The organism is Streptomyces sp. NPDC006997 (assembly GCF_040635175.1).
GTDB lineage: Bacteria > Actinomycetota > Actinomycetes > Streptomycetales > Streptomycetaceae > Streptomyces.
This window is the reverse complement of the sequence record NZ_JBEYHH010000010.1, coordinates 56,251-110,580: the sequence shown is the minus strand read 5'-3', so window position 1 is coordinate 110,580 and position 54,330 is coordinate 56,251. Positions and strand designations below refer to the sequence as shown.

At 74.2% G+C, this 54,330-nt stretch carries 56 protein-coding genes, 1 tRNA gene, 2 pseudogenes and 1 riboswitch (1 of these 60 only partly in view); of the genes and pseudogenes, 30 read left to right on the top strand and 29 right to left on the bottom strand.

Annotated features, from left to right (window positions below):
- The first annotated feature begins 70 nt into the window (after positions 1-70).
- Together ABZ659_RS12565 and ABZ659_RS12560 are read left to right on the top strand one after the other, a co-directional pair.
- Complete coding sequence (locus tag ABZ659_RS12565; protein ID WP_360217217.1) at positions 71-1,249, top strand: hypothetical protein; 1,179 nt, start codon at positions 71-73, stop codon at positions 1,247-1,249.
- Positions 1,250-1,355: 106 nt separating this feature from the next.
- A complete protein-coding gene (locus tag ABZ659_RS12560; protein WP_360217214.1) occupies positions 1,356-1,514 on the top strand; it encodes a hypothetical protein in 159 nt (52 codons plus the stop codon).
- 223 nt (positions 1,515-1,737) lie between these two features.
- On the opposite strand, the pseudogene ABZ659_RS12555 reads toward ABZ659_RS12560, so the two are convergent.
- The 3 genes and pseudogenes from ABZ659_RS12555 to ABZ659_RS12545 all read right to left on the bottom strand — a co-directional run.
- Positions 1,738-1,890: pseudogene (locus ABZ659_RS12555) on the bottom strand (short chain dehydrogenase); the annotation flags it as partial.
- 30 nt (positions 1,891-1,920) lie between these two features.
- On the bottom strand, positions 1,921-3,000 hold the full coding sequence (locus tag ABZ659_RS12550; RefSeq protein WP_360217211.1) for an alcohol dehydrogenase catalytic domain-containing protein: 1,080 nt from the start codon (positions 2,998-3,000) through the stop codon (positions 1,921-1,923).
- A 79-nt stretch (positions 3,001-3,079) separates the two neighbouring features.
- Entirely contained in the window at positions 3,080-3,940 is an 861-nt protein-coding gene (locus tag ABZ659_RS12545) for a MaoC/PaaZ C-terminal domain-containing protein (protein ID WP_360217208.1), read from the bottom strand.
- Positions 3,941-4,247: 307 nt separating this feature from the next.
- On the opposite strand from ABZ659_RS12545, the gene ABZ659_RS12540 reads away from it, so the two are divergent.
- The 4 genes from ABZ659_RS12540 (at position 4,248) to ABZ659_RS12525 (ending at position 8,079) form a co-directional block, all read left to right on the top strand.
- Positions 4,248-5,183 (top strand): ABC transporter ATP-binding protein, encoded by a 936-nt coding sequence (locus ABZ659_RS12540; protein WP_360217205.1) that lies wholly within the window; start codon positions 4,248-4,250, stop codon positions 5,181-5,183.
- A complete protein-coding gene (locus ABZ659_RS12535; RefSeq protein WP_360217202.1) occupies positions 5,183-5,899 on the top strand; it encodes an ABC transporter permease in 717 nt (238 codons plus the stop codon). The genes ABZ659_RS12540 and ABZ659_RS12535 overlap by 1 nt, the downstream gene beginning before the upstream one ends.
- Before the next feature lie 9 nt (positions 5,900-5,908).
- Positions 5,909-7,042 carry a sensor histidine kinase gene (locus ABZ659_RS12530; protein ID WP_360217199.1) on the top strand — a complete coding sequence of 378 codons (1,134 nt, stop codon included), beginning with the start codon at positions 5,909-5,911 and terminating at the stop codon, positions 7,040-7,042.
- Between the two features lie 404 nt (positions 7,043-7,446).
- Positions 7,447-8,079: a response regulator transcription factor gene (locus ABZ659_RS12525; RefSeq protein ID WP_360217496.1), complete on the top strand. Its 633-nt coding sequence runs from the start codon at positions 7,447-7,449 to the stop codon at positions 8,077-8,079.
- Positions 8,080-8,092: 13 nt separating this feature from the next.
- Here ABZ659_RS12525 and ABZ659_RS12520 read toward each other — a convergent pair whose 3' ends face one another.
- Both ABZ659_RS12520 and ABZ659_RS12515 read right to left on the bottom strand, forming a co-directional pair.
- On the bottom strand, positions 8,093-8,743 hold the full coding sequence (locus ABZ659_RS12520) for a class I SAM-dependent methyltransferase (RefSeq protein ID WP_360217196.1): 651 nt from the start codon (positions 8,741-8,743) through the stop codon (positions 8,093-8,095).
- Between the two features lie 71 nt (positions 8,744-8,814).
- Complete coding sequence (locus tag ABZ659_RS12515; protein WP_360217193.1) at positions 8,815-10,578, bottom strand: MFS transporter; 1,764 nt, start codon at positions 10,576-10,578, stop codon at positions 8,815-8,817.
- A 300-nt stretch (positions 10,579-10,878) separates the two neighbouring features.
- Between ABZ659_RS12515 and ABZ659_RS12510 the strand changes: the two genes are divergently transcribed.
- From ABZ659_RS12510 to ABZ659_RS12500, 3 genes are all read left to right on the top strand, one after another.
- Positions 10,879-11,871, top strand: coding sequence for an N-acetylmuramoyl-L-alanine amidase (locus ABZ659_RS12510; RefSeq protein ID WP_360217190.1), 993 nt, complete (start codon positions 10,879-10,881; stop codon positions 11,869-11,871).
- Positions 11,872-12,029: 158 nt separating this feature from the next.
- Positions 12,030-12,890 (top strand): hypothetical protein, encoded by an 861-nt coding sequence (locus ABZ659_RS12505; RefSeq protein WP_360217187.1) that lies wholly within the window; start codon positions 12,030-12,032, stop codon positions 12,888-12,890.
- A 325-nt stretch (positions 12,891-13,215) separates the two neighbouring features.
- Positions 13,216-13,506: a hypothetical protein gene (locus ABZ659_RS12500; RefSeq protein ID WP_360217184.1), complete on the top strand. Its 291-nt coding sequence runs from the start codon at positions 13,216-13,218 to the stop codon at positions 13,504-13,506.
- 15 nt (positions 13,507-13,521) lie between these two features.
- Here ABZ659_RS12500 and ABZ659_RS12495 read toward each other — a convergent pair whose 3' ends face one another.
- The 3 genes from ABZ659_RS12495 to ABZ659_RS12485 are packed head-to-tail and all read right to left on the bottom strand — an operon-like array spanning position 13,522 to position 16,717.
- Positions 13,522-14,598, bottom strand: a complete 1,077-nt coding sequence (locus ABZ659_RS12495; protein ID WP_360217181.1) for a prenyltransferase/squalene oxidase repeat-containing protein — start codon at positions 14,596-14,598, stop codon at positions 13,522-13,524.
- Positions 14,595-15,338: a class I SAM-dependent methyltransferase gene (locus ABZ659_RS12490; RefSeq protein WP_360217178.1), complete on the bottom strand. Its 744-nt coding sequence runs from the start codon at positions 15,336-15,338 to the stop codon at positions 14,595-14,597. The genes ABZ659_RS12495 and ABZ659_RS12490 overlap by 4 nt, the downstream gene beginning before the upstream one ends.
- Entirely contained in the window at positions 15,332-16,717 is a 1,386-nt protein-coding gene (locus tag ABZ659_RS12485) for a glycosyltransferase family 4 protein (protein WP_360217175.1), read from the bottom strand. Before ABZ659_RS12485 ends, ABZ659_RS12490 begins: the two co-directional genes overlap by 7 nt.
- Positions 16,718-16,884: 167 nt before the next feature.
- Between ABZ659_RS12485 and ABZ659_RS12480 the strand changes: the two genes are divergently transcribed.
- The 7 genes from ABZ659_RS12480 to ABZ659_RS12450 all read left to right on the top strand — a co-directional run bounded on the left by ABZ659_RS12480 (position 16,885) and on the right by ABZ659_RS12450 (position 24,401).
- Positions 16,885-17,532 (top strand): TetR family transcriptional regulator, encoded by a 648-nt coding sequence (locus ABZ659_RS12480; protein WP_360217493.1) that lies wholly within the window; start codon positions 16,885-16,887, stop codon positions 17,530-17,532.
- A 364-nt stretch (positions 17,533-17,896) separates the two neighbouring features.
- A riboswitch (cobalamin riboswitch) is annotated at positions 17,897-18,025 on the top strand.
- Positions 18,026-18,145: 120 nt separating this feature from the next.
- On the top strand, positions 18,146-19,387 hold the full coding sequence (locus ABZ659_RS12475) for a prenyltransferase/squalene oxidase repeat-containing protein (RefSeq protein WP_360217172.1): 1,242 nt from the start codon (positions 18,146-18,148) through the stop codon (positions 19,385-19,387).
- The gene (locus tag ABZ659_RS12470) at positions 19,384-20,040 is read left to right on the top strand and encodes an SCO2322 family protein (RefSeq protein ID WP_360217169.1); all 657 of its coding nucleotides are present in this window, start codon (positions 19,384-19,386) and stop codon (positions 20,038-20,040) included. Before ABZ659_RS12475 ends, ABZ659_RS12470 begins: the two co-directional genes overlap by 4 nt.
- The gene (locus tag ABZ659_RS12465) at positions 20,033-21,109 is read left to right on the top strand and encodes a CbiQ family ECF transporter T component (RefSeq protein ID WP_360217166.1); all 1,077 of its coding nucleotides are present in this window, start codon (positions 20,033-20,035) and stop codon (positions 21,107-21,109) included. Before ABZ659_RS12470 ends, ABZ659_RS12465 begins: the two co-directional genes overlap by 8 nt.
- Complete coding sequence (locus ABZ659_RS12460) at positions 21,106-22,824, top strand: ATP-binding cassette domain-containing protein (RefSeq protein ID WP_360217163.1); 1,719 nt, start codon at positions 21,106-21,108, stop codon at positions 22,822-22,824. Before ABZ659_RS12465 ends, ABZ659_RS12460 begins: the two co-directional genes overlap by 4 nt.
- A complete protein-coding gene (locus ABZ659_RS12455; protein WP_360217160.1) occupies positions 22,821-23,648 on the top strand; it encodes an ECF transporter S component in 828 nt (275 codons plus the stop codon). The genes ABZ659_RS12460 and ABZ659_RS12455 overlap by 4 nt, the downstream gene beginning before the upstream one ends.
- A 336-nt stretch (positions 23,649-23,984) precedes the next feature.
- Entirely contained in the window at positions 23,985-24,401 is a 417-nt protein-coding gene (locus ABZ659_RS12450) for a transglycosylase SLT domain-containing protein (protein ID WP_360217157.1), read from the top strand.
- A 90-nt stretch (positions 24,402-24,491) separates the two neighbouring features.
- Here the strand turns inward: ABZ659_RS12450 and ABZ659_RS12445 are convergent.
- From ABZ659_RS12445 to ABZ659_RS12435, 3 genes and pseudogenes are all read right to left on the bottom strand, one after another.
- Positions 24,492-24,682 (bottom strand): annotated as a pseudogene (locus tag ABZ659_RS12445) (steroid C27-monooxygenase); the annotation flags it as partial.
- A gap of 44 nt (positions 24,683-24,726) precedes the next feature.
- Positions 24,727-26,013: a M48 family metallopeptidase gene (locus ABZ659_RS12440; RefSeq protein ID WP_360217154.1), complete on the bottom strand. Its 1,287-nt coding sequence runs from the start codon at positions 26,011-26,013 to the stop codon at positions 24,727-24,729.
- 156 nt (positions 26,014-26,169) lie between these two features.
- On the bottom strand, positions 26,170-28,236 hold the full coding sequence (locus ABZ659_RS12435) for a bifunctional glycosyltransferase 87/phosphatase PAP2 family protein (protein WP_360217151.1): 2,067 nt from the start codon (positions 28,234-28,236) through the stop codon (positions 26,170-26,172).
- Between the two features lie 242 nt (positions 28,237-28,478).
- Between ABZ659_RS12435 and ABZ659_RS12430 the strand changes: the two genes are divergently transcribed.
- Positions 28,479-29,150, top strand: coding sequence for an O-methyltransferase (locus tag ABZ659_RS12430; RefSeq protein WP_360217148.1), 672 nt, complete (start codon positions 28,479-28,481; stop codon positions 29,148-29,150).
- Positions 29,151-29,179: 29 nt separating this feature from the next.
- Here the strand turns inward: ABZ659_RS12430 and ABZ659_RS12425 are convergent, their stop codons facing one another.
- Positions 29,180-29,572 carry a hypothetical protein gene (locus ABZ659_RS12425; RefSeq protein WP_360217145.1) on the bottom strand — a complete coding sequence of 131 codons (393 nt, stop codon included), beginning with the start codon at positions 29,570-29,572 and terminating at the stop codon, positions 29,180-29,182.
- A gap of 132 nt (positions 29,573-29,704) precedes the next feature.
- On the opposite strand from ABZ659_RS12425, the gene ABZ659_RS12420 reads away from it, so the two are divergent.
- Entirely contained in the window at positions 29,705-30,112 is a 408-nt protein-coding gene (locus ABZ659_RS12420; RefSeq protein WP_360217142.1) for a DUF1992 domain-containing protein, read from the top strand.
- 13 nt (positions 30,113-30,125) lie between these two features.
- Here the strand turns inward: ABZ659_RS12420 and ABZ659_RS12415 are convergent, their stop codons facing one another.
- Together ABZ659_RS12415 and ABZ659_RS12410 are read right to left on the bottom strand one after the other, a co-directional pair.
- Positions 30,126-30,656, bottom strand: a complete 531-nt coding sequence (locus ABZ659_RS12415; protein WP_360217490.1) for a hypothetical protein — start codon at positions 30,654-30,656, stop codon at positions 30,126-30,128.
- 121 nt (positions 30,657-30,777) lie between these two features.
- On the bottom strand, positions 30,778-31,458 hold the full coding sequence (locus tag ABZ659_RS12410) for a hypothetical protein (protein WP_360217139.1): 681 nt from the start codon (positions 31,456-31,458) through the stop codon (positions 30,778-30,780).
- A 120-nt stretch (positions 31,459-31,578) separates the two neighbouring features.
- Here ABZ659_RS12410 and ABZ659_RS12405 point away from each other — a divergent pair, with 120 nt between their 5' ends.
- Positions 31,579-32,157: a GNAT family N-acetyltransferase gene (locus ABZ659_RS12405; protein WP_360217136.1), complete on the top strand. Its 579-nt coding sequence runs from the start codon at positions 31,579-31,581 to the stop codon at positions 32,155-32,157.
- Here the strand turns inward: ABZ659_RS12405 and ABZ659_RS12400 are convergent.
- Positions 32,078-34,135, bottom strand: coding sequence for an MFS transporter (locus ABZ659_RS12400; protein ID WP_360217133.1), 2,058 nt, complete (start codon positions 34,133-34,135; stop codon positions 32,078-32,080). The genes ABZ659_RS12405 and ABZ659_RS12400 overlap by 80 nt on opposite strands.
- Before the next feature lie 204 nt (positions 34,136-34,339).
- Between ABZ659_RS12400 and ABZ659_RS12395 the strand changes: the two genes are divergently transcribed.
- On the top strand, positions 34,340-35,461 hold the full coding sequence (locus ABZ659_RS12395; protein WP_360217130.1) for a peptidoglycan-binding domain-containing protein: 1,122 nt from the start codon (positions 34,340-34,342) through the stop codon (positions 35,459-35,461).
- A 47-nt stretch (positions 35,462-35,508) separates the two neighbouring features.
- Here ABZ659_RS12395 and ABZ659_RS12390 read toward each other — a convergent pair whose 3' ends face one another.
- Both ABZ659_RS12390 and ABZ659_RS12385 read right to left on the bottom strand, forming a co-directional pair.
- On the bottom strand, positions 35,509-36,174 hold the full coding sequence (locus ABZ659_RS12390) for an HAD family hydrolase (RefSeq protein WP_360217127.1): 666 nt from the start codon (positions 36,172-36,174) through the stop codon (positions 35,509-35,511).
- A 183-nt stretch (positions 36,175-36,357) separates the two neighbouring features.
- On the bottom strand, positions 36,358-36,939 hold the full coding sequence (locus ABZ659_RS12385; protein ID WP_360217124.1) for a TMEM165/GDT1 family protein: 582 nt from the start codon (positions 36,937-36,939) through the stop codon (positions 36,358-36,360).
- A gap of 403 nt (positions 36,940-37,342) precedes the next feature.
- Between ABZ659_RS12385 and ABZ659_RS12380 the strand changes: the two genes are divergently transcribed.
- Complete coding sequence (locus ABZ659_RS12380; RefSeq protein WP_360217121.1) at positions 37,343-37,987, top strand: HNH endonuclease family protein; 645 nt, start codon at positions 37,343-37,345, stop codon at positions 37,985-37,987.
- A 99-nt stretch (positions 37,988-38,086) separates the two neighbouring features.
- A complete protein-coding gene (locus tag ABZ659_RS12375; RefSeq protein WP_360217118.1) occupies positions 38,087-39,760 on the top strand; it encodes an alkaline phosphatase D family protein in 1,674 nt (557 codons plus the stop codon).
- Positions 39,761-39,790: 30 nt separating this feature from the next.
- On the opposite strand, the gene ABZ659_RS12370 is transcribed toward ABZ659_RS12375, so the two are convergent.
- The gene (locus ABZ659_RS12370; protein WP_360217115.1) at positions 39,791-40,309 is read right to left on the bottom strand and encodes a superoxide dismutase family protein; all 519 of its coding nucleotides are present in this window, start codon (positions 40,307-40,309) and stop codon (positions 39,791-39,793) included.
- A gap of 293 nt (positions 40,310-40,602) precedes the next feature.
- Here ABZ659_RS12370 and ABZ659_RS12365 point away from each other — a divergent pair, with 293 nt between their 5' ends.
- Positions 40,603-41,196 carry a VTT domain-containing protein gene (locus ABZ659_RS12365; protein WP_360217112.1) on the top strand — a complete coding sequence of 198 codons (594 nt, stop codon included), beginning with the start codon at positions 40,603-40,605 and terminating at the stop codon, positions 41,194-41,196.
- Between the two features lie 355 nt (positions 41,197-41,551).
- On the opposite strand, the gene ABZ659_RS12360 is transcribed toward ABZ659_RS12365, so the two are convergent.
- Complete coding sequence (locus ABZ659_RS12360) at positions 41,552-41,782, bottom strand: DUF2277 domain-containing protein (protein WP_360217109.1); 231 nt, start codon at positions 41,780-41,782, stop codon at positions 41,552-41,554.
- A 122-nt stretch (positions 41,783-41,904) separates the two neighbouring features.
- On the opposite strand from ABZ659_RS12360, the gene ABZ659_RS12355 reads away from it, so the two are divergent.
- Positions 41,905-42,819: a 2-dehydropantoate 2-reductase gene (locus ABZ659_RS12355; protein ID WP_360217106.1), complete on the top strand. Its 915-nt coding sequence runs from the start codon at positions 41,905-41,907 to the stop codon at positions 42,817-42,819.
- Here the strand turns inward: ABZ659_RS12355 and ABZ659_RS12350 are convergent.
- On the bottom strand, positions 42,816-43,367 hold the full coding sequence (locus tag ABZ659_RS12350) for a GNAT family N-acetyltransferase (protein WP_360217103.1): 552 nt from the start codon (positions 43,365-43,367) through the stop codon (positions 42,816-42,818). The genes ABZ659_RS12355 and ABZ659_RS12350 overlap by 4 nt on opposite strands.
- Positions 43,368-43,445: 78 nt before the next feature.
- Between ABZ659_RS12350 and ABZ659_RS12345 the strand changes: the two genes are divergently transcribed.
- Positions 43,446-43,793 (top strand): hypothetical protein, encoded by a 348-nt coding sequence (locus tag ABZ659_RS12345; protein ID WP_360217100.1) that lies wholly within the window; start codon positions 43,446-43,448, stop codon positions 43,791-43,793.
- Between the two features lie 187 nt (positions 43,794-43,980).
- Positions 43,981-44,529, top strand: a complete 549-nt coding sequence (locus tag ABZ659_RS12340) for a DUF1062 domain-containing protein (protein ID WP_360217097.1) — start codon at positions 43,981-43,983, stop codon at positions 44,527-44,529.
- 115 nt (positions 44,530-44,644) lie between these two features.
- Here the strand turns inward: ABZ659_RS12340 and ABZ659_RS12335 are convergent, their stop codons facing one another.
- The 3 genes from ABZ659_RS12335 to ABZ659_RS12325 all read right to left on the bottom strand — a co-directional run bounded on the left by ABZ659_RS12335 (position 44,645) and on the right by ABZ659_RS12325 (position 45,972).
- Positions 44,645-45,241 carry a hypothetical protein gene (locus ABZ659_RS12335; protein ID WP_360217094.1) on the bottom strand — a complete coding sequence of 199 codons (597 nt, stop codon included), beginning with the start codon at positions 45,239-45,241 and terminating at the stop codon, positions 44,645-44,647.
- 10 nt (positions 45,242-45,251) lie between these two features.
- Entirely contained in the window at positions 45,252-45,584 is a 333-nt protein-coding gene (locus tag ABZ659_RS12330) for a DUF6415 family natural product biosynthesis protein (protein ID WP_360217091.1), read from the bottom strand.
- 106 nt (positions 45,585-45,690) lie between these two features.
- Positions 45,691-45,972: a hypothetical protein gene (locus ABZ659_RS12325; RefSeq protein ID WP_360217088.1), complete on the bottom strand. Its 282-nt coding sequence runs from the start codon at positions 45,970-45,972 to the stop codon at positions 45,691-45,693.
- A gap of 84 nt (positions 45,973-46,056) precedes the next feature.
- Between ABZ659_RS12325 and ABZ659_RS12320 the strand changes: the two genes are divergently transcribed.
- A complete protein-coding gene (locus ABZ659_RS12320; protein WP_360217085.1) occupies positions 46,057-47,283 on the top strand; it encodes a helix-turn-helix transcriptional regulator in 1,227 nt (408 codons plus the stop codon).
- Here ABZ659_RS12320 and ABZ659_RS12315 read toward each other — a convergent pair.
- From ABZ659_RS12315 to ABZ659_RS12300, 4 genes are all read right to left on the bottom strand, one after another.
- Positions 47,264-47,926, bottom strand: coding sequence for an HAD family hydrolase (locus tag ABZ659_RS12315; protein ID WP_360217082.1), 663 nt, complete (start codon positions 47,924-47,926; stop codon positions 47,264-47,266). The two genes, ABZ659_RS12320 and ABZ659_RS12315, sit on opposite strands and share 20 nt — an antisense overlap.
- A 223-nt stretch (positions 47,927-48,149) precedes the next feature.
- Positions 48,150-48,566: a PASTA domain-containing protein gene (locus ABZ659_RS12310; protein ID WP_360217079.1), complete on the bottom strand. Its 417-nt coding sequence runs from the start codon at positions 48,564-48,566 to the stop codon at positions 48,150-48,152.
- Positions 48,567-48,799: 233 nt separating this feature from the next.
- A tRNA-Val gene (locus ABZ659_RS12305) sits at positions 48,800-48,871 on the bottom strand.
- A gap of 78 nt (positions 48,872-48,949) precedes the next feature.
- Positions 48,950-50,587 (bottom strand): IS200/IS605 family accessory protein TnpB-related protein, encoded by a 1,638-nt coding sequence (locus ABZ659_RS12300; RefSeq protein ID WP_360217076.1) that lies wholly within the window; start codon positions 50,585-50,587, stop codon positions 48,950-48,952.
- A gap of 276 nt (positions 50,588-50,863) precedes the next feature.
- Here ABZ659_RS12300 and ABZ659_RS12295 point away from each other — a divergent pair, with 276 nt between their 5' ends.
- The 3 genes from ABZ659_RS12295 to ABZ659_RS12285 all read left to right on the top strand — a co-directional run bounded on the left by ABZ659_RS12295 (position 50,864) and on the right by ABZ659_RS12285 (position 53,437).
- Positions 50,864-51,703 carry a DUF4097 family beta strand repeat-containing protein gene (locus tag ABZ659_RS12295; RefSeq protein WP_360217073.1) on the top strand — a complete coding sequence of 280 codons (840 nt, stop codon included), beginning with the start codon at positions 50,864-50,866 and terminating at the stop codon, positions 51,701-51,703.
- Positions 51,704-51,777: 74 nt separating this feature from the next.
- Positions 51,778-53,193, top strand: a complete 1,416-nt coding sequence (locus ABZ659_RS12290) for a hypothetical protein (RefSeq protein ID WP_360217070.1) — start codon at positions 51,778-51,780, stop codon at positions 53,191-53,193.
- Between the two features lie 19 nt (positions 53,194-53,212).
- The gene (locus ABZ659_RS12285) at positions 53,213-53,437 is read left to right on the top strand and encodes a zinc ribbon domain-containing protein (RefSeq protein WP_360217067.1); all 225 of its coding nucleotides are present in this window, start codon (positions 53,213-53,215) and stop codon (positions 53,435-53,437) included.
- 47 nt (positions 53,438-53,484) lie between these two features.
- On the opposite strand, the gene ABZ659_RS12280 is transcribed toward ABZ659_RS12285, so the two are convergent.
- Positions 53,485-54,306: an HAD family hydrolase gene (locus ABZ659_RS12280; protein ID WP_360217064.1), complete on the bottom strand. Its 822-nt coding sequence runs from the start codon at positions 54,304-54,306 to the stop codon at positions 53,485-53,487.
- On the bottom strand, positions 54,306-54,330 hold the end of the coding sequence (locus tag ABZ659_RS12275) for a phosphoribosyltransferase (protein WP_360217061.1). 2,441 nt of this gene lie beyond the right edge of the window; the window shows 25 of its 2,466 coding nt (coding positions 2,442-2,466); its start codon lies off the right edge, out of view — the gene reads right to left on this strand; its stop codon occupies positions 54,306-54,308. Before ABZ659_RS12275 ends, ABZ659_RS12280 begins: the two co-directional genes overlap by 1 nt.

The following is a 54,330-nucleotide window of genomic DNA, read 5'->3' as shown; positions in this document are numbered from 1 at the left end:
GAAGCCGTCGGCTGCCGGTCCCCCGCCTGTGCGTACGAAAACTAGCTTCGTCGCCGGAGGTGACCGAACGATGACTGCCTGTGCGATCGAAGCCACCGAGGCGGGGGACGCCGACGTGTCCGCCCCGCGCGCCACCTGTGTGCTCACGGTGAGCGGGAGTTACGCCGCCCGCCTCGCCCGCCGCGGCGACTCCTGGTTCCCGGAGCGCTGGACGCTGGACGGCCCTGAGCCGTACGCCGTGCCGCTGCCCGGCAACCAGCCGGAGGAGCCCGGCACCGAGGTGCAGCCGATGGGCGACGGACGGGTGCTCGTCCGGCGCTTCGCGGACGGGAGGAATCATTTCTCCTTGCTGTACCCGACCGGTCCCGGCACCGGTGAGCTGCCGCTCGGCGCGGTGGAGTGCCCGGACGACCCCGGCACCCGGCTGCGGCTGCTGCCCCCGGCGCCGGGCGGCGACCGGGCGTACGCCCTCCAGACCGGGCCGCGGTCCAGCACGGTGTGGCTGGTGGCGGGCGGCGCGTTCGGGCCCGAGCACCTCGCGGAGGTGCCGGGGCGCTGCTCGGGCGGGGTGTGGCTGGACCGGCCGGGACGGATGCTGGCCCTGGACCGGGAGGTTGACGGGCGGACCAAGACGGTCGTGGTCGATCTGGAGCGCGGGGGCGAGGTCTCGCCGCTGCTCCAGATCGCCGAGGACAGCGACGACCGGCTGCTGCTCGCCGACGCCGACAGCGGGCTGCTGATCGTCCACTCGGACGCGCCCTCGCCCGGGCACGCCCGGCTGGGCTGGGGGGTCCTGGGCAGTGCGCTGCCGGTGCGGTTCCCCCAGTGCCTGTGGCTGCCGGACCGTGCGGTGACGCCGTTCGCGATCCAGCCGGGGCAGGTGCTGACGCCGGAGGGCTGCGCGGTGGCGCTGCGGGTGGACGGCGCCGGGGGCAGCTGGGTCGCGGTGTGGCGGCCCGCGGACCGGCGGGTACGGCACCTGGGCGCGCCCGACGGGTGGCTGGCGGGCGCCGGGCTGTGGACGGCGGACGGGGTGCTGCGGCTGCCGTACTCCACGGCACAGGTGCCGTGCGGGGTGGCGACGGCGGTCCCGCTGCCGACTGCTCCGTCAGGAGCCTCCGCGGCAACGGGAACTGACGTTCCGCCATCATCGGGCACAGACGCCCCGGTGCCCCTGGAACCGGACCCTCCGCACCCGCTCACCCCCCGCCCCATCCCCCTCCAACAGGCCCCGCTCGCCCGTCTGTAACGAAGTAGCGGCGGTTCGCGTGGCTGTCTTTATCCGGCCTGTGGGTGGCCGGATAAACTCGCCCAGCTGTAGAGAAAGATCATGTTGACGGGGTGAATTCCTTCCGATGAGCGACACCAGCACGTCCCAGCAGCTGTCCGACAGCCAGGAGCACGACAGCCACGGCAAGCACCGGGGCCCGCGTGCGGCACACGACGCCGAGACGGCTCCGCACGGTCGGCACCGCAAGCCGGTGGACCAGCAGCACGCCGAGAACGCCGCCTGACGGTACGTCAGTCACGGTCGACGACGACGGCCCCGCCCGCCCCTCGTGGGCAGGCGGGGCCGTCCCGTCGCGTCACCCCGCCGCGGCGCCAGCACCTCCACCGCCGCGAACCTCTCCCCCGCCCCAGAGCCGGCACCTCACCGCGCGAACGTCTCCCCCGCCGGCCGCTCCGCGAAGTGCGGGGTGGGTACGGCGTCCAGTACCGCGTGCGTGAAGGTGCCCGGCTCGGGCGGGCGGAGGCCGTGCCGGAGCCGTCGCGGCCGGGCTGGCCGCAGTCGTGGACGACGACGGCGGAGGCGGCGCCGAGCCGGGCCAGTTCCAGCGCCTCGGCGCGGCCGAGCCCGCGTCCGGCGCCGGTGCCCCTCGCGGTGCGCCCCCGCGAGCGGCAGCGTCCTGGCGGCCCCCGTCAGATCTCGATGGACGTGCGCAGCGCGGTCCCGGTGCGCATCTGGTCGAGGGCCTCGTTGACGTCGGCGAGCGGCACCCGGTGGGTGATCAGTCCGGCGAGGTCGACGCGTCCGGCGCGCCAGAGGGCGATCGTCCGCTCGTAGGAGCGCAGCACGTCGCCGCCGCCGTACAGGGACGGCAGGATGCGCTTCTCGTCGAAGAACAGCTCGAACATGTTGAGCTGGAGGGCGTCGTCCATGGCGCCCGCGCCGACGACGACCAGGGTGCCGCCGCGCCGGGTGGCCTCGTAGGCGGTGCGGGCGGTGGTGGAGCGGCCGACGACCTCGAAGACGTAGTCGAAGCCCTCGCCCCCGACGGTGACCCGCTGCCTGGCGTCGGGCAGCTCCTCCGGCGCCACGGCCCGGGTCGCCCCGAAGCGGAGGGCGGCCTCGCGGCGGCTGGCGACCGGGTCCACGGCGACGATCTCGGCGGCGCCCCGCAGCCGCGCGCCCTGGACGACGGAGACGCCGACGCCCCCGCACCCGATGACGGCGACCGACGAACCGGCCTCCAGGTCCGCGGTGTTGAGGGCGGCGCCCAGTCCCGTCGTCACCCCGCAGCCGATCAGCGCGGCGATGTCGTAGGGCACGTCGTCGGGGATGGGCACCGCGCACCCGGCGTCCACGACGACCTCCTCGGCGAAGGTGCCGGTCCCGGCGAAGCCGAAGACGTCGCCGGTGGGGCGGCGGAAGTTGGGGGTGCCCGCGTTCATGAACCCGGTGAGGCACAGCTCGGTCTGGCCGCGCTTGCAGGAGGGGCAGGCGCCGCAGGACGGCAGCCAGCACACGACGACCCGGTCCCCGGGCCTCAGCGCGGTGACGCCCTCCCCCACCTCGACGATCTCCCCGGCGCCCTCGTGGCCGGGCACGAACGGCGCGGGCTGCGGCAGGACGCCGCTCATCGCGGACAGGTCCGAGTGGCCCAGGCCGGTCGCCCGCACCCGGATCCTGACCCGGCCGGGTCCGAAGCCGGTCGCCTCCACGTCGTCGAGGACCTCCAGCTTCTCCTGGCCGGTCTCGTGCAGTACGGCTGCGCGCATGGTGCGGCTCCCCTCAGGGTCAGGTGTGCTCTGCTCCGGGGTCAGGCCTGCTCGGGGGTCTGACGTGGTCTGCTCACGGTCAGGCGTGTTCGACGACGGTGTCGGCGAGGACGGGGGCGTCGTCCCGGTCGGCGGCGCTCACGGCGACCCGGACCGTGCCGCCGGACGTCCGCCACATCCGCACCCGCAGGGTCCCGCCCGGGTAGACCACCCCGGCGAACCGCGCCCGGTACGCCCGCACCCGCGTCACGTCGCCGTCCAGCAGCGTGTCGACGACCGCCTTCAGGGTGATGCCGTAGGTGCACAGCCCGTGCAGGACGGGCCGTTCGAACCCGGCTACCTTGGCGAACTCGGGGTCGGCGTGCAGCGGGTTCCAGTCACCGGAGAGGCGGTACAGCAGGGCCTGGTCGTCGCGGACGGCGCGTTCGACGGTGCGGTCGGGCGGTCCGGCCGGGGGCTCGGTCCGGGCGGACGGGCCGCGGTCGCCGCCGAAGCCGCCCTCCCCGCGCAGGAAGATCCGCGCGTCGCTGGTCCACAGCGGGCCGTCGGCGTCGGCGGCCTCGGTACGGAGCACCAGGACGGCGGCCTTGACCTTGTCGTGGACGGCGGCGACGCGCGAGGTGGCGGTCGCCTCGCCCGCCGTCGGGAGGGGGCGGTGCACGGTCAGGGACTGGCCGCCGTGCAGGACGCGGGCGAGGTCGACCTCGATGCCGGGCGTGGAGAGGCCGCTGATGACACCGGGGGCACCGGCGCCCGCGACGGTGGCGAAGCTCGGCAGGACGTGCAGCCGGGACTCCAGGGTGTAGCGCAGCTCGTCGGGGTCGGTGGCGGGGCGGCCCGCGCCGATGCCGAGGTGGTAGAGCAGGACGTCCTTGGGGGTCCAGGAGATGGCGCCGGTCCGGGGCTCGGCGGCGAGCGCCTTGGCTGCGTCGATGGGCATGGGGCTCCTGACGTGGCGCGGTGGTGGGACCCCGGCGCGGCCGTCCGCACCGTCGGCCACGCCGAGGCCGTCTTCGGGGCCGCGGAACCCGCCCGTTCCTGGAACGCGTTCCAGTGACAGCGCTCCTCTGTATAGCCGAGCGGGCAGCGGCTGGGAAGACACCTGACGGTGCGCCAGGTTACTGCCACAGCCGTGCCACGGCGGCGAGCGGGAACTCCTGCGCGGGCGGCCCCAGGACATCTGTCCCGCCCGGGTCCGTACAACCGCCTCTGCCGGGCCACCGCCCCCGCTCCGTACCGTCGTAGCCATGACAAGGAGACCCGCACCGCCCCCCGCCGTCGCCCTCTCCCGGGTGGTGAAGAGGTACGGCGCCACGACCGCCGTCGACGGACTCGACCTGACCCTCGCGACCGGTGAGACCGTCGCCCTGCTCGGCCGCAACGGCGCGGGCAAGTCGACGACCCTCTCGCTGCTGCTCGGGCTGGTGGAGCCGGACGCGGGCCGGGCGGAGCTGTTCGGCACCCGGCCGGAGACCGCCGTACGGGCGGGTCGGGTCGGCGCCATGCTCCAGGAGGCGCGGGCGGTGCCCCGGGTCACCGTCCGGGAGCTGGTCACCTTCGTCGCCGGACGCTATCCGGCGCCGCTGCCGGTGCCGCGGGCGCTGGAGCTGGCCGGGATCCCGGACCTGGCGGGGCGGCGCGTGGACCGGCTGTCCGGCGGACAGCTCCAGCGGGTACGGCTCGCCGTCGCGCTCGTCGGCGACCCCGCGCTGCTGGTCCTGGACGAGCCCACGGCCGCCCTGGACGTGACGGCGCGGCGGGACTTCTGGACGTCGATGCGGGAGTACGCGCGGCAGGGCCACACGGTGCTGTTCTCCACCCACTACCTGGAGGAGGCCGACGCGCACGCCGACCGGATCGTCGTCGTCGACGGCGGCCGGACCGTCGCCGACGGCACCGGCGCCGCGCTGCGCCGCGCGGCGGGCGGCACCCTCGTCGCCGTGGACCTGGCGCCCGGGCAGGGGCCCGACGGGCTCTTCCTGCTGCCCGGCGTGCGGTCGGTGGAGGTGCGGGGCGGCCGGGCGCGGATGCGCACCGAGGACTCCGACGCGACGGTGCGCGCGCTGGCCGGACTGGACGCGATACGGAACCTGGAGGTCGTACCGGCGACGCTGGACGACGCGTTCCTGGCACTGACCTCCCCCGCCGGGGCGGACGGGGCGACCGCGGCGGAGGTGCGCTGATGTGGGCCTACCTGCGGCTTGAGGCGCGGCGGACGCTGCGCGACCCGGGGTTCGTGGTCGGCGGGATCGCGATACCGGTGGTGATGTACCTGCTGTTCACCAACGTCTCCCAGGCCGACGGCGAGTGGCGGACCGGCGCGATGGTCGGCATGGCCGCCTACGGCGCCGTCGGCTCGGCGCTCGCCACCGGGGGCGGGGTCGCGGAGGACCGGGCGATCGGCTGGCTGCGGCAGCTGCGGGTGACGCCGATGCCGCCGCACCACGTGGTGCTCGGGCGGGCGCTGACCGGCGCGGTCACCGTGCTGCCCGCGATCAGCGCGGTGCTGGCGGCGGGCGGCCTGGTCAACGGCGTACGGCTGGCGGCCTGGCAGTGGGCGGCGCTCGCGGTGCTGCTGTGGCTGGGCTCGCTGCCGTTCACGCTGCTCGGCCTCGGCAACGGGTACCGGCTCAGCGGGCAGACGACGGCCGTGGCCAACCTGGTGTGCAACCTGGGCCTGTCCGTGCTCGGCGGGCTGTGGTTCCCGGTGGTGCTGTTCCCGGCGTGGCTGCGGGCGCTGTCGACGTGGACGCCGACGTTCCGGTTCGCGCAGCTCGGCGGGGCGGTCGCCGACGGGCACGCGCCGGGGGCGGGGGCGGTGCTGGTCCTGACCGGGTGGCTGCTGCTGTTCGGTTCGTACGCTGTGCTGTCGTACCGCCGTGGCGCGGGCGCGAGCTGAGGGGGGACCATGACGGGAAACAGGCCGGGGCGGCGGCCCACCACCTTCTCGCTGCTGCCGTGGCTGCTGATGGGGATGGGCGCGGTCGCCAACCTGGTGCAGGGCGAGACACCGAACCCGTGGATCGGCATCCTGGGCCTGCTGGTCTTCAACTCCCTCTACATCCACGTCGTCTGGCGGGCGTTCGTGAAGGAGCTGCGGGAGTCGACGCCGACCCGGGTGGCGCTGGCGGTGATGACCCTGGTGACCCTCGTCCTGGCGATCGGGTACGGCGGCAGCTGGCTGATGTTCTTCCCGCTGCTCGGGCTGGCGGTCGGCGCGGCGCTGCGGGGCCGCTGGCTGGCCCCGGCGGGGCTGGGGCTGACCGCCGTCGCCGCGGTCGTCGCCGGGTTCCACGAGGGCTGGGACGCGGTCGGCATCACCTACGGCACGTTCCTGTCCGTCATGGTGACGGCGGCGATCCTGTCGCTGGCCGACACGGTCGGGGAACTGCGCGACGCGCGGGAGGAACTCGCCCGGCGCGCGGTGGAGAAGGAGCGGCTGCGCTTCTCCCGCGACCTGCACGACCTGCTCGGCCACACGCTCTCCGTGATCGTCGTGAAGGCGGAGGCGGCCCGGCGGCTCGCGCCCCGCGCCCCGGACGCGGCGCTTGAGCAGATCGCCGACATCGAGTCCGTCGGCCGTCAGGCGCTCACCGAGATCCGCGAGGCCGTCACCGGCTACCGGGAGGGCAGCCTCGACACCGAGCTGGCCAGCGCCCGCTCCGTCCTGGCGGCGGCGGGCGTCACCCTGACCGTCCAGCGCTCGGGTCCGCCCCTGACACCGCAGTCGGAGGCGCTGCTCGGGTGGGTGGTGCGGGAGGCGGTCACCAACGTCGTACGGCACGGGGGCGCGGTGACGCGGTGCGAGATCGGGGTGCGGGGCGGGGAGGAGCGGGTACGGCTGACCGTCACCGACGACGGGGTGGGCGGCGGCGTGGCAGGCGTCGCCCCGGGCAACGGGCTGACGGGCCTCACGGAACGGCTCACGGCGGCGGGCGGCTGGCTGACCGCCCACCCCGGGCCGGACGGCGGCTTCACCGTGACGGCGGAACTGCCCGGGGAGGTCGGGGCGGGGGCGCCCGGGGGCGTCGGGGCGCGGTAGCCCGGGGAGGCCGGGGCGGAATCGCCCGCGAAGGTCAAGGCTGAGCCGCCCGGCGGGATCGGGGCCGAGTCGCCCGGAGACGACGGGACGACACCGCCCACGGGAGTCAAGGCCGAGCCGCCCGGACACGACGGAACGGAACCGCCCACGGGAGTCAAGGCCGAGCCGCCCGGACACGACGGAACGGAACCGCCCACGGGAGTCAAAGCCGAGCCGCCCGGACACGACGGAACGGAACCGCCCACGGGGGTCAAGGCCGAGCCGCCCGGACACGACGGAACGGCACCGCCCACGGGAGTCGAGGCGGGGTCGCCCGGAGACGGCGCGGCCTGACCGGTCCCGGGATCGGCGGTGGTCCGCCCCTGAAGGTTCGCCGGACCTACGCTGGGCCCGTGAACGACGAGATGCCCCGCGACCGCCGCCCCGCCAGATCCATCCGGGTACTGCTCGCCGAGGACCAGCAGATGCTGCGCGGGGCGCTGGCCCTGTTGCTCGGTCTGGAGCCGGACATCGAGGTGGTGGCGCAGGTGTCGGCGGGCGACGCGATCGTGGACGCCGCGCTGACGCACCGCCCCGACGTGGCCCTCCTCGACATCGAACTGCCGGGCCGCAGCGGTCTGGACGTCGCCGCCGAGCTGCGCGACCAGGTGCCGGACTGCCGGGTGCTGATCCTGACCACCTTCGGCCGCCCCGGCTATCTGCGCCGGGCCATGGAGGCCGGGGCGGCGGGGTTCCTGGTGAAGGACGGTCCCGTGGAGGAGCTGGCGGCCGTGATCCGCCGGGTGCTGACCGGCGAGACGGTGGTGGACCCGGCCCTGGCCGCCGCCGCGCTGAGCGCCGGGCCGAGTCCGCTCACCGCGCGGGAGTGCGACGTACTGAGGGCGTCCGCCGACGGCGCGACCGTCGCCGACGTCGCGGCCCGGCTGCACCTGTCGGAGTCGACGGTCCGCAACTACCTCTCCGCCGCCATCGGCAAGACCGGCACCCGCAACCGCACGGAGGCACTGCGCGAGGCCCGCAGCCAGGGGTGGCTGTGAGGGCGACGGCGGGTCAGCTCCCGCCCCCCGTCCGCCGCAGCACCCGCAGGGACCCCGTCGCCGCGACCTCCGTGAACCCGCCGGAGGCGAGGGCGCGCAGGTAGACGCGGTAGGGCGCCTGGCCGGTGAACTCGTCGGCGGGGTCGGGGAAGACGTCGTGGATGACGAGGAGGCCGCCGTCGGCGACATGCGGCGCCCAGCCCTCGTAGTCGGCGGTGGCGTGTTCGTCGGTGTGGCCGCCGTCGACGAAGACGAGGGCGAGCGGGGTGCCCCAGACGCGCGCCACCTGGGGCGAGCGGCCGACGAGGGCGACGACGTGCTCCTCCAGGCCCGCCCGGTGCAGGGTGCGGCGGAAGGTGGGCAGGGTGTCCATCAGGCCGAGGTCGGGGTCCACGGTGTCGGGGTCGTGGTACTCCCAGCCGGGCTGCTGCTCCTCGCTGCCGCGGTGGTGGTCGACGGTGAGCGCGGTGACGTCGGCGGCGCGGGCGGCGTCCGCGAGCAGGATCGTGGAACGCCCGCAGTAGGTGCCGACCTCCAGCAGCGGCAGCCCGAGCCGTCCCGCCTCCCGGGCCGCCGCGTACAGCGCGAGCCCCTCGTCCACGGGCATGAAGCCCTTCGCGGCCTCGAACGCGGCCAGCGTCTCGGGCGGGGGTGCCACCGTCATGGGATCCCTCTCGGTCGTACGTCTGCGCGGGTGGGCGCCCCACATGCTACGGCGGCACCCGGCCGCCCCCGTCAGGCGGTGACCGCCGTCTCACCGGGCAGGGAGAGGTGCACCTCCACCGGCCGTTCGTCGCCCGCGTGGCTCGCGGAGGAGGCGTGCGGCCCGTGGCCGGCGGCCCGCGCGGCGACGACGTACGCCCCGGCCCCCGGCACGGTCAGCGCGTAGCTGCCGTCCTCGGCGGAGTGCGTGGCGCCCGCCTTGCGGCCCCGGTGGTCGATGAGGGTGACCCGGGCGCGGACGACCGGCGCTCCCCCGGCGTCGGTGACCCGGCCGTGGAAGCCGCGCAGCGCCTCGGTGGCGCGGGCCAGGTTGGCGTCCTCCTCGCTGCTCGCCCGCAGCTGGGGCGTGGCGGCGGGGCGGGTACGGGGCAGGAACAGGGCGAGGGTCAGCCCGACGGCGACCGCGGCGGTCGCGATCAGGAAGGAGACCCGGAAGCCGTGCATGGTGGGGACGGCGACGCCGCCGACGTCGTTCGCCGTGCTGGCCAGCACGCTGCCGATGACGGCGCTGGAGACCGACGTACCGATGGACCGCATGAGCGTGTTGAGGCCGTTCGCCGCGCCGGTCTCGGAGGCCGGGACCGCGCCGACGATCAGCGCGGGCAGCGAGGAGTAGGCGAGGCCGATGCCCGCGCCGAGGGCGACGGAGGTGACGACGGTCTGCCAGGCGGCGTCCATCAGGCCGAGGCCGCCGCCGTAGCCGAGGGCGATGACGAGCAGGCCGAGGATGAGGGTGGAGCGGGGACCGTAGCGGGCGGAGAGCCGGGCGTAGAGCGGTGCGGTGAACATCATCGTCAGGCCGAGCGGGGCCACGCACAGGCCCGCGACGACCATCGACTGGCCGAGCCCGTACCCGGTGGCGGTGGGCAGCTGGAGGAGTTGCGGCAGGACGAGGGAGACGACGTAGAAGGCGACGCCGACCATGATCGAGGCGAGGTTGGTGAGCAGCACCTCGCGGCGGGCGGTGGTGCGCAGGTCGACCAGGGGCGCGGCGCGGCGCAGCTCCATCAGGCCCCACAGGACCAGGACGAGCACGGCCGCGGCGAACAGGCCGAGCGTGACGGGGGCCGACCAGCCCCAGTCGCTGCCCTTGGTCACCGGCAGCAGGAGCAGTACCAGGCCCGCGGAGAGGCCGAGCGCGCCGGGCAGGTCGAAGCCGCCGGTGGCGCGCAGCGGGGACTCGGGGACGACGAGGAGGGTGAGGGCGATGGCGAGGACGCCGAGGCCCGCGGCGCCGTAGAAGAGGGCGTGCCAGTCGGCGTGCTGGGCGACGAGCGCGGCGCCGGGCAGCGCGAGTCCGCCGCCGACGCCTATGGAGGAACTCATCAGCGCCATCGCCGAGCCGAGGCGCTCGCGGGGCAGGGTGTCGCGCATCAGGCCGATGCCGAGCGGGATGGCGCCCATGGCGAAGCCCTGCAGGGTGCGGCCGACGATCATCGTGAGCAGGTCGCTGGTGACGGCGCTGACCAGGGCGCCGACGACCATCACGGCGAGGCTGGTGACCAGCATCCGCCGCTTGCCGTAGAGGTCGCCGAGGCGGCCCATGATCGGGGTGGCGACGGCGCCGGACAGCAGGGTCGAGGTCAGTACCCAGGTGGCGTCGCTGGGCGCGGTGTCGAGCAGCTGGGGCAGGTCCTTGATGACCGGCACGAGCAGGGTCTGCATCACCGCGACGGTGATGCCCGCGAAGGCGAGTACGGGGACGACGGCGGGGTGCGGGGTGGGGGTCTGTCTCGTTCTGTCGGCGGGACGGTCGTCGTGCGTCGATCGGGGCATTGAGGGGTGACCTTCCACGTGGGATACGTGGACTACGAACTCCGTCTGCCGGGGCAACTATTCCGGTGGGGCGTAAGACGCGGGTAAGAACACCGGCGCGGCGGCCGGTGTCGCCGGGCTGCGGCTGTTCACCTCGACCGGCCGGGACCACCCGGCGGAGCTGGAACCGCACGTCCACCCGGACCGGGAGCACCCGCTTCGACGAACGCTCCGCCCACTACGGGACGCCGCTCACGCCCGAGCACACCCCGGGCGACCTGGGCGCGGCGCGCCCCGGGGGCGGCCCGTAAGGTGTTCGCCGTGTCCTACACCGGCCCCGGCTTCGACCCGCCCCACCCCCGCCGCTCCCGCCTCCGGCGCCCCCTGATCGTGGCTGTCGCCGCGCTGGTGCCGGGGGCGTTGGCCGGATGGCTGCTGTACGCGGCCGTCGGCGGGGACGGGGACGGGAGACGGGCGACGGTGTCCTCCTCGGCGTCCGCGCCCGCGTCGGCCTCGGCGCCCGCGTCGGCCTCGGCGTCCGCGTCCGCGTCCGCGTCGGCCGGGCGGTCGCCCCGGGAGACCGACGGGCCGGACGACCAGAAGCCCCCGAGCCCCGCCCCCACCACCCGGTCCGCCTCCGGCCCCCTCAAGGGGAAGGTCGTCGTCATCGACCCGGGCCACAACCCCGGCAACGTCCGGCACACCGCGGAGATCAACCGGACCGTGGACATCGGCACCGGCGCCAAGGAGTGCGACACCACCGGCACCGCCACCAACGACGGGTACGCCGAGGCCCGTTTCACGCTGGACGTCTCCCGGCGGCTGCGGGAACTGCTGGAGGCCCAGGGCGCCACGGTACGGCTGACGCAGGACGACGACCGGGCGTACGGGCCCTGCATCGACGAGCGGGCCCGGATCGGGAACGAGGCCGGCGCCGACGCCGTGGTCTCCGTGCACGCCGACGGGTCGGGGGCCGGGAACCGCGGGTTCCACGTGATCCTCCCCGCGGTGGTCCACCAGGGCGCCGCCGACACCCGGGACATCGCCGGGCCCTCCCGTGACCTGGGTGAGCGCATCGCGGGGAACTTCGTCCGGGTCACCGGCAGCGCGCCCGCCAACTACGTCGGCGACGGCACCGGACTGGTCACCCGTGACGATCTCGGCGGTCTCAATCTGTCAACGGTTCCCAAGGTGTTCATCGAGTGCGGCAACATGCGCGATAGCAAGGACGCGGCGCTGCTGACCAGCGGGGCCTGGCGGCAGTCGGCCGCGCGGGGGATCTCTGAGGGAATCGTGGGTTTCCTGCGCGGGTAGTGATCAGCGCGCGCATCCCGGCGGACAGCGTTGGGGGACGGACGATAGTGTCAGCCCTACGATGTGGGGCCACCCCCGCGCTTCACACCACGGCCGCTCGGCGACATGGTGTCAGCGACGCCTCCACCGATGACGAGACGACTGACGAAGGACCTGAAGTGAATATCCGCTCCCTCACTAGAGGCGACGGCGTGGTGATCGGAGCAGCGGTATTGCTGTTCATCGCGTCGTTCCTCGATCTGTACTCGATCGACGGGGCCCCTGACAGCCTCGACGTTCCCAGCCTCTGGAGCAGCGGCCCGGTCCTGCTCGGGGTCGTGCTCGCGGGGATCATCGGCGCCGTGCTCATCGTCGTCGCCCGGGGTCTGCCGCAGGCGCCGAAGGTCGCCGGGCTCGACCTGGCCCAGCTCGGCATCGCCCTCACGATGTTCGCCGCCTGGAGCGCGCTCGGCAACATCTTCGACCCGGCCGGCGGCGCCGACAACTTCGACGGCGGCGGTGACGGCCCCGACGCCGGTACCGGTCTCATCCTCGCGCTGATCGCCACCCTCGTGATGGCCGCCGCGGCCGTCGCCACCCCGCTGGTCCCGGCGCTGAAGGCCGCCCTCCTCGGCGCCCCGCGCCCGGCCGCCCCGCAGCCCTACCCCGGCGCCCAGCCGCCCAACGGCTACGGCTACCCCGGCGCCCAGCAGCCCCAGCAGCCGTACGGCGGTCAGCCGCAGCCGGGCGCGCCCGGCCAGCCCGGCCCGGGTCAGCCCTTCGGCGGCGGTCAGCCGCAGGCCCCGCAGCCGCAGGCCGCCGCCGCGCAGCCGCCCGCCGGTGACTTCTCGCCGTTCTGGTTCGCCGTGCCGGTGCCGCGTCCGCTGTTCGCGGAGGACGGCTCCCAGACGACGATCGCCGAACTCGCGCCGGGCACCTGGTACCTGGCCGTCGAGCAGCGCGGCCCGTCCCTGGTCGCCCAGACGCAGGACGGCCGCCGTGGTGTCCTGCAGGACACCAGCGGCATCCAGCGCGGCTGACGTCCACCGTCCCGTACGGCCCCTCGCCCTTCCGGGCGGGGGGCCGTTGCCGTACAGTCGGCCAGCCCGGAGCCCGAGGTGACATACCGTCAGGAAGGCTTGTGCGGCTGGGACTCGCGCTCGGCTTCTGGGGCCGTGGGGCCGATCCCGGTCATCGCACGCTGGCGCGGGAGGCCGAGCGGCTCGGCTACCACTTGGGCAAGGATCACCAGCGACCCCCACGCCCGCCAACTCGCGGACGGAGGAGATCCGTCGAAGCGGGAGGTGGACAACCCGGTTTCGCGCGGCCGGGTTTCGAAACCCGTGCGGCGGCTACCCGGAGGGCATGTCCCCTCGATATCACAGTTCCCAGGCGGGCCGGGTGATAGCGGTCGTCGCCGACATCATGGCGCTGATCCTCGGCCTGTGGATCCTGATGTACCTGCTGGACGCGAACCGCGCGAACGACTTCGTGCAGTTCGTCCATGACGCGGCCCGCTGGCTCGCGGGCTGGTCACACGACCTGTTCACCTTCGACGAGGAGTGGGCGCGGGTGGTGTGCGGCTACGGCCTCGCCGCGGTCGTCTACCTGTTCGTGGGGCACGCCCTCGCGGGCCGGATCTACCGCCGCTCCTGACGGACGGCGGGTCCGTCAGCAGCAGTCCGTCTCCACGTCGTCCAGGCCGCGCGGCAGGTGGTCGCCGCCGAAGACCGCGCAGGTGGCCTCGTCGCCGCCGAGCGCGGCCACGGCGAGCAGCAGCGACCCCGCCGTCCAGGTGGTCAGCTCCTCGGGCCAGACGACCTCGTCGTCGAAGACGAGGCCGGTCCAGTACAGCCCGGACGCGGGGTCGCGCAGGTGCTGGATGGACTGGAGTATCTCCAGCGCGCGGTCCGACTCGCCCACCGCCCACAGCGCGAGGGCGAGTTCGGCGGACTCGCCGCCGGTCACCCACGGGTTGGGAACGACGCAGCGGACGCCGAAGCCGGGCACGACGAAGCGGTCCCAGCCCTCCTCGATCCGGTCCTTGGCCTCCGCGCCGGTCAGCGCGCCGCCGAGGACCGGGTAGTACCAGTCCATGGAGTAGCGGGACTTGTCCAGGAACCGCTCCGGGTGCCGCCGGATCACGTGCCGCAGCGTGCCGAGCGCCAGCTCCCAGTCGGGCTGCGGCTCCTCGCGCTGCTCGGCGACGGCGAGGGCGCAGCGCAGGGCGTGGTGGACGGAGGAGGAGCCGGTGAGCAGGGCGTCCGCGGCGGGGGTGCCGTCGTCGTCGCGGCGCCAGCCGATCCGGCCGTCCGGCTGCTGGAGCGCCAGCACGAACTCGACGGCCGCGTGGACGGTGGGCCACATCCGGTCCAGGAAGGCGTCGTCGCCGGTGGCGAGGTAGTGGTGCCAGACGCCGACCGCGACGTAGGCGACGAAGTTGGTCTCCCGCCCCCGGTCGGTGACGGCGTCCGCGTCGCCGTCGGCGTAGGCGGCGTACCAGGAGCCGTCGGGGTTCTGGTGGCGGCGGAGCCACTCGTAGGCCCGCTCGGCGGCCTGGTACTCCCCGGCCGCGTCCAGGGCCATGGCGGCCTCGGTGTGGTCCCAGGGGTCGAGGTGGTGGCCCCGGAACCACGGTATGGCGCCGTCGGCGCGCTGCGCGCCGAGCAGGGCGCGTACGGTCGCGGCGGCCTCGTCGGCGGTGAGGACGCCGGGCAGGACGAGGTGGTCGGTGCGGGGGGTGGTCACCGCGCGTCCGCCTCGGGCAGGCGGGGCAGGTGCGGCTTGGTCGCGTAGGCCACGAAGCTCTTGCCGATCAGCGGGTTGAGGGCCTGCTCGGCGACCCGGGTGGCGAGCGGCTTCTTCATGATGTCCCAGACCAGCAGCTTGTGGTACGCCCGCACCGGCGGCGCCTTGTCGTTGTCGACGCCGAACGCGCACTTGAGCCACCAGTACGGGGAGTGCAGGGCGTGGGCGTGGTGGGTGCCGTAGGGGCGCAGCCCGGCCTCGCGTATCTTCGCGAGGAGTTCGTCGGCCTTGTAGATGCGGATGTGGCCGCCCTCGACCTCGTGGTAGGCGTCGGAGAGGGTCCAGCAGACCTTCTCGGGGCCGTAGCGCGGGACGGTGACGGCGATCCGGCCGCCGGGCTTGAGCACCCGGACCATCTCGGCGAGGACGCCCTTGTCGTCGGGGATGTGCTCCATCACCTCGGAGATGATGACGACGTCGAAGGACTCGTCGGGGAAGGGCAGCGCGAGCGCGTCGCCCTCCAGGGCGGTGGCGGTGGCCCCGGCGGGCGCCTCACCGGCCTCCTCCATCGCCGCGAACCACCTGGCGACCTCGCGGATCTCCTCGCCGTTCTGGTCCAGGGCGACGACCCGCGCGCCGCGCCGGTAGCACTCGAAGGCGTGCCGCCCCGCTCCGCAGCCGAGGTCCAGGACCCGGTCCCCCGGGGCGAGTGGGAACCGGGTGAAGTCGACGGTCAGCACGTGGCCCTGCTTTCGGGTGAGACGCCGGTGGGGGTGGGGATGGGTGCGGGTGCGGGGGCGCCGGTGGTGCGGGCGATCGCCTCACGGTAGTGGGCCACCGTGCCCTGCGCGGCGCGGGCCCAGGTGAAGTGGTCGAGGACGCGGTCCCTTCCCGCGGCGCCGAGGCGGGCGCGCAGGTCGGGGTCGGTGAGCAGACGGCCGAGCCCGGCGGCGAGGGCGTCCGGGTCGCCGGGGGGCACGGCGAGGCAGGTCTCCCCGTCGCGCCCGGCGACCTCGGGGATGGCGCCGCCGGTGGTGGCGAGCAGCGGGGTGCCGGTGGCCATGGCCTCGGCGGCGGGCAGGGAGAACCCCTCGTACAGCGACGGCACGCAGGCGACCTGCGCCGAGCGCACCAGGTCGACGAGTTCGGCGTCGGAGATGCCCTTGACGAACTCGACGGCGCCTTCGAGGCCGTACCGTTCGACCGCGCGGGCGACCGGGCCGCCCTCGGGCCGCTTGCCGACGACGACGAGGTGGGCGCCGGGGTGCTCGGTGCGCACCTTGGCCAGCGCCTCGACGAGGAAGACCAGGCCCTTGAGCGGGACGTCGGCGCTGGAGGTGGTGACGATCCGGCCGGGCACCTTCGGCACCGACGGGTCGGGCGAGAACAGGTCGGTGTCGGCGCCGATGTGCACGACGTGGACGCGGTCCTCGCGGACGCCGAGGTGTTCGACGATCTCGGCGCGGGAGGTGCCGGAGACGGTGAGGACGGAGGGCAGCCGCCGGGCGACGCGCTTCTGCATCCGGGTGAAGGCGTACCAGCGCCGCACGGACCAGCGGCGGGCGCGGCTCCCGGCCGCGTCCAGCTCCAACTGCCGGTCCACGGTGATGGGGTGGTGGACGGTGGTGACCAACGGGGCGCCGAGGTCGCCGAGCAGGCCGTAGCCGAGGGTCTGGTTGTCGTGGACGACGTCGAAGTCGCCGCGGCGGGCGCGCAGGTGGCGACGGGCGCGCAGCGAGAAGGTGAGCGGCTCGGGGAAGCCGCCGGTCCACATCGTGCCGACTTCCAGGGCGTCGATCCAGTCGCGGTACTCGTGGCGGCCCGGGGTGCGGAAGGGGTCGGGCTGGCGGTAGAGGTCGAGGCTGGGGAGTTCGGTGAGGGTCGGGCCACCGGGGCCGTCCGAGCCGTCGAGGGCGTCGAGGACGGGGTAGGGCTGGGCGCCGATGACCTCGACGCGGTGGCCGAGGCGGGCCAGTTCGCGGGAGAGGTGCCGGACGTAGACGCCCTGGCCCCCGCAGAACGGGTTGCCCTTGTAGGTGAGGAGTGCGATGCGGAGCGGTCGCAAGCCGTCGGACGCCAGGTCCTGGCGGGGACCCGCCTGACTGGCCTCAGCGGTCACTCTGGGCCCCCTTCTCCCTGCACTGCGCGAGCCTACGACGCGACGCTAATCTAGAACAAGTTGCAGACTTGATCGTTCGGAAGCTCCGAATCTACCGGCAGGTAGGGGCGCTGTGACCAGTGGATCAGGTGATTCGCGCCACGGCGGGGCAGGGCGGAGTGGGCAGGGTGGAGAACGTGGGCAAGGCGGCCGGAGCGGACGTCGGCACAGCGTCCCCCGGCACACCGCCGCTCACCGAACGGCAGGCGGCCCGGCGGCGGCGGATCCTGCACGCGTCGGCGCGACTGGCCAGCCGGGGCGGCTTCGACGCGGTGCAGATGCGGGAGGTCGCGGAGTCCTCACAGGTGGCCCTCGGCACCCTCTACCGCTACTTCCCCTCCAAGATCCACCTCCTGGTCGCCACGATGCGGGACCAGCTCGACCACATGCGCGCCACCCTGCGCGAGAAACCCCCCGCGGGCGACACGGCGGCCGCGCGCGTCACGGAGACCCTGATGCGGGCCTTCCGCGCCCTCCAGCGCGAGCCGGACCTCGCCGACGCGATGGTCAGGGCCCTCACCTTCGCGGACCGCAGCGTGAGCCCCGAGGTGGACCAGGTCTCCCGCCAGACGACGGCGATCATCCTGGACGCCATGGGCCTGACCACCCCGCCCACCGCCGACCAGCTCGCCGCCGTCCGCGTCATCGAGCACACCTGGCACTCGGCCCTCACCACCTGGCTGTCGGGCCGCGCCTCCATCGCCCAGGTCAGGATCGACATCGAGACGGCGTGCCGGTTGATCGACCTCACGGAGAGCGAGTCCGGCACGCCCTGAACGGGCACGCGAAACGACCTACGAGGCGGGTTCCCTTCGCCGGTATTGTCCGGATCAGGTCGCTGGGGGTCGCCTTCCGGAACGCGCGCCTCGCGGCCGTACGCCCTTCCGGCCTCTCAGCCCGACCGTCGACGTCGGCACCGGCGGATACCCGTACTGCCCGGTGTCTCGCCAGAGTCGGCTACTCCGGTCGAACTCCCTCACTCGTCTCGTAGGCCTTGTAAATAGGGTAAATCCGACACCGCGCCGGATGCCAGTCCTCGGACGGGAAAACCTGTTCCCCGCCGCCCAGCAGGCGGTGGCGGGCGGCGAGACCGTCGCGTACGTGGCCGTACAGGCGACCGGCAGGCGGCGGGCGGGCTACGGCCCGGTAGCATGGCCCGGTCGTCATCACACCCGTACGGGGGGAAGCCGGTGCAATTCCGGCGCTGACCCGCAACCGTGAACCGCCGCAAGGCCGGTGAGCCGGACTGCCCGGTACGGAACCGTGACCGGCTCAAGCGCGCCCGCGTCCCGCGGGTGCGCGGCACCGTCGAGGCATACGGAGCCGAGCCGCCGGGGGTGCCCCCTGCTGCCCGGCTGCCCGCGCAGCACAGAGAGGCACCCGCCGATCATGAACATCCGCCGCAGCGCAGTGGTCCTGGCCGCCGCCGTCCTGACCGGCGCCGTCGCGGCACCGGTCGCGCACGCCGCCGACCCGTCGCCGTCCGCCTCGCTGCCCACCGCCCTGTACGGCACCGCCGACCCCACCTACGACGGGGTGTGGCGGCAGTCGCTGGCACTGCTCGCCCAGGACACCGTGGGCGTCACCCCGGCCGCCGCGGCCGTGGAGTGGCTCACCGGGCAGCAGTGCGCCGACGGCTCCTTCGCGCCCTACCGGGCCGACCCGGGCAAGGACTGCGACGCCAAGACCGCCGTCGACACCAACAACACCGCCGCCGCCGTGCAGGCCCTCGCGGCGCTCGGCGGACACGACGCGGTGACGGCGAAGGCCGTCGGCTGGCTGAAGTCCGTACAGAACAAGGACGGCGGCTGGGGCTACGTGCCCGGCGGCCCCAGCGACGCCAACTCCACCTCCGTCGTCATCGGCGCCCTCGCGGCGGTCGGCGAACAGCCCGGCGAGACGGTCAAGGGCGGCAAGTCGCCGTACGACGCCCTGCTGGGCCTCTCCATACCCTGCGGCGGGAAGGGCGGCGGTGCCTTCGCCTACCAGCCCGACGAGAAGGGGAAGCTGGCCGCCAACGACGACGCCACCGCCGCGGCCGTCGTCGGCGCCCTCGGCAAGGGCCTGACCGGCGCCGCCGCGAAGCCCGCCGGTACCGAGCCGGCCTGCGCGCAGGCCACCGACCCGGAGCAGGCCGCCCGCAACGGCGCCGCGCACCTGCACACCGCCCTCGCGAAGGACGGCCACCTGCTGTCCGCCCTGCCCGGCGCCGAGGACCAGCCGGACTACGGCAACACCGCCGACGCGGTCCTCGCCCTCGCCACCGCCGGGTACGCCGACGAGGCCGCCGACGCGATGCGCTGGCTCGGCGCCCACTACCAGGGCTGGGCCAAGCAGTCCGGACCGGCGGCGTACGCGCAGCTGATCCTCGCCGCCGACGCGGCCGGTTTCGACGTCCGCGACTTCGACGGCAGCGGCGACGACCTGGTGAAGCGGCTGAACGCGACGGGCCCGGCCCCGCGGGCCGCGGATGCCTCGGCGACCCAGACCACGGAGGCCGCCGAGGACAAGAAGGACGCCGGGGGCGACGACGACTTCGGCGTCGGCGTGCTGTGGACCGTCGGCGTCTTCCTCGTCGCCGGCATCGGCATCGGCTTCCTGGTCAGCGGCCGCGGGAAGTCGCGGTCGTGACGCCGCGCCGCCGCGCCGCGGCCCTCTCCGCGCTCGTCCTCGCCGCGCTGCTGACCGCGCTCGCGGGCGCGGTCCCGGCGCAGGCCGCGGGCTACCGCTACTGGTCGTTCTGGGAGCGCGAGGACGGCCGGTGGACCTACGCCACCCAGGGCCCGTCGCAGGTGCGGCCCTCCGACGGCGCCGTCCACGGCTTCCGGTTCGCCGTGAGCGAGGACTCCGCGGACGCCGACCGGCCGCGCGGCGGGGCGGACTTCACCGCGATCTGCGGGACGACGCCCGAGCGCGGCGACCGCAAGCGGATCGCCCTCGTCCTGGACTTCGGGACCCGCGCCGACGCGCCCTCCGGCGAGGCGCCGCCCGCCCGCCGCGCGGTCTGCGCCAGCGTCCCCACCGACGCCAGCACCGCCGAGGCCCTGGCCGCGGTGGCGAAACCCCTGCGCTACGACACCAACGCGCTGCTGTGCGCCATCGCGGGGTATCCGCGGCGGGGGTGCGGTGAGCAGATATCCACGGCGGGCAAGGGCGGCGGCGCCACGGAGACCGAGGAGACCGAGGAGACCGACGAGGGTCCCTCGCTGGGGCTGCTCGCGGGCGGTGCCGTCGTCGCCGTGCTCGCCGCGGCGGCGGTGTGGCAGGTCCGCCGCCGTGGGTGAGCGGGCCGCCGTCCACCCCGGGGCGTGGTGGCTGTGGTCCCTCGCCCTGGGGACCGCGGCGACCCGCACCACCAACCCGCTGCTGCTCGCCCTGCTCGTCGCCGTCTCCGCGTACGTCGTCGCCGCGCGGCGCCCGGACGCCCCCTGGGCGCGGTCCTACGGCGCGTTCGTGAAGCTGGCGCTGGCCGTGCTGCTGATCCGGCTGGTGTTCGTGGTGGCGCTCGGCTCGCCCATCCCCGGCACCCACGTCCTGCTCACCCTGCCCGAGGTCCCGCTGCCGGACTGGGCGCAGGGCATCCGCCTCGGCGGCCGGGTGACGGCGGAGGCGGTGGTGTTCGCCCTGTACGACGGGTTGCGGCTGGCCACCCTGCTGGTCTGCGTCGGCGCCGCGAACGCCCTCGCCAGCCCCACCCGGCTGCTGAAGTCGCTGCCGGGCGCGCTGTACGAGATGGGCGTCGCGGTGGTCGTCGCGCTCACCTTCGCGCCGCATCTCGTCGCCGACGCGCGGCGGTTGCGTGCCGCCCGGCGGCTGCGGGGCCGACCGGACGCGGGGGTGCGGGGGCTGCTCCAGGTCGGGCTGCCGGTCCTGGAGGGCGCCCTGGAACGCTCGGTCGCCCTCGCCGCCGCGATGGACGCCCGCGGCTACGGCCGTACCGCCGCCGTCCCCGCCGCGGTGCGCCGTACGACGGCCACGCTCACCCTCGGCGGGCTGCTCGGCGTCTGCGCGGGCACGTACGGGGTGCTGACGGCGGCGGGCGGCACGTACGGGCTGCCCGTGCTGCTGGCCGGGCTCGGTGCCGCGCTGGCCGGGCTGTGGCTGGGCGGCAGGCGCACCCCGCGCACCCGGTACCGCCCCGACCCGTGGGGCGCGCGGGCCTGGCTGGTCGCCGGGTCCGGGGCGGCCGTCGCCGCGCTGCTGGTGCTCGCCGGGGACCGGGACCCCGCGGCACTGCGGCCCGGGGTGGTCCCGCTGGTCGCGCCCGAGCTGCCGCTGTGGCCCGCCGCGGCCGTCCTCGTCGGGCTGCTCCCGGCCTTCGTCACCCCCGCACCGGAGAAGGAACTGCCGTGATCCGCTTCGAAGACGTGACCGTGACCTACGACGGCGCCGCCGAACCGGCCGTCCGCGACCTGGACTTCGAGGTGCCGGAGGGCGAACTCGTCCTGCTGGTCGGCCCGTCGGGCGTCGGCAAGTCGACCGTCCTGGGCGCGGTGAGCGGGCTCGTCCCGCACTTCACCGGCGGCACCCTGCGCGGCCGGGTCACGGTGGCGGGCCGCGACACCCGCACCCACAAGCCGCGCGAACTCGCCGACGTGGTGGGCACCGTGGGCCAGGACCCGCTGGCGCACTTCGTGACGGACACGGTCGAGGACGAACTCGCCTACGGCATGGAGTCGCTGGGCCTCGCCCCGGACGTGATGCGCCGCCGGGTGGAGGAGACCCTGGACCTGCTCGGCCTCGCCGACCTGCGGAACCGGCCCATCGCCACGCTCTCCGGTGGGCAGCGGCAGCGGGTGGCGATCGGCTCGGTGCTGACGCCGCACCCGCGCGTGCTGGTCCTCGACGAGCCGACGTCGGCCCTCGACCCGGCCGCCGCGGAGGAGGTCCTCGCGGTCCTCCAACGGCTCGTGCACGACCTCGGTACGACGGTCCTGATGGCCGAACACCGGCTGGAACGGGTCGTCCAGTACGCCGACCAGGTCCTCCTCCTGCCCGCCCCGGCCGCGCCGCCCGTGCTGGGCGCCCCGGCCGAGGTGATGGCCGTCTCCCCGGTGCTCCCGCCGGTGGTGGCCCTGGGCCGGCTCGCGGCCTGGTCCCCGCTCCCCCTGACGGTCCGCGACGCCCGCCGCCGCGCGGGGGCGCTGCGGGACCGTCTGGACGGTACGGCCCCGGCGGGCCCCGCACCGGCGGACACCCACCGCGAGCCGGACCGCCCCGGGACGTCCCCCGCCGCGCTCCCCTCCCCCCGCGCCTCCGTCCTCCCCCGCTTCCTGCGCGGGCGCCGCCCCCGGGGCGGCACATCGCAGGCGTCCCCCCTCGCCGCCGAGGTGAAGGCGCTCGCCGTCGACCGGGGGCGGGTGCGTGCCCTGCGGGGTGTCGGGCTCGGCGTCTCCCCCGGGGAGACGGTCGCGCTGATGGGCCGTAACGGCGCGGGCAAGTCCACGCTGCTGTCCGCCCTGGTCGGCCTGGTCGAGCCGACGTCGGGCACGGTGCGGGTCGGGGGCGCGGCCCCGCACCGGACGGCGCCGCGTGACCTCGTACGCCGGGTCGGTCTCGTCCCGCAGGAGCCGCGTGACCTGCTGTACGCGGACACGGTGGCCGCCGAGTGCCGGGCCGCCGACGAGGACGCGGGCGCCGCGCCGGGCACCTGCCGTGAGCTGGTCTCGGCGCTGCTGCCGGGGGTCGGCGACGCCGCGCACCCCCGGGACCTGTCCGAGGGGCAGCGGCTCGCGCTCGCCCTGGCGGTCGTCCTGACCGCCCGGCCGCCGCTGCTGCTCCTCGACGAGCCGACCCGCGGTCTGGACTACGCGGCCAAGGCGCGGCTGGTCGGGGTGTTGCGCGGGCTGGCCGCCGAGGGGCACGCGATCGTGCTGGCCACGCACGACGTGGAGCTGGCGGCGGAGATCGCGCACCGGGTGGTGCTGCTCGCGGAGGGCGAGGTGATCGCGGACGGCCCGACGGCGGACGTGGTCGTCTCGTCACCGTCGTTCGCGCCACAGGTCACCAAGATCCTGGCCCCCCGGCCGTACCTCACGGTGGCCCAGGTGAAGGAGGCCCTCGCATGACGCACCCGGACCGGCAGGCCCGCGCCGTCCGGCTCGGCCCGCGGTCGCTCGCCGCGCTGGCGCTGGTCAGCGCGGTCGGGGTGGCGGCGGTCGGCTGGCCGTTCCTCGTGCCGCCCGAGTCGCAGGTCGCCGCGCACGCCAAGGACGCGCCGTGGCTGTTCGCGGGGCTGCTGGTGCTGCTCGTCGCGGTGGTCGCGGCGACGATCGCCGAGTCCGGGCTCGGCCCCAAGGCGGTCGCCATGCTCGGCGTGCTGGCCGCGACGGGCGCGGCACTGCGGCCGGTCGGCGCGGGCACGGCGGGCATCGAGCCGATGTTCTTCCTGATGGTGCTCAGCGGCCGGGTCCTGGGCCCGGGCTTCGGTTTCGTGCTGGGCTCGGTGACGATGTTCGCCTCCGCGCTGCTCACCGGCGGGGTGGGGCCGTGGCTGCCGTTCCAGATGCTGTCCATGGGCTGGTTCACGATGGGCGCGGGCCTGCTGCCGGGCCCGGACCGGCTGCGCGGCCGGGCGGAGCTGGGGCTGCTCGCCTGCTACGGCTTCCTGGCCGCCTTCGCCTACGGCACGGTGATGAACCTGGCGGGCTGGACGTTCATGGACACCAACGCGTCCGACATCGCGTTCGACGCCGACGCCTCGGTGGCCGCCAACCTGGCCCGCTTCGTCGCCTACTGCCTGGCGACCTCGCTCGGCTGGGACCTGGGACGCGCCGTCGTCACCGTCGTCCTGACCGTCGTCCTCGGTCCGGCGGTGCTGCGGGCGCTGCGGCGGGCGACGCGACGGGCCGCTTTCGAGAGCCCGGTCACGTTCGACGCTCCCGCTGGGTAGGGGCCCGTGCGCGGGCGGTTACTCACGTGGTGAACCACCCCACATGACCCAGATCACTCACTACGCCGCTTAGTAGCCGATTCGCCATGACATGGACCGGACATTACTCGCGCTGACCTGGGGTTTGAGAGCCAGGTCACACGACTGAAGACCCGCCCGTATGCGACCACAACTAGTAAAAGGGGTCATTGCGGACCCCTGTCCGGCCTGCTTCTCTGGATGACGTCGCACGGCGCCGAGGTGCCCCCACGGACCCGGCGTCGGCGCATGTCGCCGCCACGCACCGCGTGGTCACGGCACGCCGCGACACCACCGCCCCCGAAGAAAAGGTTCACCGTGCCCGCCACCTTCATCCGTCGCGTCGCCAGCCCGAAGAAGGCCGTCACCGGTCTCGCCGTCGCCGCCGCCACCGCCGGTATGGCGCTGACGGCCGCCCCGGCCCACGCGGCCACCACCTCCTCGGCCGCCAGCGCCCAGGCGATCGCGAAGCAGATGATCCCGGACACCGCGCAGTACAACGCGTTCAGCAAGATCGTCCAGCACGAGAGCGGCTGGGACGTCGACGCCACGAACGCGTCGTCCGGCGCCTACGGCCTGGTCCAGGCCCTGCCCGGCTCCAAGATGGCCTCCGCCGGGTCCGACTGGAAGACCAACCCCAAGACCCAGATCAAGTGGGGTCTGAACTACATGAACGACCGCTACGGCAGCCCGGTCGGCGCCTGGAACTTCTGGCAGGCCAACGGCTGGTACTGAGCGGCACCCACGCCGCACGCGGCCCCTTGATACGAAGGCGGCGGCCCCGATCCCCGGGCCGCCGCCTTCCCCCACGTGGGGCCGCCCCCGTCACCCGCTGACCCGCGGCTCCCTCACCCCGTTGCTCCACGCCGACCGCGGCCGCCGCGGCTCCCCCGCCACCTTCAGGCCGGGCATCGCGTCGGCGACGGCGTCATGGATGAGGTCGATCTCCAGCACGGCGAGGGACCTGCCGTGCTGGAGTGCGGTCCGCCGCCCCCGAAGCCGAGGTGCGGACCTGGCCACGGGGACCGTCATCCAGCGGCGGTGATCCCCGGACGGCCCCTCACGTCCCGTCCAGCCCGTCCCGCACGAGTTCCCGTGCCACCCGCGCCCGCGCCTCGGCGAGTTCGGCGGCGATACGGCCCTCCCCGGCCCCGTCGGTCACCACGGTGCCCGCCTCCCGGGCGGTCCGCAGCAGGCACTGGCGGCGCAGGTGGGTCGGCGGGTGGGTGGAGTCGACGCTGTGTCCGCGCAGCGCGCCGACCCGGCGCCGCCGCTCGTACTCGGACTCGGGCACGTCGGCGGCGTACTCGGCGAGCGCCTCCCAGAGCCCCGCGCCGGCCGCCTCGGCGCCACGGCGCCCCCGGCCGTTCATGCGCCGGGCGTTGACCTCCCGGCGCAGGGCGATCTCGACCGGGTCGGCCACCAGGAACCGGTCCATCAGAGCGACCGCGGCACCGGTGGACCCGGCACGGGCCGCCGCGGCGTCGGCCAGGTACTCACAGCGCTGCGAGGCCCGCAGGGCGACCAGGTCGAGGAGCGTGAGCAGGGCGCCGGTGGCGTACCGGAACGGGAGGAGGAGCAGGTTGGTGACCACCTCGAAGATGTCGCCGGGGCGGGGGTAGGGCTGGAAGTAGTCGTGCCAGACGGTCAGCGACCGCAGGGCGGAGCCCACGACGAGACCGTGCCGGGTGTCGCCGTTGACGAAGTGCCCCAGCTCGTGCCCGAGCAGGGCGACGCGCTCCCGGGGCGTGAGCACCTCCCACAGCGGCACTCCCAGCGTCAGCATCCGCCTCCGGACGCCGAGCGTGCTCACGGAGGCGTTGAACTCGGCGTCGACGACGATCGCGTCCACGCCCCGGGTGCCCACCGCGCGGCCGACCTCGTCGACGAGCGCGTACAGTTCGGGCGCGTCCGCGCGGCGCAGCACGATGCCGTCCCGGGGCAGCCGCCCCAGCCGGGGCCGCAGCGTCCAGGCAGCCCCGAGGGCCAGCAGCCCGCCGACCACCGACCAGAACCCGGACGCGCCGGCCAGCAGCAGCGCCCCGCACACCAGCAGCACGACGGTGACCGCGTGCACGGCGAGGGCGAGGGTGAAGGACAGCACCCCGAAGGCGTCCAGCCGCACAGGCACCCCGTCCGCCGTGAGGTCGGCGAGCAGCCGCTCCCCGTGCCGCTCCGCCAGCCGCCGCCGGATCCGCTCCCCGCGCCCCGCGGGCTCCTCCCGCCCGCCCTCCGGATCGACGTTCCAGTCGCACCCGGCGCACCAGGCGGTGAACCGCCCGTGCTCCGGCAACGGACCCCCGCACTCCGGGCACGCCCGCAGCGCCCCCTCTTCCACGGTACGCATCCGCGCACGCTCCCCACCTCTGGCCCTTCCCGGGCCACCCGCCATGGACAGCGAAGCTGATCACGGGGAGCGCCGTTTCGCAAAGCGCCCGCCGCGTCACACGTGAGGCGCCCGCCGCGCGCACGTATGCCACCGGACAGGAACGGCACGCCCCGCTCACTCCGCCGCCACGTACCGCCCCTCCGCCGACGCCGGCGACGGCCCGCCGCCCTCGCCCGCCTCGTCGCCGCGGGGCTTCGGGCGGGCGCGGGGACCCTGGAAGACGTAGGACAGGGCGAAGCCCGCCGCCACCACCGCCGCGCCGCCCGCCGCGTCGAGGACCCAGTGGTTGCCGGTGGCGACGATGGCGGAGCAGGTGAGGAGGGGGTGGAGCAGGCCGAGGGCCTTCATCCACACCTTCGGGGCGACGATGGCGATGATCACCCCGCACCACAGCGACCACCCGAAGTGCAGGGACGGCATCGCCGCGTACTGGTTGGTGAGCGCGGTCAGGGTGCCGTAGTCGGGCTGGGAGAAGTCCTGGACGCCGTGGACGGTGTCGATGATGCCGAGGCCCGGCATCAGGCGGGGCGGCGCGAGCGGGTAGAGCCAGAAGCCGACCAGGGCCAGCAGGGTGGTGAGACCGAGGGTGGCGCGGGCCCAGCGGTAGTCGACGGGACGCCGCCAGTACAGGACGCCGAGGACGGTCAGCGGGACGGCGAAGTGGAAGGACGTGTAGTAGAAGTCGAAGAACTCCCGCAGCCAGTCGACCTTCACCACGGCGTGGTTGACCGCGTGCTCGATGTCCAGGCCGAGCACCCGCTCCAGGTCGAGGATCTGCTCGCCGTGCGCCTCCGCCCGCTCCCGGCCCCCGGAGATCGTGCCGCCGGTCGCCGCCAGCCGGACCTGGGAGTAGGCGGCGTAGGTGACCCGTATCAACAGGGCTTCCAGGAGCAGGTTCGGGCGGGTCAGGACCCGGCCCAGGAACGGCAGCAGGGGGACGCGGCTCCAGCGGGCGGGCACCGGTGGGGCGTACGCCGTCGGGATCGGGTCCCGGTAGGAGGGCGAGGTGCGCAGCAGGAACGGGACGGCCGTGGCAGCGGCCAGCGCGGCCAGCAGCACGGCGTTGTCGCGCAGCGGGTACAGCGACTCCATCTCCGGCAGCAGCCACCTCGCGGGCACCGTCATCACCACGACGACCGCGACCGGCCAGACCAGCCGGTCCGAGGCGCGCCTGCCGACCCGGCCGACGACCGCCAGCAGCACCCACAGCAGCTGGTGCTGCCAGGCCGTGGGAGCCGCGGCGATCGCCGCGCAGCCCGTCACCGCGACCGCGAGCAGCAGCTGCCCGTCGTGCGCGTACCGCACGGCACGGCGCAGGGCGAGCACCGCGACCGTCGCGCCCAGCAGCAGGAAGACGACGGTCTCCGGCCACCCGGACAGGCCGAGGCGCAGCAGCGCGCCGTGCAGGGACTGGTTGGCGAGCGCGTCCGCGCGCCCGCCGAGCCCGACGCCCGCGAGGTGGTGGACCCAGTAGGCGTAGGAGTCGTGCGGCAGCGCCGCCCAGGCCAGCGCCGTACACCCGGCGAAGGCGGCGCCGAGCGACGCGGCGGCCCGGCGCCGCCCGGTCCACCACAGCAGCGCGGCGAAGAGCAGCAAGGTCGGCTGGAGCGCGGCGGCCACGCCGATCAGCGCGCCGCTGGCCCGCTGGCCGCGCGCCGCGAAGCAGCCGAGGAGGACCAGCAGGACCGGCAGGATGCTGGTCTGGCCGAGCCAGAAGGCGTTGCGCACCGGCAGCGACAGCATCAGCAGGCAGATCGCGACCGGCGCCGCGAACAGGGAGGTGCGGCGGCTCACCGGCTGCGGCAGCGCGCGGGCGGCGACCAGGCCGAGCGCGGCGACCAGCAGCAGCGTGCCGAAGGTCCAGCCCCAGCCGAGGGCCTGTTCCGCCGAACGGGTGAGGGGCTTGAGCACGAGCCCGGCGAACGGCGTGCCGGTGAACCGGTCGGAGTCGTACAGCGAGCCCGTGACGTGCAGGACGCCGTGGGGTCCGACCCAGGTCTCCAGATCGGTCAGCCGCTCCCCGCGCGGCGTGCTCAGGACGACCGCGATCTGCCGTACGGCGAGGACGGCGGCCACCGCCCACAGGCCCGCGCGGGCCAGCCGCAGCCGGGCCCCGGGCGTGCCGACGGCCGTCGCTCCGAGCGGCTCCGGCGGTCTTCCGCCGCGTTCCACGTTCGCCACGCCTAGTCGGCCCTCCCGCCCCGTCCGTTCCGAGCGTCGTCCCGTGTTCCCCGGGGAGGAGACGCAGGCCATCCCCTCTTCACCTGACGCCCCATCTTCCCTTGTCCAGAAGACGATAGTGCGGGCGGGATTCGGTCGCTTCCACTCGGCGCGATCCGCCTCACACGCGGCGCGCGGGCGGAACTACACTCGTTAGGGAAACTAGTTAGCGGTTCTAAGTAGACATACGAGAGGCAGAGCGTATGAGCGAGTCGCAGACCTGGGACGCCGTCGACGAGTACTTCTCCGGCCACCTCTCCCCCGACGACGAGGCGCTCCAGGCGGCCCTGCGCGACAGCGCGGCGGCCGGGCTCCCCGAGGTCAACGTCACCGCGACGCAGGGCAAGTTCCTCCAGCTGCTGGCCACCGTCCAGGGCGCCCGCACGGTCCTGGAGATCGGCACCCTCGGCGGCTACAGCACCATCTGGCTGGCCCGCGCCCTGCCCGCCGACGGCAGGCTGGTGTCGCTCGAGTACAGCCCCCGGCACGCCGAGGTCGCCGTCCGCAACATCGCCCGCGCGGGCCTGGACAAGGTCGCCGAGGTGCGCGTCGGCCCCGCCCTCGCATCGCTGCCCCAGCTCGCCGACGAGAACCCGCCGCCCTTCGACCTGGTCTTCATCGACGCCGACAAGGCCAACAACAAGCCGTACCTGGAGTGGGCGCTGAAGCTCACCAGCGCGGGCAGCCTCATCGTCGTCGACAACGTCGTCCGGGGCGGGCGCGTCGCCGACACCGGCAGCACCGAGCCCGACGTCCGCGGCACCCGCGCCGCCATCGAACTCATCGGCTCGCACCCCCGCCTCGACGGCACGGCGCTCCAGACGGTCGGCGCCAAGGGGTACGACGGTTTCGCGCTGGCCCGCGTGCTGGCCTGAGCGGTACCGGGCCGGGCCCGCGCGCCGGGTCACACCTCGTGGTAGAAGCCCACGTTGACGGTGCGCGGCCCGGTCCGGTCCCGGATGACCAGCTCGCCGTTGGTGCCCCGGGGCAGCGGCGCGGTGCCCCCGTAGCCGAGCGGCTGGGCGTACTCGCCGACGGTCAGCCGGACCTCGGAGGACGGGTCGGGCTGGGAGCCGCGCAGCCAGGTCACCTGCCAGGCGCCGTCCTGGCCGCAGACGAACTCCAGGTGGACGCGGGAGACGAACAGCCAGTCCTGCGGGGTCGCCAGACGGCACACGGCCCGGTCCCTGCCCACCCGCAGGACGGCGCCCGGCTCGCTGGGCGCGTCGGCCATCAGCATCCCGGCCGTGGCACCCTCGTCCGCCCCGGAGACGGTGGCCATGGTGAGTTCGAGCACGTGCGCTCCTCGTGAGGTGTTCCGCCGCCACGGCGCGGAAGACGTCGGACGTCCAACTGCGGCGCCCCACGGGGACGTACCGCCGCCAGATGATAAAACGCCCGGCCCGGTCCCGTCCGGCACAATGGGGCCATGACCGAGCGAAAGCCACCGGGTGTGCCGTTCGAGTCCTGGGTTGACAAGCAGATCCAGGACGCCCAGGCGCGCGGCGACTTCGACCGGCTGCCCGGCGCGGGGAAACCGCTGCCGGACCCGGCGGGGACGTCGTACGACGAGAACTGGTGGATCCGCCAGAAACTCGCCCGCGAGGGCGTCTCCGTGCTGCCGCCCGCGCTGGAACTGCGCAAGGAGGCCGAGGACGCGCTCACGGCGGCGCTGAACGCCCCTTCGGAGCGGGTCGTGCGGCGGATCATCACGGACGTCAACGCCCGGATCCGCGACATGCTGCTCAAGCCGCCGCCCGGCCCCCCGCTGGGCCGCAAGCCGTACGACGTCGAGGACGTGGTACGGCGGTGGCGGGAGGGCCGGGCGGCGGACTGACGCCTGGCGGCGCCTACTGGCGCAGGAGCCGGTCCGCGAGTTCGCGGTAGTCCCGCAGCGTCAGCCGGAGTTGTTCGGTGTCGGCGCTGGTCGCGCGGTCCTCGTCGGCGTCCTGCCAGGACCTCCGCAGCGTACGGCGCCGCTGGGTGACGGCGTCGGCGAAGCGGGCGGCGATCTCCTCCAGCGCGTGGTCCGCCTCCTCGACGGCGGACCGGGGCCCGTCGATGAACCCCGAGACCGCGTGCTGCATACGGCGCGAGAGCTGGTCGCTCTCCTCGTGGGCGATGAGGGGGGCGGCGGTGGGGGGTTCGGTGGTGCCGTGGGCGGGCGGGGCGGGGGCGCCGGGGGCCTCAGGGGTTCCCTGGGGCACGGGGGCGGCGGGCGCCGCGTGGGCCGCGTGGGCCGCGGGGATCCCCGTGCCCGTGGCCCCTTCGGCCACGGGCGACGCGTGGGTCTCCCGCGTATCCCGCGCATCCCTTGTCTCCCGCGCCTTACGCGTCCCCGTCGTCCCCGTCGTCCCGCGCATCTCCTCCGCCCCCTGCATCTGTTCCGTCCCCCCTGTCCCCGTCGTCGTGCCGTACCCCGTGACGTCCGCGCGGCGCCGGGTGCCGCGGTCGGGGTCCTCGTCGAACGCGCCAGTCGGTCGTGTCGCGTCGGACATCTCCTCAACTCCCCTTCGGATGGCGCCTGCCGAAGGCCATCGGCAGGTGCGCCCGGCCACCGGACCTGGCCGGGGCGTCGTTCCGCCCCGCGCGGTCGCCGGTGCCGGTGCGGGTGTCCTGGCGGGACGGGGCCACCAGGTCCTCGAACAGCGCGCGGGCCTCGACCATGGCCTCGCGCATCTCCTCGGTGGCGGCGCCGTTCCCCGCCCCTTCGACGGGCGTACGGGCCACGCGGTGCACGCGCCGGTAGCCGTGCACGTGGTCCGCGTGGTGCACGGACAACGCGGCGAGCTGCTCCTCGTACTGCCCGCCCTCGGGGAAGCCGCGGGCGGCGGCCAGCTCCGCGAGCAGCCGGTCCGCCTCGCCCACCGCCTCCTGCGGCGAGTCGACGAAGCGCTCCTGCGCGGCCGTCCAGCGGGCCTCGAACTGCTGCCGCTGGGCGGGTTCCAGCGGCCGTTCGCGCAGGTCGCCGTGGCGCTCCAGGCGCCCGGCGAGTTCCCGCTCGGCCGCCTTGGCGTCGCCGTCGTGCCGAGCCACGGCACGGTCGTACTCGGGCCCGAAGCGCCGCTTCAGTGACGTACCGCCGAGCCCGCCGCCACGGGAGCGCAGGCCCAGCACGGCCACCGCGACGAGCACCAGGGCCGCCACGATCACGATCAGAGCAATGATCCAGCCAGTGGACATGAATGCCTTCCGGGTTCTCGACCCAACCGGCCCTCGTGGCCGGTTCGCCTGTCGGGTTGCCTGCGCGGCGCTCCTCAAACAGTTCGCAAAGGCCACGGCACCGCCACCACAATGACCGGCATGAACACGACCCCCGGCTGGACCGTCGCCCCCGAACCCGTCGGCTCCCCGGACGCCGCCGCCCTGTGGCGGGCGTACTACACGGAGGTCAGCGACCGCTGGTACCTGCTGCACGAGGGGCACCGCACCGACCCCGCGGAGCTGGAACGGGAGATCGCCGCCGACCCCGGCGACCAGCTCGCCTCGCCCGGCGGACGGCTGCTGGTGGCGCGGTACGGCGGTGTCGCCGCCGGGATGGCGGGCGTACGGCTGCTGGACGCGGCGACGGCCGAACTGAAGCGGGTGTTCGTGTACGAGGCGATGCGCGGCCGGGGCGGGGCGCCGCTGCTGGTGGCCGCCGCCGAGGACGCCGCCCGCGCGCTCGGCGCGACCCGGATCGTTCTCGACACCCGCGGCGACCTGGTGGAGGCCCGGACCCTGTACGCCCGGCTCGGCTACCGGGAGACCGCCCCGCACAACGACGAGCCGTACGCCGAGCACTGGTTCCGCAAGGACCTGCTCAGCGGGTCCGCGCCGGTGGCCCGGCACCCTGCGGCTGCTCCCGGGTCGAGCCGCACAGCTCCTCGTTCAACTCCCTGACCAGCAGGACCAGGTCGGTGGGCCGGTCCGGTCCCCACCAGTCGCCGAGCAGCTCGGCCAGCGACTCCTCGCGGGCGTCCGCCAGCCGTTCGGCGACCGTGCGCCCGGTGTCGGTCAGGCGCAGCCCGAGGCCCTCCCGGACGGCGAGGCGGCGCTCCTCGACCTGCCGGGCGGCCTCCAGGATGACCGACAGCGGGACGGGGCTGTGCTCGGCGAGCACGCCCGGCTCGACCGTGCCGTACCTCTTGATCCGCAGCAGCAGCCAGCTGGCCGCGGGCAGCAGGTCGTAGCCCGCCCGGTCGGTGATCCGCTGGTAGACCGCGCGGCGGCCCTCCCGGGTGCCGAGCACCGACAGCGCGCGGCACACCTCGTCGTGGCTGGACCGCTCCACGGGGTTGCTGGCGAGCGTCTGGGTGGCGTCCGGCGCGGTGACCGAGCCGCGCAGCCGGTCCTCCTTCAGGAACCAGGCCAGCACGAAGCCGAGGAGGGCGACGGGCGCGGCGTACAGGAAGACGTCGGTGATGGCGGTGGCGTACGCGTCCAGCGCGGCCGGGCGCAGCGGCGGCGGCAGGGCGGCGATGCCGCGCGGGTCGGACTCCAGGGACCCGACCGAGACGCCCGGTGGCAGCGGCGTGCCGCGGAAGGCGTCGGTGAGCAGGTCGCCGAGGCGGCCCGCGAAGACGGTGCCGAAGACGGCGACGCCGAACGACGCCCCGATGGACCGGAAGAACGTCGCGCCGGAGGTGGCGACGCCGAGGTCCTCGTACGACACGGCGTTCTGCACGATGAGCACCAGCACCTGCATGACCAGCCCGAGTCCGACGCCGAAGACGAAGAAGTAGGCGCTCATCTCGGCGGTGGAGCTGTCGGCGTCCAACTGGTGGAGCAGCAGCAGCCCGAGCGCGGTGACGGCGGTGCCCGCGACCGGGAACACCTTCCAGCGGCCGGTGCGGCTGACGACCTGTCCGGAGCCGGTGGAGGCCAGCAGCAGCCCGAACACCATCGGCAGCATGTGCACGCCGGACATGGTGGGCGTGACCCCGTGCACGACCTGGAGGAACGTCGGCAGGTAGGTCATCGCGCCGAACATCGCGAAGCCGACGATGAGGCTGATGACGGCGGAGAGCGTGAAGGTGCGGATCCGGAACAGCTTCAGCGGCAGCACGGGTTCGGCGGCCCGGCGTTCGACGCGCGTGAACGCCACGGCGAGCACGGCGGCCAGCACCACCAGGCCGATGATCTGCGGCGAGCCCCAGCCCCAGGTGGTGCCGCCGAGGGAGGCGGCGAGGACCAGGCAGGTGGCGACGGAGGCGATGAGGAGGGTGCCGAGGTAGTCGATGGTGTGCCGGGTCCGCCTGGGCGGCAGGTGCAGCACGGTCGCGATGACGACCAGCGCGACGGCGCCCAGCGGCAGGTTGACGTAGAACACCCAGCGCCAGCTCAGGTGCTGGGTGAACAGCCCGCCGAGCAGCGGCCCGAGCACACTGGTCGCCCCGAACACGGCCCCGAACAGCCCCTGGTAGCGCCCCCGGTCGCGGGGCGGCACCAGGTCCCCCACGATCGCCATCGACAGCACGATCAGCCCACCGCCGCCGAGCCCCTGCAACGCCCGGAACGCGATGAGCTGCGGCATGTTCTGCGCGGCCCCGCACAGCGCGCTGCCGACCAGGAAGACGACGATCGCGGTCATGAACAGCCGCCTGCGCCCGTACTGGTCGCCGAGTTTGCCCCACAGCGGGGTCGCGGCGGTCGACGCCAGCAGATACGCCGTCACCACCCAGGAGAGGTGGTCGAGGCCGCCCAGTTCGCTGACGATGGTCGGCAGCGCGGTCGCCACGATGGTCTGGTCGAGGGCGGCGAGCAACATGCCGAGCAGCAGGGCGCCGATGGAGACGAGGACGTTGCCGGGGACGTGCTCCTCGTCGGTGCTCCCGGGTGGCCGGTCGTCCCGCACCCTGCTCGCCCTACCGTGCGTCATGTCGCGCGCGTCCCCCGCCATGAAGTCCTCCCGGGGCTGTGGTGACACCCTCCATCGTGGCGGCTGTGTCCGGTTATGGCCTGTCGAGTCCCGTTGGAAGAGGTTCTTCCGCAGGTCAGGACCGCCGAAAGTGGGGGATTGCGCGAAGAGTCCGTGCCCGGGGTCTGCATAATCTTCGAAGTTCGCAAGGGGAGGAACACAGGCATGGCCGAGCCGAAGGGGCATCCGTGCCCGCAGTGCGGGGAACAGCGGGGGACGGACAACACCCCCTCCTGTGCGTGCGGCCGACGGGCGTCGGACGCGCTGCACCATGCCCGCACGGCGGAACAGGCGGAGGCGGAGGACTTCAACCCACTGCGGATACGGCCGTACGTGGACCTGGGGGACCCGCGGGACGCCGCGGGGAGCGAGGACGCCGCGGGGAGCGAGGACGCCGAGCCGCGCCCGGAGGCCGCCGCCGAGACGACGATGGCACTGCACCCGGTGGACGCCGGGAACTCCGGGAACACCGCGGACGCCACGATGGCGCAGCGCGCGGTGGACGCCGACGAGAAGCCCACCGACCCCACCACCCCCCTGCCGACCCCGCTCGCCCCCTCGGCGACCGAGCCGAGCGACACCGACCTCCGGCTGTTCGAGGCCGGGGAGCGGGCGGACGGCCCGACGGGTACGGCACCGGGGGCGTCCGCGCCGGACGGCGGGCGCGGCTCCCGGCGCAGGCGCGTGCTGCTGCTCGGCGCGGCGGGTGCCGCCGTGGCGGTGGTGGCGGCGGCCGGTCTGGCGAACGGCGTGTTCTCCTACGACAGCCCGACCCGGGACGCCGCGATGCCGCAGGACGTACGGGAGGCGGTGCCGGACACGTCGACCAGCGCGGCGGCCCCGGCCCCGCCCGCCAGTGGCCCCGCCTCGTCCGCCCCGGCACCCTCCGCCTCGCCGAGCCCGTCGCCCAGCGACAGCGCCTCGGCGTCGGCCTCGGCGTCCCCGTCACCGTCGGACGCCTCACCGTCCGCGTCCGACTCCGCGAGCCCGTCGGCGTCCGCTCCCCCGAGCACCGCGGCGGCCACCGCCACCGTCGGCCCCGGGGCGACGCGGGGCACCGAGGGCCCCGTACTGCGCCGCGGCGACCGCGGTCCCGAGGTCACCGAACTCCAGCAGCGCCTGGCCAAGGTCTGGCTCTGGGACGGCGACGCCAACGGCTACTACAGCCGCCGCCTGGAAGACGCCGTCCGCACCTACCAGTGGTGGCGCGGCATCCAGACCGACGAACCCGGGGTGTACGACGCCCAGACCCGGGCCAGGCTGGAGGCGGAGACGCCGGACCTGTAGGGCCCGCGGAAGGGCGACGCCCCAGGGGGCGCGGGGAACCGCGCGACTCAGCCCTGGCCCCGCACCTCCAGGCGCATGACACCGTCCGTCGCCGCGACACTCACCCGCGTCAGATCCCGGACCACCACGTCAGGCCGGTGGTACCCGGCCCGCGCCCCGACGCCGACCACCCGCATCCCGGCCGCCCGCCCCGCGGAGATGCCCGCCCCGGAGTCCTCGAAGACGACGCAGTCCGCGGGCGCGACGCCCAGTTCCGCCGCGCCCTTGAGGAACCCCTCGGGGTCGGGCTTGCTCGCGCCCACCGACTCCGCGGTGACCCGCACGTCCGGCATCGGCAGCCCCGCCGCGGCCATCCGCGCCGTGGACAGCGCGACGTCGGCGGAGGTGACCAGCGCGTGCGGCAGTCCGCGCAGCGCGGCGAGGAACTCCCCCGCGCCGGGGACGGCGACGACGCCGTCCACGTCGGCGGTCTCCTCCGCGAGCATCCGCGCGTTGTCGGCGTGGTTCTGCTCCATGGGCCGGTCCGGCAGCAGCAGCGCCATCGAGGCGTACCCCTGGCGGCCGTGGACGACCTTCATCACCTCGTCGCCGTCCAGCCCGTGCCGCTCGGCCCAGCGTCGCCAGACGCGTTCCACGACGGCGTCCGAGTTGACGAGGGTGCCGTCCATGTCGAGCAGGAGGGCGCGGGCGGTGAGGACGGTCGTGGCCGTCATCGGCAGCTCCAAAACAGGCAGACGGGACGCTTCCCGGAGAACCAGAGTGGCCCCGCCCGCCGGTCAGGGAAAACGGGCGGGAGCCACTTTGTTCCTCCACGGTACAAAATCCGGCGCCCACCCGCCACCACTGTCACCGATCCTTGACCTGATGTTCAGCCGGGCACCCCGCCCCCACCGGCCTCAGCCGGAGACGGCCTCCCAGAGACTCCACAGCCCGAGCCCCAGCATCAGCAGCGCCGCGATCTTGGTGATCAGCCCCAGCGGCACCCGCTTCATCAGCGCCTTGCCGCCGACGATGCCGATCCCGGCCACCGACCACAGCGCGAGCACCGCGCCCAGGCCGACGGAGAGCGGGTCGTCATACCGGGCCGCGAGGTTGGCCGTCATGATCTGCGTGAGGTCGCCGAACTCCGCGACGAGGATGAGCATGAAGCCCGCCCCGGAGACCTTCCAGAAGGACTGGTCCCGCGGCTTGCGGACCTCCTCCTCGCCGTCGTCGTGCTTCAGCAGCAGCATCGCGGCGCCGCCCAGGAAGAGCACGCCGGTGAGCGCGTGCACCAGTTGCTGCGGCAGCAGCGTCAGCACGCTGCCCGCCGCCACGGCCAGCGTGACGTGCAGGGCGAAGGCGGCGGCGACGCCGACGAAGACGTACGAGGCGCGGTAGCGGGTGCCGAGGACGAGCCCGGCGAGCGCGGTCTTGTCCGGCAGTTCGGCGAGGAAGACGACGCCGAAGGTGAGCGCCATCACGGTCAGGCTGAGCAAGGGTCCCTCAATCGGTCGGGGCTGTCCCCCACCGAGAAGCGCTGACCCTTGGGACACGACACCTCGGCAGGGACAGCACACTCGGCGCCCGTGCCACGGGGGCGCGGGCGTGCACTGTCTGCCGAAGGTCTCGCTGGCCGGTCCCGCGACCGCGAGGCGGTCGGGATCCGGCTCCGGGCGCCGGCCCAGCAGGGCTGGGCAGTATGTCGACGGTCCGGCGAAGAGCTACTCCCCTTCTGCGCCCCCCATGGTACGCGACGCCCACGTCACAAAGGCAGCCGCGCACCTTGTCGTGTCATGCACACGTCATTAACTTCTCACCGTACGCACACCCGCCCGCAACACCACACCGCGAGCATTCCCACGCTCGCCGCCCACACCCCCACCTCCCGAGGGAGTTCACATGTCGAGGTTCTACGCGCGTCGACGGCTCAGTCTGCTCGCCGCCCTCACCGGCTTCGCGGCCTTCGCCGGACTCTTCACCGGTCCCACCGCCTCCGCCGCCCTCCCCACCCCCGTGAGCGCCGCCACGGCCCGCTCCTACCTCGCCACCCTGCCCGTCCGCACCGAGAACCGCACCGGCTACAGCCGCGACCTCTTCCCGCACTGGATCACCATCAGCGGCAGCTGCAACACCCGCGAGACGGTCCTGAAGCGGGACGGCTCCAACGTCGTCACCAACTCCTCCTGCGCCGCGACCAGCGGCAGGTGGTACTCCCCCTACGACGGCGCCACCTGGTACGCCGCCTCCGACGTCGACATCGACCACGTGGTCCCGCTCGCCGAGGCGTGGGACTCCGGCGCCGGGTCCTGGAGCACCTCCCGCCGCCAGTCCTTCGCCAACGACCTGACCCGCCCGCAGCTCATCGCCGTCACCGACAACGTCAACCAGTCCAAGGGCGACCAGGACCCGGCCACCTGGATGCCATCCCGCACCGCCTACCGCTGCACCTACGTCCGCGCCTGGGTGCAGGTGAAGTACTACTACGGCCTGTCCGTCGACTCGGCCGAGAAGAGCGCGCTGACGAACCACCTCGCCAGCTGCTGACCCCGGCCCCGTGGCGCTGATTCGCGGAACCGCCCCGCCCTCCCCCGTTGTTCCGTACCGTACGGACGGATCGGTGATCGACGGAGGAGGGTGATCACGGTGCCGGAACTGCGCCTCGGGCCACTGCTGAGGTACGCCGACGGCTCGTCCGCGACCGTCTGGGTCGAGACGAGCCGTCCGTGCACCGCCGAGGTGCGCCACCCGGACGGCGCCGCCCAGGGCACCGCCCGCACCTTCCAGGTCGCGGGCCACCACTACGCGCTCGTCGAGGTGACCGGTCTCACCCCGGGCACCCCGACGCCGTACGAGGTGCTCCTGGACGGCACGCGCGTGTGGCCGCTGCCGGACTCGCCGTTCCCGCCGTCGGTGATCCGCACCCCGGCCGCCGAGACCGGCACCGGCACCGGCACCGGTACCGTCCGCGTCGCCTTCGGCTCCTGCCGCTGGGCCTCGCCGCCCGCCGACAAGGACGACCCCGTGGGCCCGGACGCCCTCGACACCCTCGCCGCCCGGATGGCCGCCGACCCCGACGCCGAACGCCCCGACGTCCTGCTCCTCCTCGGCGACCAGGTCTACGCCGACGAGGTCTCCGACGCGACACGGCACTGGCTGGCCGCACGCCGCGACCCGAGCGAACCCCCCGGCGACCAGGTCGCGGACTTCGAGGAGTACACCCGCCTCTACTACGAGTCCTGGCTCGACCCGGAGATCCGCTGGCTGCTGTCCACCGTGCCGACCTGCATGGTCTTCGACGACCACGACGTGATCGACGACTGGAACACCTCCGCCGCCTGGCTCGCCGACATGCGGGCCACGCCCTGGTGGCGGGAGCGGCTGCTGAGCGGCCTGATGTCGTACTGGGTGTACCAGCACCTGGGCAACCTCACCCCCGCCGAACTGGCCGCCGACCCGGTCTACGACGCCGTACGCGCCGCCCCCGACGGCACCGACGCGCTGCGCGCCCTCGCCGCCCGCGCCGACGCCGACCCGGCCGCGGTCCGCTGGAGCTACCGGCGCGACTTCGGCCGCGTACGGCTGCTGATGGTGGACTCCCGCGCGGCCCGGGTGCTCGACGAGGACGCCCGCTCGATGCTCGACCCGGGCGAGGCGGCGTGGGTCCGGGAACAGGCGCTGGACGCGCCGGGCTCCTACGACCACCTCCTGATCGGCACCTCGCTGCCCTGGCTGCTGCCGCACCTGGTGCACGACGTGGAGGGGTGGGACGCGGCGCTGTGCCAGGGCGTGAAGGGGGCGCGGTGGGCGCGGTTCGGGGAGCGGCTGCGGCGGGCGGCGGACCTGGAGCACTGGGCGGCGTTCCCGGCCTCGTTCGACGCGCTGGCGGCGCTGGTCGCGGAGGCGGGCGGCGGCGCGGACGCCCCGGCGACGGTGTGCGTGCTCTCCGGTGACGTCCACCACGCGTACGTCGCCGAGCCGACCTGGCCGTCCGACGCACCGGCCCGGCCCACCGCCCGGGTGGTGCAGCTGACCTGCTCGCCCGTGCACAACTCCGTGCCGCTCTCCATCCGGCTCGGGTTCCGCTTCGGGTGGAGCGCGGTGGCGCGGGCGCTGGGGCGGCTGGTCGCCCGGCACGGCCGTCTCCCGCGTCCGGCGGTGGAGTGGCGCAGGACGGGCGGGCCCTGGTTCGGCAACCAGCTCATGACCCTGACCCTGCGCGGCCGTGCGGCGCGGCTGCGCCTGGAACGCGTGGCCCGGACCGACCGGGGCACCCGCCCCGCCCTGCGCACGGTGACGGAGTCGGACCTGTCCGTCTGAGCCCGCCGGGGCGTCACCCCGCCGGCGGGCTCACCCGAACGGCACCGTGAAGCACCCCACCCGGCGTCCGGCGGGGTCCCGCGCGTCATGGAGGACGACGGAGGCCGCCTCGGCGCGCCGGAACCCCCAGGCGTGCCGGGCGACGGCGTGCCCCGTGCCGTGGCGGTCGGCCCGGAAGTCCAGCCAGACCTCGTTGCGCGGGTTGGCGGCTGCCGGGTCGCCGGACGGCCGGTGCTGGTAGTGGCCGCCCGCCGCGGCGGGGTCGGCGCCGCAGGGCTCGCGGTGCACGTGGGCGCCGTAGCGGGCGCCCGGCCGCATCCCGGTGACCCGCAGCCGTACGGTCGTCGTCCCGTCGGGGTCGGTCCGCTGCCCCACCTCGATCCACGCCCCCTCCGGGGCCAGCGACCGGTCGTACGTGACCGCCGCCGGGACGACGTGGGAGAGGACCGGCGCGAACCGCGCGTCCGTCCGCATCGAGTAACCCCCGGCACCGCCGCCGCCCCCGCCACCGGCCGCGAGCACGACTGCGGCGACGGCTCCAGCGCTCATTCCTGCCACCATGGTGTGTACGTTTCCTCACGTTACAGACGGTTCGCGGGCGACTCCGCGAAGCCCCGCTCCCCTCCGTTGGTACGGGAGCCACGCGCCGACCGCCCTCCACGGCGGGCAGCCGGGTGAACCGGCGAACCGGACATGTGCACACATGCCACATCGAACACGCGAACCCCCCGTGACCCGGCTGTCACACCCCCGGCGTACGCTGTATGGCTGTCATCGGCCCGTCCCGCCGCCCGCGTCACCGCGGCGGAGACCGGCCCACGGGGGAGTCACGGGGAGTCGCGGTGCTGGAGAGTATGGGGTCACTGACCGGGAGCCCCTGGATCTATGCCCTGGTGGCCCTGTCGGTCCTCCTCGACGTGTTCCTGCCGGTGCTGCCGAGCGGGGTGCTGGTCATCATGGCGGCGACCGCGGCGGCGGCCCAGACGGCCGCGCACTACGTCCCCGACATCCTGGTGCTCACGCTCTGCGCCACCACGGCGTCGGTGCTGGGCGACCTGGTGGCGTACCGGCTGGCCCGGCGCGGCGGGGCGCGGCTGGACCGGGCGCTGTCCCGCTCACGTCGGCTGAGCGGCGCGCAGGAACGTCTTGGCGCGGCGCTGGCGAAGGGCGGCGGTGCCCTGGTGGTGCTGGCGCGGTTCGCCCCCGCCGGACGCTCGGTGGTCTCCCTCGGCGCCGGGGCGGCACACCGCCGGGTGCGGGATTTCCTGCCCTGGTCCGCGCTGGCCGGGCTGTCCTGGGCCACGTACAGCGTCGCCCTCGGCTACCTGGGCACGCACTGGCTGGGCACCCCCTGGCTGGCCACGGCGGTCTCCCTGGTCGCCCTCCTGGGCGCGGGCGCCGTCGCGACCTACCTGGTACGCCGCCGCCCGGCGTGAGCGCGGGCGGGGCGGAGGCGTCCGCGCGGGGCGGGCGTCCGCCCCGGCCGCGTGAGTGTCCGCCGCGCGTCGGCGCCCAGGCGGCGCGGGTCGACACGGCGCGACCGTCCACGCGACGCCAACACCCACCCGGCCTGGACGCCTGCCCGGCCTAGATGCCCACCCGGCCTGGACGTCCACCCGCCTTCGACGCCCGCCCGGCAATCAGCGTCCGCCCGGCTTGGACCCCCACCCGGCCTGGACGCCCACCTATCCTGGACGCCCACCCGGCCTGGACGCCCACCCGGCCTGGAAGCCCGCCCGCCTTCGACGCCCGCCCGGCAATCAGCGTCCGCCCGGCGTCAGCGCCCCGCGGCTACCCCGCCTTACGGGCGGCGGCGCCCCGCACCTCCAGCCCGGCGAGGAGTTCGGCGGTGGCCTCGGCGACGGCGTCGACGGCGCGGTCGAACACCTCCTGGTTGTGCGCGGCGGGCGCCCGGAACCCGGACACCTTGCGCACGTACTGCAGGGCGGCGGCGCGGATGTCGTCCTCCGTCGCCTCCTCGGGCAGCGCGGGCGGGCGGAGCGTCTTGATACTGCGGCACATGGTTCCAGTCTCACCTTCCCGGACGTTTCCGGCGCGGGTCTCCCGGCGGCCCGGCCGACCTGACATGATCACTTCTGGCGGCCACCGCACCCGGGGCCGACCGACGAGAGGAGCCGTACGGCATGACCAAGGATGTACTCCGCACCCGCCCGACCATCGCGGTGCTCGGCCCCGGCGGGGTGGGCGGACTGCTCGCCGCGCTGCTGTCCCGCTCCGGACACCGGGTCGTCTGCCTGGCCTCGGAGGCCACGGCGGACACCCTGCGCACGCGTGGACTGCGCGTCCGCAGCGGCCAGTTCGGTGACTTCACGGCCGAGGTGGAGGCGGACACCGAGCTGCGCGCCCCGGTGGACGCCTGTCTGATCGCCGTCAAGGCGACCAGCCTCGACGCGGCCCTGACCCGCCTCCCGGTGGACACGGTCGGCGACACCCTCCTCGTCCCCTTCCTGAACGGCGTGGAGCACCCGGCCCTCCTCCGCGCCCGCTACCGCCCCGAGCAGGTGGCCCCGTCCACGATCCGCGTCGAGTCCACCCGCGTGGCTCCGGGCGAGATCGAACACGGTAGCCCGTTCGCGCAGATCGACCTGGCGGGCGAACCGGTCCCCCGCCCCCGCCTGGACACCCTGGCGACGGCGCTCAGCGAGGCGGGCGTCACCACGCAGGTCCTCGACGACGAGACCGCGGCCCTGTGGACGAAGATGTCGCTCCTCGCCCCCGTCGCCCTCCTCACCACCCGCTACGGCGTCCCGCTGGGCGAGATCCGCGACCGCCACCACGAGGAACTGACCGCCCTGGTCACGGAGACGGCGGCGGTGAGCCGGGCCTGCGGCGGCCCCGCCGACCCGGAGGGCGCACTCGCCCGCTACGACACCTTCCCCTCCGGCACCAAGTCGTCCATGCAGCGCGACGCGGAGGCGGGCCGCCCCCTCGAACTGGACGCCATCGGCGGCGCGTTGCTCCGCGCGGCGGCCCGGCACGGCGTCCCCGTGCCGACGGCGACCCGACTGGTGACGGAGCTGACCCCGCAGTCCCGCTAGGAAGCACCGGCTCCGGGATCGACACCGGGATCGGCCCCGAGATCGACCCGCCAGTCGTTGCATCTGATCGGGTTCCCCTTCGGGTACTCGAACCCGACCTCGCCGAGCAGGGTGAACCCGGCGCGGCGACAGACGGCGTTGGACGCCGCGTGCGCCACCTTCGGGTAGGCGTGCAGATACCGGTGCCGACCGGCCGTCCGGGCCGCCCCCACCACGGCCCGGGCGGCCCGGACGGCCAGCCCCCGCCCCTGGAACGCGGGCAGCACCCCCCACCCGGTCTCCCACACCGGCCCCCCTCGCCACTCCCGCTCCCAGAACCCGACCGACCCCACGGTCTCCCCGCCGTCGGCCAGCACCACCCGGTACATCCGCCCGTCCCCCAGCCCCAGATACCGCCGGTGCCGCGCGAGTACCCGCTCCTCGCTCTCGGGCCCACCCAAGTGCTCGGTCGTCTCCGCGCTGTTGAGCGCGCGCAGCACCCACAGATCCCCCTCCCCCCACGCCTCAAGACGCACGTCCGCACCCGTCCCGCCACCTGCCTCGCTCATGCCCACCACCCTAGGACGGGGGTCTGACACTCCAGGGAAGACTCGCACCACAAAATCGAACAGGCGTAGCATTGGGCCGTGGCTACGACCTACGACTTCCCCAGCGACCTCCTCGCCGGTCAGGAGGAGCTGCATCAGGTCCGGGCCGAGCTGTCGGCCCTGCTGAAGCGGCTGCCCTGGTCGGTGCGGCCGGTGGACGGCTTCAGCGACGACAACGGCTGGCGCAAGGTCGAACGCCCCGCCTCCCCCGGCTGGACCGCCGACGAACAGGCGGAGGTGGAGAAGCTGCGCCGCCGCGAACACGAACTCGCCGTCTTCGTCACGACCCACCGCTACTGGTCCGAACTCACCGGCCGGGACCGGGTGGTGGCCCGCTCCCACCTCAAGCACGCCCACGAGCCGGCGCCGGACCACGACCAGCGGTAGCCCCACGGAAAACCGCTGGCGGGACGTCACCACCCGCCCCTACGGTGCTGCCGAGCCCAGTCACCGAGGCAAGGACGTGCCGTTGTACACCGTGTGAGACCCCCGAGAGCTGATCGGTCGCGCGTCGCGTACCTCCGCGCCGCGCTGCTTCCTGCTGCGGATTTCTCACTGGAACCGGTGTACTCCTGTGCTCAACACCTGGGTGGTCACGCCCACCTGCCTGCCCGCCGTCCTCCGCCGCTGCCCGGCCTGCGCGTCGGCCCGCTTCCACGCGAACGGCAAGTTCCGCGTCAACGCGCACCACAAACTCCTCGACGCCTGGCTGCTGGTCCTCTGCACCGGCTGCGGGGACACGGCCGGACTGACGGTCCTGGAACGCGCGCACGTGCGCTCCGTCCGCTCCGACCTGCTGACCCGGATGCACGACAACGACCCGGCCCTGGCCGCCGAACTCCTCCAGGACCCGGCCCTACGGCACCGCAACCGCGTCGCCCTCGACTGGACCGGCGCCTGGCGTCTCGACACCGACGGCCCCGGCCACCTGGACCACGAGGTGATCGACGTCTCGGTCCGCTTCGCGGCCCGCATCCCCGTCCGCCCGCTCCGCCTGATCGCCGACGGCTGCGGCCTCTCCCGGGCCGAGACCGAACGCCTGCTCGCGGACGGAGGACTCGTCTCGGCCGTCCGCCTCGGCGGCAGGCTCTCCGACGACTTCACCTTCACCCTCAAACGCTGACGGCCCCCACCGGACAGCACAGGAGCCCCTCGCACGATCCGCGAGGGGCTCCTGTTCCCGCCCTGCTGTCGCGGGGCCATCCCGCGGCAGCTGTCTCGCCGCTGCGGGGTGCCGCTCACATGTCCTTCCCGGTCAGCTGGTGCGCCGCCTCGCCGATCAGCCGCGCCACTCTGAGGGGCTCGCACAGATGCCCGGGGGACGTCATCGGCACCGACCAGTACGACGCGACCAGCCCGTGCGCGGGGTAGCCGACAGCGGCCACGCGCGGCACGCCAACCGACCAGCCGGGGCCGAGCACCTCCGTGTCCAGGTCCTGCCTCCCGCCTTCGGTAGCCTGCGCCCAGGTCTGGGGCACGCTGACGGGTACGAGCGCGTAGAAGCGCCAGCCCCGGTGAGGGTCGCAGATGACCGGTCCACCGTGGAGGGCCTCGGCCAGGAACACATCGAGAGCACGAGGCGCGTCCCGGGGCGCGTCGACGCCGGCCAGGACTGCTACCAGCCGACCGGGGATCCGCACAGCGGAAAAGAGGATGCCGAGCGGCAGAAGGGCCGCCCCGAAACCCTCCCATTCCATGTGCGCCTGAGCGCGGGCGGACTCGCTCAGCCCTTCCAGCAGCCATCGCTCGACCGCTCGGAGCTGAACGACGGCGGGATGCGTCAGTGCCCCCGGCTCTGCCTCGGCACGTGCTGCCGCGCCCTGGTGGTGGTCCATCGGTCCTCCCTCAGGTTCTCGTAGTGGGTGCACAGGGCCCACACCATGCGGGCGAGCCGCTGGCCGTCGCGATGCCCGCGGGCAGCGTGGCGTTGTGTGGCTCCGTGTCGAGGCGCCTGCGGGCCTCACCGACGGCGAGCAGGGCGCAGGCACGCAGCGAGTCGTCCTCAGGCAGTTGCTGGGCGGCCTCGACGGCGGGGATCGTGACCATGATGTGGCCGCGAAGCCGGAGGGCCAGTGCCTCCAGTTCCTCCAGCGAGGGCGATTCGGCGTCCGGCGCGAGCAGGCGACGCACGTCGGCCTGCATCACGTGCACGTCCAGTGCGGGCTGGTCGACTCTCAAGTCGCCCTCACCGTCAGGTCGTGGCCGACGCGTGGTCCGAAGGCATCCTCGATGGCCGCCCGCAGCGCGGCCGGGTCAGTGAGCCACCCGTCCCCGCCTGGACACATCAGCCAGTGCGGTCCCAGCCCCGTGGTGCGCCGCGCGAGGGAATCGGCACGGTGCCTCCGGGCCCGAGCGGGCTGGTGTTGAGGACGTCCCAGGACATGGCGGTGCCCGTCGGCACGAAGTAGTAGACGGCGCTGCCGTTGGCCACGACGGCGCCGCAGCGGGAGCCGAGGATGGTCATCGCGGAGAGGCCCACGGTGCGCGGTACGCGGATGGCATCCCAGTCCTGCCCGGCGTCGTACCACGTGCAGGCAGCGGCGGGCGGCGGTAAGGGGGTCGGCACAGAGGTCTCCTCGGGCGCCTTTCGTGATCAGGTGCGTCTAAGGATGGCCCGCAAGACGGCCCAATTCGACATGGAGGTGCAGCAGTGGCACGCCCCGCAGGGAACACCCGACTCAAAGCCGCGCGCCTGGCCGCCGGTTACCACTCTCAGCAGGCCCTCGCCGACGCCCTCGGTGTCGGCGTGCGGCAGGTCCTCCGGTGGGAGTCCGATGCGCCGCCGATGCCGCAGCCGGAGGTGGCTCAACGTCTCACACGGCTACTCGCCCAAGAACTGGAATCTCTCGGATTCACCGGGCCCGGCGGAGCGGCGGCCAGCCATCGACGCCGTACCGTGCTCACGGCGACCGCCACCGCAGTCGGTCTGGCCGCCGTCCCCACGCAGGCGTTGTCCATGCAGCCTGCCAGTGCCGCCGAGGACTACGAGGCAGTGACCCGCTCACACCGGCGCCTGTACTGGTCCGTCACCCCGGCCACACTGCACTCGGCGGCGCTCGCGCACGCCACTCTCGGCTGCGAACTGCTGCCCGAAGCCGCTGGCCAGACCCGGCAGCGGATCGCCGCAGCGCTCGCCGAGACGTGGCTACTGGCAGGGAGAATCGAGTTCTTCGACCTACGTGACGCCGACCGCGCCCAGCAGACCCTGCTCCGCGCACTCCAGGCCGCAGGCGAGGCGGACGATCCGCTGCTGGGTGCAGCGGTGCTCGCGCACACGGCGTTCATCCCGGGGTGGTCGGGCGACCGGGACGCAACTCTCGAGCGGATGGTGGCGGCACGGACCTACGCGCGCCGCGGCCCTGCGCCGGCCGACCTCCTCGCGTGGCTGGACGCGGTGGAGGCGGAGTGCGAAACCCGATGCGGCAACACCCGGACCGCGCTGCATCTGATCGGGCACTCCGAGACCGTGCTCGGGTCGGGCAGCGAGCGTCAGTCGCCCCGGTGGCTCGACTGGTTCTCGGCCGTCCGCCTCGCGGCCTTCAAGGGAAACACCCAGCTGAAGGCAGGCCACCTGCCGCAGGCCCGGACCACGCTGCTCGGCGTCCTGGACGCGCTCGGCCCCGCCGAGGAGAAGCAGCGCACGGTCGTCCTCGGCGACCTGGCCGCCGTCGAGGCAGCAGCCGGAGACCCCGAAACCGCCTGCGAGTACGCTCTGCGCGCGCTCGATCAGCTGGAGCGAACCTGGTACGCGACCGGTATGGACCGGGTACGGGAGGTGCGGCGCGCTCTGGCACCGCACCAGCACGATACGTGCGTGCGCAAGCTGGACGACCGGCTGTATGGCTGGTCGACGACGGTTAGCGCTCTCGCTCGTTGAACTGCTGGATCTGCGGGGACAACTCCAAGAGGGTCTCCACCCGCAAGGTAGGGAGCTTCTCTGCTTCCTCGGTGCGCCACTGGATCGTCGCCCAAGGACCGCGGCGCACGAGCGCGGTGTGCATACCGGCCGCCCGCGCGGGCCGGATGTCGTTGTCGACGCGGTCGCCGACGTACAGCATCTCGTCGACCTCCGCGGGAACGACTTGAGCAACGCGGTCGAAGAATGCGCGATCCGGCTTCGAGGCAGCCCAGTCATCGCTGGTACCGATGAGGTCAACGTCCGGGGTGAACAGCTCGCGCAGGATGCGGCCGGCGTGTACGGTCTGGTTCCCGGCGATGCCTAGCCACAGGCCGTCCGCTCGCAGTGTGGCCAGTGTGGTGCGGACGTCCGGGTACAGGTCCTCCTCTCCGAAGGTCTCCGGCTTCCCCGCCGCCGCCCGCCTCTCGCGCTCTGCGTAGAGATCGAAGCCCGGTCGGAACTCCTGGAAGGTCTCGCGGTGGTCGCGGCCTTGGGCGATGACGGCGCCGAACATGGCGTGGAAGGTGTGGCGTGGCACGCCGAGCCAGTCTGCCCATGTGCCGTACTCGGTCGTTTCGTCTACGAGGCACTCACCGACGTCGAAGATCACAGCCCGAATCATGCGGGCAGGGTAGCCGGGCATGGAGGGAAGAGCCCGGTCGCTGGTGAGGGCGTTCGCTTGCTACGAGGGGGAGCAGATCAGACGTCGCAGAACCCGAGACTCCTCAACGCCCCGTTGATCTGGGCGCCCTGCGCAACATCTGCGGTAGCAGGGCGCCCGGGAGGGGCTGACCTCCGCGCGGACCGGTGTCTGACCGGGAGGGAGATTGGGCGATTTCTAGGTCTCAGCAGCTCTCGTCGTCCTTTACCGCGAACAGAGTCACGAGCGTGTCAGTGGGGTGGGTGCCGGGCGCTGGGTCCTGGTTGCACACGGTCCAGTTGCGGTCGAGGATCTGCAAGCGGTTCTGGCCGCTGGCGTCCTGATCGTCGAGGACGTAGAAGCCGGCGGCCTGCGCCTCGTCTTGGGCGGCCTGGAGATCCTTGCCGACGAGGTTGGGCAGCTTCGCGGTATCGGCTTTGTCATCCTCGGTGGGCGTTTCAGTATCTGCCTCGGGGCTGTCGGTGTCCTGCTTCGGCTGGCCGCTGGTGTGCTCGGCGGTGGTGTCCGGCTTGGTGGGGCCAGTGTCGTCGGTGCTCTCACAGGCGGTGAGCACCAGCAGGGCTGTGGCGATGAGTGCTGCGGCAGTGGTTCGGGTGCGCATGGTGTCCCCCAGGACGGTGCGGTACCTACGGGTCCAGCTTGCGTCGCATAGGGGTCACCTGCAGGCTGAGTGACGTTCCCGTGACACGAGCGGGCACCAGAATGAGCAGCAGGCCGGGCCGGGCTCCAAGCGGTCACCTCCGGGCACTGGCATTCCGCCTGTGGGTCCCGAATATCCCCTGAATGATCTACAGAAGGCCCCCCGCGGATCATGCGGAGGGCCTCTGCGCTGGGTGGGCGCGGACGGTTTCGAACCGCCGACATCCTGCTTGTAAGGCAGGCGCTCTACCGCTGAGCTACGCACCCGGGACAAGTCGACAGCCTACATTGTCCGAGGTGCTGCCCCGCAAACTCTTACCGAGAGCGGGGCAGGGCGTAGCCGTCTCAGAGACTGAGCGGTAGCGCGACCTGAATCCAGGATCGCTGCTCAGCCGCGTGCCCCGGGCGGTGTTGGACACGCTGGTTGCCCGCGTTCGCTCCGCCTCCGGCGCCGACGGATCGTGTCCGTGGTCCGGGGATGCAGGGGCGGGGTCCCTCACGCCCTGGGGCACCCGGTTCGGCCTGGACGGTCCGATGCCCGTACCCATCACTCTGGTGGGTACGGGGCGGTGTCGTCCGTCGCCGGATCGGGTGCCCCAGGGCGCGCCGTCCGATCGCCACGGCGGCCGCGTCATGGCGGCTGGTTTTCCGGTTCTTGCTGGTGAGGGGTTTCTGCCAGTGCTGGGCGCCCCAGCGGGAGGTGTAGGCGGGGTCGACGGCGACCAGCGGGATGCCGAGTTCGGCGGCCATGGACACCAGCCGGGCGCGCAACCGGGCGACGGGCATCCCGGAGACCAGGCGCCGGAAGCGCTTGCGGCGGCCATGCTTCTCCCGCGTGGTCTCGGCGGTGAAGTCCAGGTCCTCCACCGCGATCGCCAGGTGGTACCGCTTGGCCCAGTGCAGGAGACGGATGAGGGCGTGGCGGACTTGGGCGTCGCGGTGCGCAGCGGTGCCGGTCAGGTCGTAGTCGAAGCGGCGTGGCGAGCCGACCGGGTTGCCGTGCACGTCCAGGCGCCATGCGGCCAGGTGGTCGGCGTTCATGTCCACGCCGACCACGCCCGCCGCGCGGGCGGTGGACAGCGGCACGGTCGGGGCCGGGGGAAGAGTCCAGGAGGCGGTCAGGTACCAGCGGTCCCGGTTGGTGTCTTCGTGGACGCGGTAGGCCACCGCCCGGTGCGCGGTGACGCGGTCGCGCCAGGTCTCACCCCGGTGCCGGAACACGACTTGCGCGGCGAGGACGTAGCGGCCGTGTGGGGCGTTGGCCAGATGAGCGAGCGGGGCCGGGAGGCGGATGCTCACCCTGCCGTCGGGGCTGACGCGGATGGTCTCGTTGCCGTGGCGCTTGCCGGACTCGCCGTCGGCCTGAAGGAACCGGCGGGATGCCTCCCACCGGCGGCGCCATCCCTCTGCGGTGAGCTGGGCCTGCTGAAGGTGGTGGCGGGTGGTCAACAGCCGTTTGCCGCCGCGCACCACCCGCACCCGCCCCGCCTCCCGGTCGGCGCGCTCCCGGTCCAGCCGGTCCTCCAGCACCCGCAGGCGACGCGACTTCGCGAACCACTCCCGCTCGCTGCCGTAGCCGCCTGCCGCACGTTTCGTTCCCTTCGTCCCGATGGGCAGTGACAGTCGACGGCGGACCGCGGCGATCCCGGCCTCCAGGCTCTGCAGATGCGCGGCCTGACCTCGCCTCGCCAGCGCCCACTGATCGTGTGTGGCCTTCGTGATGCTGCCCGCCCACCGTGACGACGACTCACCCGTCAACGCCCGCTTACGTTCCGCCCACCGGTCGGCGTCGTGATCGAGACCGTCGGCACACCGCGCCCTCAGATCCCGGGAAGCCAGCGAGCCGAGATGGCCGCCGACCAGGCGCAACACCTCCTCATCCCCGCGGGTCAGGCCCTTGAGCCGGGCCCGGACCGCCAGTCCCACGGGGCCGGGCACCACGAACGACGCCGCCACCTCCCACAGCACAGCCACCCCACCCACCCCCTGCGCCAGTCGAAGATCCCGTCACCGCACCCAACGACACCATCCACGAAAAGTCACGCATTCGACGGACAAACTCACGTTCACATCAACCACAAACCCCGCCTACGCGACCGACTACCAACACCGACTCTCACCAACGCCCACGAAGGCCTACTGGGGATAACCCCACCTCGGATCCGGGGACGGCCCGGATGCCCGTGGGGGCGGTGGATCCCTACGGTCGTAGGTGTCGACAGCGCACCGGCTGTCCCAGGTGATCAGGGGGACCTCCTCATGCCCAGCTCTCGCCCACGCCGTACCGCCGCCCCCGCCCGCGCAGCCGCCGTCGCCGGGGCCGTGGCGGCGCTGTTCGCGGGGGCGACCGCCTGTGCGTCCGCCGACGACGACAGCGAGCCCGAGCACCGCACCTTCGCCGTCGAGGGCCACACCCTCACCGTGGACTCCGACGACTCGGCGCTGGAGATCGTCGCCGCCGACGGGAACGCGGCGGGGGAGGTGAGGGTGACCCGCTGGTTCCAGGGCTCGGTGGTGGCGGGGGCCGATCCGAAGGTGAGCTGGTCCATGTCGGGTGACCGGCTGGAGCTGCGGATGAAGTGCACCGGCGTCTTCGCGGACTGCGCGGCCAAGCACCGGATCGAGGTGCCGCGCGGGATCACCGTCAAGGTGCGGGAAAGCGACGGCAGTGTGCGGGCGCGGGGGTTCGAGGACCCGCTGGAGATACGGACCGGCGACGGGTCCGTCCGCGTCACCGACTCCACCGGCCCACTGACGCTGCGCACCGGCGACGGCTCGATCCGCGTCACCGACTCCACCGGCCCACTGGCCCTGCGCACCGGCGACGGCTCGATCCGCGCCGACGTCACCTCCCCCGAGGTGCGCGCCCGGACCGGCGACGGCTCGGTCAACCTGACCCTGGGCGCCGTACCGGACCTGGTGGAGTCCCGCACCGGGGACGGCTCCGTCACCATCTCGCTGCCCTCCGCCACCTACCGGGTCACCACCGAGACCGGCGACGGCTCGGTGGACGTGACCGTGCCCCGCGACGAGTCCAGCGGCCATGTGGTGAACGCCCACACCGGTGACGGGAAAGTCACGGTCCGAACCGCGAACTGACCGGCCCGTGTGTTCGTCCCCAACCGGTGGGAGAATGACACCGGGCAGGGTGGATCACAGCACGGGAGAGGGATGTGACGGCGACACCAGCGCAGCCGTACTCGCCGTCGGAGCCGCGCGTGCGCGGCCGCCGGACCGCCAGCCCGGTCACCCCCCTGGTCAGCGGCCCGCTCAGGGACCTGTTCATCCTCACCGCGCTGCCGCTGGTCGCCGTCCTCGCCCTGCCCGCCGCGTTCACCGGCGGCGGCACCCGGCGCTGGTTCGGCGGCCGGGCCGAGAGCCAGCGGGCCGAGGCGCAGGCCGCGAAGGACGCCGCGGCGGCGGCGTTCTACGAACTCGACACCGCCCAGCGTGACCTGCGGATCTCCATCGAGACCATCACCGCCGTCGACGACTCCCCGGCCGCCCGCCGCGCCACCGGCGACTTCGCCGCGATCGGCCAGCGCATCGACGAGGCCAGCCACCGCTACATCCAGGCCGTCGACGCCCACGACCTCGACCGCGACGACCTGGAGGCCTCCGCCGCCGCCCGCGCCCGCACCGAACTGACCAAGGCCAGGGAGGAGCTGGAGCGGGTCAGGAAGGACCTGGACCGGTTCGCCGACGGCCTCGGCCCGCTGCTCGGCAAGGCCGAGACCCAGCTCGCCCGGCTCGCCCCGGCCGTCGAGCGCGCCCGGCAGTCCCTGCTCGCCGCCTCCAACGCCCTGGACGCGGTACGGGGATCGGGGCTCACCGCGGACGACCTCGCCGCCCGGCTCGCCGCCCTCGGCCCGGAGCTGACCCGGCTGAACCAGGGCGCCGGACAGCACGGCGTACCGCGGACCCTGGAGCGTGCCGAGCGGGTCGCCCGGGAGGCCGAGGCGATCCGCGCGGAGGCCGAGCGGCTGCCGGAGCGGGCCGCCGAGATCGACCACCGGCTGGTCTCCCTGCGCACCCGCGCCGAGGCCCTCACCACCCGCGCCGGGCAGGTGGAGCCGGTCCTCAGCGAGCTGCGGCGCCGGTTCACGGTCGCCTGCTGGCAGGACCTCCAGCACGTGCCCGAGCAGGCCGCCGAGACCGTACGGCAGGCCGAGCGGAAGCTCGCCGAGGCGCGGAGCGCGCGGGAGGCGCAGCGCTGGCCGGACGCCACCGCCCTGCTCTCCACCGCGCGGGCGCTGCTCAACAACACCGACGAGGCCGTCTCCGCCGCCGGTGACCGGCTGCGCCAGCTGAACGCCGTGCAGAAGGACCCCCAGCAGGAGATCGACCGCACCCGGTTCGCCCTCCGCGACGCCCAGCGGCTCGCCATGGCCGGGCGCAACACCCCCGACCCCCGGCACGCCCGCCCGCTCGACGACTCCGTGGCCCGGCTGGAACGCGCGATCGCCTCCCTGGAGGGCCGCCACCCCGACTACTGGCACTTCCTCACCGAGACCGAGGCGGTACGGCGGACGGTGGCGGGGGTCGTCGGCCGGATCCGCGAGGAACGGGGCGCTACGCCGGGGCACTGACGCCGGTTAACCTGGGCCCATGCCTCGCTACGAGTACCGCTGCCGTACCTGCGGCGACACCTTCGAACTGAGCCGCCCGATGGCCGACTCCGCCGCCCCGGCCGCCTGCCCCGCGGGGCACGACGACACGGTCAAGCTGCTGTCGACGGTCGCCATCGGCGGCACCGCCAGCGCCCCCGCGCCCCGCGCGGGCGGCGGAGGCGGAGGCGGAGGGGGCTGCTGCGGGGGCGGCTGCTGCGGCTGACCACCGGCCGCACGCACCCCAGCGCGTCACCTACCTCAGCGCGACACCTACCTCAGCGCGTCGCCCTCCCGCGTCGCCCGCAGGAACTCCCGCAGGATCCGCTCCCCCGCCAGCACCCCCCGCTCCGGCAGCGCGCTGACCGTCGGCGCGCCCCACCCGGCGTCCGCCAGCTCCCCGTGCCCCGGGCGCCAGCCCCGGTCGGCGGCGAGCAGCAGGTCGGCGTCGAGCAGGGAGTCACCCGCGGCGAGGGAGAGGGTGGCGCCGGTGCGGCGGACGACCTCGCGCAGGGCGGCGCTCTTGGTCAGCGGCTTCGGGACGGCGTAGAGCTTGCGGCCCTGGACGGAGACCGTCCAGCCACGGTTCTCCGCCCACACCGCCAGCTCCTTCACCCACTCCCCGGGCAGCAGTTCCCGCTCGACGACCAGGTAGACGAAGAGGTCCTCCGCGACCCGGAGCTTGCGCAGCCACGCCGGGTCGGCCGTCGTGCGCAGGTGCTCCCGGACCTCCGCGAGGGGCGCGCACTCGTCGGCGAGCCGGGCGGTGACCCGCGCGTGCCAGTCGGCGTCGGTCACCCCGTCGACCAGCAGGTGCCCGCCGTTGGCGCAGATCGCGTACCGGGGCGCCGGACCGGGCAGGTTGATCCGCTCGTACTGCTTGCGGGTCCGGGTGGTCGTCGGCACGAACACCGCCGCGTCCCCCAGCTCGGCCAGCAGTCCCGCGGCCGTCTCCGTCAGGTACGACAGCGGCTTGCTCTCGTGCACCTCGACGCAGAGCAGCCGGGGCGCCCGGGCGTCCGGCATGGTCAGCGCGAGGGCCGCCGAGGAGTAGATGAGCGTACGGTCGAGGTCGCTCGCCACCAGCACCGTCATCAGACCGCCACCGCCCTGCCGTCA

Bases quoted from the DNA above. Each gene is read 5' to 3' on its own strand.
- ABZ659_RS12565 (WP_360217217.1), top strand. From the start codon at position 71: ATGACTGCCTGTGCGATCGAAGCCACCGAGGCGGGGGACGCCGACGTG.
- ABZ659_RS12560 (WP_360217214.1), top strand. From the start codon at position 1,356: ATGAGCGACACCAGCACGTCCCAGCAGCTGTCCGACAGCCAGGAGCAC.
- ABZ659_RS12550 (WP_360217211.1), bottom strand. From the start codon at position 3,000: ATGCGCGCAGCCGTACTGCACGAGACCGGCCAGGAGAAGCTGGAGGTC.
- ABZ659_RS12545 (WP_360217208.1), bottom strand. From the start codon at position 3,940: ATGCCCATCGACGCAGCCAAGGCGCTCGCCGCCGAGCCCCGGACCGGC.
- ABZ659_RS12540 (WP_360217205.1), top strand. From the start codon at position 4,248: ATGACAAGGAGACCCGCACCGCCCCCCGCCGTCGCCCTCTCCCGGGTG.
- ABZ659_RS12535 (WP_360217202.1), top strand. From the start codon at position 5,183: ATGTGGGCCTACCTGCGGCTTGAGGCGCGGCGGACGCTGCGCGACCCG.
- ABZ659_RS12530 (WP_360217199.1), top strand. From the start codon at position 5,909: ATGACGGGAAACAGGCCGGGGCGGCGGCCCACCACCTTCTCGCTGCTG.
- ABZ659_RS12525 (WP_360217496.1), top strand. From the start codon at position 7,447: ATGCCCCGCGACCGCCGCCCCGCCAGATCCATCCGGGTACTGCTCGCC.
- ABZ659_RS12520 (WP_360217196.1), bottom strand. From the start codon at position 8,743: ATGACGGTGGCACCCCCGCCCGAGACGCTGGCCGCGTTCGAGGCCGCG.
- ABZ659_RS12515 (WP_360217193.1), bottom strand. From the start codon at position 10,578: ATGCCCCGATCGACGCACGACGACCGTCCCGCCGACAGAACGAGACAG.
- ABZ659_RS12500 (WP_360217184.1), top strand. From the start codon at position 13,216: ATGTCCCCTCGATATCACAGTTCCCAGGCGGGCCGGGTGATAGCGGTC.
- ABZ659_RS12475 (WP_360217172.1), top strand. From the start codon at position 18,146: ATGAACATCCGCCGCAGCGCAGTGGTCCTGGCCGCCGCCGTCCTGACC.
- ABZ659_RS12455 (WP_360217160.1), top strand. From the start codon at position 22,821: ATGACGCACCCGGACCGGCAGGCCCGCGCCGTCCGGCTCGGCCCGCGG.
- ABZ659_RS12440 (WP_360217154.1), bottom strand. From the start codon at position 26,013: ATGCGTACCGTGGAAGAGGGGGCGCTGCGGGCGTGCCCGGAGTGCGGG.
- ABZ659_RS12430 (WP_360217148.1), top strand. From the start codon at position 28,479: ATGAGCGAGTCGCAGACCTGGGACGCCGTCGACGAGTACTTCTCCGGC.
- ABZ659_RS12420 (WP_360217142.1), top strand. From the start codon at position 29,705: ATGACCGAGCGAAAGCCACCGGGTGTGCCGTTCGAGTCCTGGGTTGAC.
- ABZ659_RS12415 (WP_360217490.1), bottom strand. From the start codon at position 30,656: ATGCAGGGGGCGGAGGAGATGCGCGGGACGACGGGGACGACGGGGACG.
- ABZ659_RS12410 (WP_360217139.1), bottom strand. From the start codon at position 31,458: ATGTCCACTGGCTGGATCATTGCTCTGATCGTGATCGTGGCGGCCCTG.
- ABZ659_RS12405 (WP_360217136.1), top strand. From the start codon at position 31,579: ATGAACACGACCCCCGGCTGGACCGTCGCCCCCGAACCCGTCGGCTCC.
- ABZ659_RS12400 (WP_360217133.1), bottom strand. From the start codon at position 34,135: ATGACGCACGGTAGGGCGAGCAGGGTGCGGGACGACCGGCCACCCGGG.
- ABZ659_RS12395 (WP_360217130.1), top strand. From the start codon at position 34,340: ATGGCCGAGCCGAAGGGGCATCCGTGCCCGCAGTGCGGGGAACAGCGG.
- ABZ659_RS12390 (WP_360217127.1), bottom strand. From the start codon at position 36,174: ATGACGGCCACGACCGTCCTCACCGCCCGCGCCCTCCTGCTCGACATG.
- ABZ659_RS12380 (WP_360217121.1), top strand. From the start codon at position 37,343: ATGTCGAGGTTCTACGCGCGTCGACGGCTCAGTCTGCTCGCCGCCCTC.
- ABZ659_RS12370 (WP_360217115.1), bottom strand. From the start codon at position 40,309: ATGAGCGCTGGAGCCGTCGCCGCAGTCGTGCTCGCGGCCGGTGGCGGG.
- ABZ659_RS12360 (WP_360217109.1), bottom strand. From the start codon at position 41,782: ATGTGCCGCAGTATCAAGACGCTCCGCCCGCCCGCGCTGCCCGAGGAG.
- ABZ659_RS12355 (WP_360217106.1), top strand. From the start codon at position 41,905: ATGACCAAGGATGTACTCCGCACCCGCCCGACCATCGCGGTGCTCGGC.
- ABZ659_RS12350 (WP_360217103.1), bottom strand. From the start codon at position 43,367: ATGAGCGAGGCAGGTGGCGGGACGGGTGCGGACGTGCGTCTTGAGGCG.
- ABZ659_RS12335 (WP_360217094.1), bottom strand. From the start codon at position 45,241: ATGGACCACCACCAGGGCGCGGCAGCACGTGCCGAGGCAGAGCCGGGG.
- ABZ659_RS12315 (WP_360217082.1), bottom strand. From the start codon at position 47,926: ATGATTCGGGCTGTGATCTTCGACGTCGGTGAGTGCCTCGTAGACGAA.
- ABZ659_RS12310 (WP_360217079.1), bottom strand. From the start codon at position 48,566: ATGCGCACCCGAACCACTGCCGCAGCACTCATCGCCACAGCCCTGCTG.
- ABZ659_RS12295 (WP_360217073.1), top strand. From the start codon at position 50,864: ATGCCCAGCTCTCGCCCACGCCGTACCGCCGCCCCCGCCCGCGCAGCC.
- ABZ659_RS12285 (WP_360217067.1), top strand. From the start codon at position 53,213: ATGCCTCGCTACGAGTACCGCTGCCGTACCTGCGGCGACACCTTCGAA.
- ABZ659_RS12280 (WP_360217064.1), bottom strand. From the start codon at position 54,306: ATGACGGTGCTGGTGGCGAGCGACCTCGACCGTACGCTCATCTACTCC.